Genomic DNA, 57,671 nt, shown 5'->3' on the forward strand with positions numbered 1-57,671 from the left:
AACCAGATTTTTTGGATAGGCAATTTCATAACTCACCTTGTATTCACTTGGTTTGCCGTTATTTTCCTCTAAGTTCTTTCTCATGATAGTCTTGGACTTATATTCACCTTGCGGAATTGAACGTGAAAAACGCTTCATGATTTTTTCATTGTTTTGAAACTCTGCCTGCAACTTAGGCTCAAGCTGAGCTAAAAACTCGTCATATTTTCCATCACGCAGGTCTTCATAAGCTACTTGCGCAGCCTTTTCCTGCTCAGGGCTTGGATCGGGCATACTGTCCATTGCATTATTACAGCCACTAAGTGCAATAGCTGCGGTCAAAAGCATCAATCTGGTTTTCATTATTTATCTCTCATTTAGCCGATGTGTAAAAAAGGACGCCGAAGCGCCCTTTTTCATCAGTAGCAGAACTTATTCCTCTACTGTATTGTCATCATCTTTTTCAGCTGCTTGTGCATCAGTTACATCATCAGCTGCAGATTCAGTATTTTCAATATCTTCCAATATTTCCAACTCATCTTCAACTGCTTCAATCGCTTCCACACCCACCAGTTTTTCATCTTCAGCCAGACGGATCAGACGAACACCTTGTGCATTACGGCCAGTCTGTGCCACTTCAGAAGCACGGGTACGAACCAGAGTGCCGCCATCAGAAATTAGCATCAGTTCTTTAGATGCGTCAATCGCAACTGCACCGACCAGCTCACCGTTACGTTCTGAGGTCTTAATCGCAATTACGCCCTTACCGCCACGTTTCTTGGTTGGGAAGTCATCTACCGGGGTACGTTTACCATAACCATTTGCAGAAGCACACAGCACTTCACCGGTTTCAGGTACCACCACTAGAGATACGATACGGCTAATGAAGTTAGCTTCAGTTGCATCTTCATCATCAGATTCAATATCTGCATCTTCTGCATCTTCAACCTGAGAAGCACCGATGGTCACGCGCATACCGCGTACACCTTTGGCTGAACGACCCATTGAACGTACGTCAGTCTCTGCGAAACGAATTGCTTTACCTTCGTTCGAGAACAACATGATTTGCTGTTCACCGTCAGTAATCGCAACACCAATTAAGGTGTCATCGCCATTCAGTTCAATCGCACGTAAACCGTTTGAACGAACATTCGAGAATTGTTCCAGTTCTACACGTTTAATCGTACCGTACTCAGTCGCCATAAACACATAGAAGTTCTTACGAACAGCTTCGGCTTGCTGTGCAAAGTCATTGATGATGTCAGCATCAAGATCAGTGGTTGAAAGTGCTAAACCAAGCTCTTTCAATTGAACACGCAGTGCATCAGAAATATCATCTGCACCATCTTCAGATTCAGCAAGAGCAGCTTCTAGTGCCGCAAAGTGACTATTGATCACTTCATTGGTTTGCAGCTGGGCAGCATTGGTCTTCACAAATGCCTTGAAGTCAGCCAGACGTTCTTTGAATTTCTTCGGTGCATCAATCACTGGCAAGATAGCAGTAATGGTTTCGTTGTCATCCAGCGGCAACAAGTTCACCATTGGGCGACCTTTGGCACCACGCGAAGCTTGTGGCACCTCATAAACTTTCAGGCGATAAACCTTACCGACATTGGTGAAGCAAAGTACCGTAGCATGGTTCGATGTTACAACCATGTGCTGGATGTAATCGTCTTCTTTCATGCTGGTTGCAGACTTACCACGACCGCCACGACGTTGCGCAGCATAGTCAGATAATGGTTGAGTTTTCGCATAACCAGTTTTTGAAACCGTAAGAACCATTTGTTCTTCAGGAATCAGGTCTTCACGAGAGAAGTCGATACGAGACTCAACGATATCTGTTTTACGCGCATCGCCATATTGCTGAAGAATTAGCGCTAGCTCTTCTTTAATCACGTTCATCAATAAGTTGAAGTCATTTAAGATGGCTGTGTATTCAGCAATTTGACCTAAGATTTCAGAATATTCAGCTTGAAGTTTATCCTGCTCAAGACCGGTCAAACGGTGTAAACGCAATTCCATAATCGCGTTGACTTGAGTCGGAGATAAACGATACACATCGCCATCAATACCAAATGGACGGTTTGGATCTTCACCTTCAATTTCATCAGGACGTACAGAAACAGCACCCGCTTTTTCGAGCAAGGCTGCTACACCGCCTGCTGCCCACTCGCCTGCCTGTAAACGCTCACGCGCTTCAGCCGGGTTGGCAGAAGTTTTAATGGTTTCGATGATGGCATCAATATTTGCCAGAGCAACGGTTAAACCTTCTAAAATATGACCACGTTCACGTGCTTTGCGCAGTTCGTACATAGTACGACGTGTCACGACTTCTTGACGGTGACGAATAAACGCAGCGATGATGTCTTTCAGATTCATCAATTTCGGCTGGCCATTGTCCAGGCAAACCATGTTAATGCTGAAAGAATTTTCTAACTGTGTATTCTGGAACAGGTTATTGACGATGACTTCAGCATTTTCACCACGCTTCAGGTCAATCGCAATACGCATCCCTTCTTTGTCAGATTCATCACGAAGTTCAGAAATGCCTTCAAGTTTTTTCTCTTTGACCAGCTCGGCGATACGTTCAATCGTTTTCGCTTTGTTGACCTGATAAGGAATTTCTGTGAAGACAATCGTAGTACGGCCAGATTTGGCATCTTCTTCAAAGTGATATTTACCACGAATATGCAAACGGCCTTTACCGGTACGATAGGCATCCACGATACCTGATTTACCGTAAATAATACCGCCCGTTGGGAAATCTGGACCGGAAATGTATTCCATCAAACCTTCGATGCTGATATTTGGATTATCTGCATAAGCCAGACACGCATTCACTACTTCAGTCATGTTGTGTGGCGCCATATTGGTCGCCATACCGACTGCAATACCAGCCGCACCATTCACCAACAGGTTCGGAATACGAGTTGGCATGACTTGCGGAATACGCTCAGAACCGTCGTAGTTATCTTCCCAGTCAACTGTATCTTTTTCCAGATCGGCCAGTAATTCATGGGTTAGCTTACGCATACGAACTTCGGTATAACGCATTGCCGCAGCGCTATCGCCATCGATCGAACCAAAGTTCCCTTGACCATCAACCAGTTGGTAGCGCAGACTAAAGTCCTGAGCCATACGGACAATGGTTTCATAAACAGCAAAATCACCATGTGGATGATATTTACCGATGACATCACCTACAACACGGGCAGACTTTTTGTAAGCTTTGTTGTAGTCATTGCCCAATTCGTGCATTGCGAAAAGCACACGACGATGAACAGGTTTTAGACCATCTCGTACATCCGGCAAGGCACGTGAAACAATCACGCTCATTGCATAGTCTAAATACGAGTGCTTGAGTTCATCCTCAATGGCAATCGGTCTAATTTCCGATACGCTCATGCATACTCCTTATTCTACAAGCCAGATTTGGCTTGCATTTATATGTCGTAAATCCAGCTATAAATTGGCTCAAAAAAAAGCTGAACCAATATTAAAATTTAGTCGTACAGTATAGCATAATCTAGGCTAAATTTACCTGTTTCAGCCCCAACTATCCACAGGATTTTTAGTAGAAATTTTAATCACTTCACAATATTTTGATATTAAAAAACCTCTGCTTGCAGAGGTTCATTTTTTTCTTCAAAAAAGCAAGTCACTTAAATATGAAGTTTAGAATCTATATCGGACAAATCATCTTCAGCTATGACCTGACTAGTTGATTTTGTCACAGCACAATCTTGCTTCATTAATGGATAAGCGACCAGGAATAAGCCGATAATAAGCGGAAATTCGTATAGTTCTTCCATCAAATCTTTATAGATAAAATCTGTAAAAATAAAATGAATAAAAAACCGATTATGTTCAATGCCATCAGACATCAGCAAGCCAATGAAAGCTAATATGAGTGCCCAAATTGGAAGTGATACATGCTTAAACTTATAAGCAATTTCTTGACGCAAAGGTGCTAAAAACAGCATAAACACCACGGGTGCAATCACAAGAACCGAAATACCACGGAAATAGATTTTTGGCACTTCCGGGAAATAGTCACGTCCCCAACTGGTACTTCTACCAAACAGCATAATCCACCATGCAACTGACCAGAGCCAAAATTGTTTTTGACCTTTACTTAATTCAAATGGACGGATATAGAAAAAACTAAATACGGCAAAACTAAACAACATTAATGCTTGAATTGACTCAACTGCTGTAACCGTCATACCTCCTAACAAAGGAAGGTGCAAACTCGGGAGAAAAGGGAAAATCAAACAGCAGATCATCATTACCAAAATACTGACTGGTAACTGAAAATCAAATTTCACGGATACTCCGCCAAATGGCAAGCTTAATAAAAGTTTAATATTAACACAAAATATACAATAACCAAAATTTCGAGTCAGAAATGGACGACTTGTTAGTTAGATTAATTATTTAGATTAAAAAAAAAGAAAAACGCTCCTAAAGGAGCGTTTTTTTGAAACTGATTCAGAAATTAGATTTTAGAAACCAATTCAGGAATTACAGTGTTCAGGTCACCTACTAACCAGTAGTCTGCTACTGCATTAATTGGAGCTTCTTCATCTTTGTTGATCGCAACGATCACTTTAGATTCTTTCATACCTGCCAAGTGCTGGATCGCACCAGAGATACCTACAGCGATGTACAGGTCAGGTGCAACGATCTTACCAGTTTGACCAACCTGCATATCGTTAGGAACGAAACCAGCATCAACTGCAGCACGTGAAGCACCTTGAGCAGCGCCAAGTTTGTCAGCTAGTGGATCAAGGATTTTGTGGTAGTTCTCACCAGAACCTACACCACGACCACCAGAAACGACGATACGAGCAGCTGTCAATTCAGGACGTTCAGATTTAACGATTTCTTCATTAATGAACTTAGAAATACCAGCATCACCAGTAGAAGCAGCAGCTTCAACCGCAGCAGAACCACCTTCAGCAGCAACCGCATCAAATGCAGTACCACGAACAGTTGCAACGATTACTGATTCAGAAGACTCAACAGTTGCAATCGCGTTACCTGCATAGATCGGACGCTTGAATGTATTTGCAGAATCAACAGCGATGATGTCTGTGATCATGCTGACATCAAGAAGTGCAGCAGCGCGTGGCAGAATGTTTTTGCCAGTTGTAGTAGAAGCAGCAAGAATATGGCTATAGCCTTTACCTAATTCTGCAACCAGTTTTGCTACGTTTTCAGCCAGTTGGTTTGCATAAGCAGCGTCGTCAGCAAGTAAAACTTTGCTTACACCCGCAACTTTAGCTGCCTGATCAGCAACTGCTTGAGCGCCAGAACCAGCAACCAATACAGTGATATCACCACCGATTTTTTGCGCCGCAGCAACAACGTTTAAAGTAGCAGCGTTAAGTGCTTTGTTGTCGTGCTCAGCGATTACTAAAATACTCATGATTTTTATCCTTCTGTATTAGATCACTTTCGCTTCGTTTTTCAATTTTTCTACAAGTTCGTCTACAGACTTCACTTGTACGCCAGCTTTACGCTCTGCAGGAGATTCAACTTTTACTGTTTTCAGTTTGGTTGTAGTAGTTACACCGAAATCTGCAGGTAACTTGGTATCAAGCGGTTTTTTACGCGCTTTCATGATGTTTGGAAGAGCTGCATAACGTGGCTCATTCAAACGCAAGTCAGTAGTTACGATCGCTGGAAGTGATAATTCAACAGTTTGTAGACCACCGTCGATTTCACGAGTCACTTGTACTTTGTCGCCTTCAACTTTAACTTCTGAAGCGAATGTACCTTGACCTGCACCTAGAAGTGCACCAAGCATCTGACCAACCTGGTTAGAGTCGTCATCAATTGCTTGTTTACCAAGAAGGATCAATTGTGGTTGTTCAGCTTCAACAACGCCTTTTAGAATTTTAGCAACTTCTAGCGCTCCTAGTTGGCTGTCATCAGCTTCAACCAGAATACCGCGGTCAGCACCAAGCGCCATTGCAGAACGGATTTGTTCTTGAGCTTCTTTAGGACCAATAGAAACAACAACGATTTCTGAAACAGTTCCTTTTTCTTTTAAACGAACCGCTTCTTCCACCGCGATTTCACAGAATGGGTTAATTGACATTTTAACGTTTGTTAAGTCAACACCACTGTTGTCCGGCTTAACGCGAACCTTAACGTTGGCATCAACCACACGTTTTACAGCAACAAGAGCCTTCATGTAATCCTCGGCTGTTTTAGCAAATGTAAATGTTGAGAAAAGTTATAATAACTCTTCACTTAAATTTTTTTAGGTGCCCTATCTTGCAATGTGCACGGCATTTCGGTCAAGTCACAATTCAGCAAAGAGCTGTAAAAATGCGTAATTTTCCTTGAACGATGCGTTCACAATTAATCCGTATCGATTTATTACAATGAATTTTATCAATATTTAATAAAATTTAACCTTTGATTTTTATTATGTTTTTATTTGATGAAACACATCAGAACTTTTGATTTTTGCTTATTAAATGCACAAATCCGTCCTAAGATTTGTGGAAAATGACTTATATTTAAAAATGACCGCTTTGGTCAGTTTGGACATAAAGCGAAATTAATCAGGATTTATTCTACATATCTGCTCAATTTACTCCGCTTTATTTTGTTAGGTAGGTCTAAAAATCGGGTTGTCATCAATCTATAAATATAAAAAAAGCATACTGGGAGCAGTATGCTTTTTTAAAATACGCAATTGCTTAATTAATAATTAACCAGCTTGCAGCAAGGGCAAGTAAACCGCCTGAGGTGCCATCAACCCATTTCTGTTTACGCTCATCAATTTGTGTATTGCGGGTAATTCTGCTGAACAGAATGCTGAGAGCACAATAAACAATGAAAATCATACCGATAAAAATAAAAGAGAGAATTAAGCCTTGGCTTACAGTATTTCCGCTTTTATCGATAAACTGCGGCAAGATCGCAAAATAGATCAGCATGCCTTTAGGATTGAGTAAGGCCGTAAAGAAGCCTTTTTTCACTGGATTAGCACTGGTCTTTTTCTCAATTTTCATTGAATTTTTGCTAAATACTGATTTCAACAGGCTACAAGCCAGATAGAGCAAATAAGCAATACCCAACCAGCGAATCGCCTCAAACAATACCGGAAAAGACACGATAATGGCTGCGATTCCTATTGCTACCAAAATGGAATGTACCAGATAACCTGAACAGATCCCGATGGTTGCCATCATGCCTGCTTTTGCATCTTTACCCATCACTTGAGACAGGATAAACAGCATATCTGGTCCAGGTGTAAAAATCAGGGGAAGCACGGTTAGTGCAAAAAGTGCAAATACAGACATTTCCTTTTCCTTTAAATCTTCGGAAAGTGGAATTAGTATCTGCGAATTTTTACAAAATAGGCTTTCAATTTATTTTATAATAAGTACTATTTTTCGAATTATATTCTAATTTATGAAAATATCTTCCAAGTCTGTGCGAGTAAAACTTGATCGAATTGATAAAAATATCATTCATCACTTGCAAGCCAATGGTCGTATTCAGAATAACGATCTGGCACGTGAAATTGGACTATCCCCTTCTTCCTGCCTGCGTCGGGTAAAGTTGCTTGAAGATGCGGGCGTGATCCAGAATTACACGACCATTGTTGATTCACAGAAAATTGGTTTTCAGTTGATCCTATTTTCGCGGATCTGGCTGGTCGGTCAGGATGCAGAAACCATTGATACTTTTATCGAGGCGATGAAAGAACTGCCTCAAGTGATGGAGTGCTATATCATTCTGGGTGAATGTGATGCGATGTTAAAAGTTGTGGTGCCTGATCTGGAAAGTTACCGTAAATTCCAGTCCACACATTTGACCAAGAAAAATGGTATTACCAGTGTCAAAACAGATTTACCCAGCCAGATTATTAAACAAAGTTTTCAGTTACCGCTGGATGATTTATAAAATATTTTAGCAATAAAAAAGGATGACCTTAGTCATCCTTCATGTTCATTAAACTTGTAAAAAGTCACGATGTACATGACTCAATTCAATCAATTCATAAGACTTCAGATCGAAAATATTCCAAATTTCGAGCGCGTCTTCTTTCAGGTCAACAGCTTTACTGGCTCGCTGCGTGGTCTGCCATTGCAGATCAGAAATCCATAGATAATACTGGTCTATCTTAGGATTATAAGCCTGCATTTTCCCTTCTGCATTAATCCCTTGCACGATTGCCCCTTCAGGGAGAACGGCTTCAATAGTGGGCAAGCTAATCTCAACAAAATGTTTGATCTGGCGTAAACCATAACCCGCGAACATGTCTTTTTGAGCTGGGCTTAACTGCGCATACTTTTGTTGTATATCCGGGATAATTGCTGTGTCCATAAAAATTCCAGTATCGAGATCGCTGATTTTCTTTTAAAAATTGATTACTATTTATACTTATATCCGAAAACAGCCATTTGAAAAATAAGACAATAGTGAAATATCTTTCCAACAGTATGTTCAGGTCATATTTTGAGCATGATACATGAAAGTTTTATGCCATGAATCCTAATCATACGACAAGCGGAAGAAAACTTTATATTTTTCCTATTCTTTATGCTGTGCCCGCGGATGCGCCTGATCATAAATCTGCGCAAGTCGATCAAAATCAATATGAGTATAAATTTGTGTAGTACTCAAATTGCTATGCCCCAACATTTCCTGAACGGCACGAAGATCACCGCTATTCGACAGCATATGACTGGCAAAACAATGCCGCAATAAATGCGGATGCAGGTCAACATTAACCCCTGCACGCTGCGCCTGAAACTTGACCCGGTTTTCAATTTGCCGTGCACCGAGCGGATTGCCTTTTTGGGTGATAAATACATTCGCGTCAGGTACAAAATCACCATTCCAGAGCGGATAAATTTTTAGCCATTCCATCAGACTATCTTTGGCTTTTGAACCAAAAGGCACCACCCGGGTTTTATTGCCTTTACCGGTAATACGGAGGAGCTGACGATTAAAATCAACATCCTTGATTCTTAAGCTCTGAATTTCTGCCAAACGTAAACCACTGGAATAGAGTAATTCCAGAATCGCCTTGTCTCTCAACCACATTTGCTGCTGCGCTTCGGTTTCTGGAGCCGGCTGGTCCAGAATCTGGTTCACAGTTTCAATATCCACCATACCCGGCAAAGAACGTGATTGACGTTTCAACTGAAAATCATCAGCCGGATTAAATGCCAGATACTGCGCCTGCTCTGCCCATTTCATGAACTGGCGAATCGAAGAAAGCATCCGCTGCAAGCTACTCGAACTTAATCCGTACTGCTCGACTTTTTCAGCCAGAAATTGGCGTAAATCCGTGGCTTCCACATCATTGAGTGCAAGTTGTTGTACTGCGCAGAATTCCAGAAAATCAGCCACATCACGTTCATAGGCCTGTAAGGTATGTTTAGACTGGTTCTGGATCTCACGTTCTTTGAGCCAGATTTCGAGCAAGTCTTTTGCAGAAAGGTTTATTACTTGCTCCATTCAATTGACTCCAGCCAGGCTTCAATCAGTTCTGCGGTCTGTACTGGATGAGTCGCCGCAAAGAAATGATCCCCACCTTGAATTATATGCAAATTTGCATGTTTAAAATTTTGCTTTAAGCATTTCCCCACCTGAACGGTGCTTAAAGCGTCTTGGTCACCCCAGATCAATAGAACAGGAATCTCAAGACTGCTTAACTGTTTCAGGCTAAATTCAGTTTGATCTTGTAAAAACCAATCAGGGACAGCCTTAAACTGCTCGCGATAATCTATCCGCCAGTCAGCACAACTGAACTGTGATAGATCCACACCACCAGAAGTTGCCAATAAAACCAGTCCTTTGACTTTCTCTGGATGTTCGAGGGCAAGCCCAACTGCAAGAACTCCCCCCATGGACTGGGCAACCAGAATCGAATCATCCTCAATCTGCTCTGTGATGAGTTCCTGCAGATCATGAAGATTTTGAATAGTTGAATTTGGTTCTACCCCATCGAAGCCCGGATATGTCAATATTTTTGTAGATTGATCTGTTTTTAAATGAGCCAACAACGGCTGCCAAAAGCCTTGGCTGCCTGATGCACCCGGTAAAAACACAAGCTGATTCATAGAGCTGTTGTGATATCAATTAAATATGGAATTCATCCTATCATAAAAAAAGCACCGTACTATGTGCGGTGCTTTTTAGAGAAATAAATGTGGGATTAACCCTGGAAGTAGCGCAAGTCCAGTCGACCTTCATAAACATTGGCAGTTGGACCTGTCATCCAGACTACATCACCTTCTTTCCATTCAATCTGCAATTTACCACCCGCAAGTTCAATTTCGACCTTGCTAGATAACAAACCACGGCGCATACCAGACACTGCTGCAGCACAGGCACCTGTACCACAAGCCAGTGTTTCGCCTACACCACGCTCATAAACACGTAAACGGGCATGCTTTTCATCAATGATCTGCATAAATCCAGCATTAACGCGTGCAGGGAAACGCACATGAGATTCCACCTGTGGACCAATTTTAGCCACATCAGCAGTCAACACATCCGGAACAATCGTCACTGCATGTGGATTACCCATATTCACCACATCAATCGTCAGTTTCTCACCACCCGCCAGATCGATGTCATACAGATTTTCCGGTTCTTCAGCCACGAATGGAATTTCCTGAGGTAGGAATTTTGGATAACCCATATTCACTCGTACCCAGCCATTGGCACCAAGTTCAGGTTCCACGATTCCAGCTTTGGTCTGTACCTTGATTTTGGTTTTAGTCGTTAATTGACGTTCATGCACGAAACGGGCAAAACAGCGCACACCATTACCGCACTGCTCAACTTCAGAACCATCCGCATTAAAAATACGGTATTTAAAATCTGCACTTGGAATATCAGGCGGTTCAACAATCAAGAGCTGGTCAAAACCCACACCAAAGTTACGATTTGCCAAGCGCTGAATAGTGAGAGTATCCAGATAAGCACGCTGGCTAATCAGGTCTACCACCATAAAATCATTGCCCAGGCCATGCATCTTGGTAAATTCAAGCAACATTATTCAGTCTCCTTAAGGCAATAAACGCTCACGTTCCCAAAGTGATTCAACCGTTTCACGCTCACGAATCAGATGCGCCTGATCACCATCCACCATCACTTCAGCAGCACGGCCACGACTGTTATAGTTTGAACTCATTACGAAACCATATGCACCAGCCCCAAGAACTGCTAGTACATCATTTTCTTTAATGGCAAGCTCGCGTTCTTTGCCCAGGAAATCGCCTGTTTCACAGATCGCGCCCACCACATCCCATTCTTTTGTTTCCACATCTGTACGCGGTGTCACAGACTGAATATCCATCCATGCTTCATATAAAGCTGGACGAATCAGGTCATTCATCGCGGCATCAATGATGGCAAAGTTACGGTGATTGGTTGGTTTCAGCAGATCCACTTTGGTCAGTAAAACACCTGCATTGGCAGAGATACTACGACCCGGCTCCATATAAACTTTCAGGCCCAGTTTTTCTAAAGCCGGACGCATGGCATTGGCATATTCTTCAACCGATGGCGGTGTTTCATCTTTATATGTCACACCCAGACCACCACCGATATCGATGTGTTTCAAGTTGATGCCCATGTCTTTTAGCTTGTCGATCATGACAATGACACGATCCAGCGCATCAACAAAAGGCTGAGTTTCAGTCAACTGCGAACCGATATGACAGTCAATCCCGACCACTTCAAGATTTGGCAATGATGCTGCATAAGCATAGGTATCAAATACGCTATCTGATGGAATACCAAATTTGTTTTCTTTTAAACCAGTGGAAATATATGGATGGGTTTTCGCATCAACATCCGGATTCACACGTAGAGAAATCGGCGCTTTAACCTTAAGTTCAGCCGCTACTTTCTGAATACGATCCAGCTCGGCATAAGATTCCACATTAAAGCAGGCAATGCCGACTTCCAGTGCTTTCTTGATATCTGCTTCAGATTTACCCAGGCCTGAGAATACGATTTTTGAAGGCTCACCACCGGCTTTCAAGACACGAGCCAGTTCACCACCAGTCACGATATCGAAACCAGCACCCTGCTTGGCCAATACATTCAATACCGCAAGATTAGAGTTTGACTTTACCGCAAAACAGATTTGATGATCGATAAAGCTAAAAGCACGGTCCATATCCAGATAATGCTTTTCAAAAGTTGCTTTTGAATAAACATAAAGTGGTGTGCCAAATTGCTCTGCGAGCTGTTGCAGTGAACATTGCTCAGCATGCAATACCCCATTAATGCGGGTGAAACTCATGAATGTATCCTTTCTCTGAAAGTCTTAAGGAGATGGTGTTGAATCGGATTCAGCGGGCGCTTCAAATTGCTGCTTGACCGGCGCATCCTGTTGTTCATCTGATACTTGCGGTGCAGATTCAGTATTTTTATAGAGTAAATACTTGGCACGTTTATCGTAGTTTGGATCATTTGGAAGATGTAAAGCTCCCGACTGACCACAACCGACCAAGGCAAAACCGACTGTAATTAAACTGATGTAGCAAATGACCTGACGCATCTGACCACCTATATGAGTATTTTCGATGAAGTATAACGCGATCATCCGTATGACCAAAGCGCTAAACGCTAGAGAGTATATTCAGACATAAAAAAACGCCAGCAGATCGCTGACGTTTTTATTGATATGGATTATTTATGTTTCTGTTTATATAAGCCTAAATATCCAATAATCAGCAAAATGAACCACACCGGGCTGACCATCAAGGCACGACGGGTATCATCTTCCAGCGACAACACACCAATCATGCCGACAAAGAAAATAATCACGATCCAGCAAGTCACCAATCCACCAGGCAGCTTGAATATGGATTTAGCATGCAATTCCGGACGGGTACGGTAATAGATCATGTAGCTCCAGATAATGATCAGCCATACACAGATAAACAGAATAGTCGACAAAGTTGTTGCCAAAGTAAATGCTTCAACCGTATTCGGCACGAAGTACTGTAATGCTGCACCGAGCAATAAACAGATCGCAGAGAAATACAAAGCATTCGCTGGAACGGCGCGCGAATTCAAACGACCAAAGGCTTTCGGTGCCTGTTCTTCACGAGATAAACCGAACAACATACGGCTGGTTGAGAACACTCCACTATTCATCGATGACATTACTGATGACAGCACTACCAGGTTCATGATGATTGCAGCCGCCGCAATACCTGCCTGACTGAACAGATTCACAAACGGAGAAACATTTGGATTGATCTGATCCCATGGTGTTACTGACATCACAATGATCAGAGCCAGCACATAGAAAATAATAATACGGATCGGAATCGAGTTCACCGCTTTCGGCAAGTTACGCTCTGGATCTTTGGTTTCAGCAGCCGTAGTACCAACCAGCTCTACACCTACAAAGGCGAAAATCGCAATCTGGAAACCAGCCAGGAAACCCATAGTTCCTGTCGGGAATAAACCGCCATGATCCCAGATATGGGCAAATGAAGCGACCGTACCTGCATCATTAGTAAAGCCAGTAAAGATCATCCACAGACCCACACCAATCAAAACAATAATGGCGATAATCTTGATCAAAGCAAACCAGAATTCCATTTCACCAAACAGTTTCACGGTTGCCAGGTTCAAGCCCATAATGAAGACAATAGAGGCAATACTGATCAGCACGCCTTCGCCCGGAGTAAATGGCAGGCCGTTATTAAAGAATTGCAGGTAATAGATAATGGCTGACAGATCCGCGATACCAATCGTGATCCAGCATAACCAGTAGGTCCAGCCGACAAAATAACCTGCCCATGGCCCGATCAGATCGGTGGCAAAATCGATGAAAGATTTATATTGCAGATTGGATAACAGTAACTCACCCAATGCGCGCATGACCAGAAACACCATAAAACCGATGATCATATAAATCACCAGAATGGATGGTCCTGCCAGGCTAATGGTTTTACCTGAACCCATAAACAGGCCGGTGCCAATCGCACCCCCAATGGCAATTAACTGCAGGTGCCGGTTGGATAAACTACGCTGTAGCTCACCATCTTCCGATGATGAGTGACTATATTTTTCTGACATTATTTCATTTCAACTTTGAGTTTTAATCGCGACAAATTAACGTAAAAAACATGGAATACAAAAAGAAAATTCGCATCATTTGTATTTTCCAACTAATCTTGCAAGTTAATTTATTTTTCTTATATCAATATTCATTTATCTTTAGTCTTAGTTTTAAGGCGCAATGAATACAGGATTTTTCTTGTCAAAGCGCTGAAACTATGTAAAAAATAGAATACAAATCCGCCAATATTTGCGTTTAGGATGAGCGCGCATGGCATAGCAATTGCTTTTCAATCAACATCTCAAATAAAGCTGACACGGATAAATAAGAAGAAATTTATGCAAAATTTACAAAGCATCATGGAAACCGTCAGTGGCTGGGTCTGGGGCCCATATATGCTGGTCCTCATTGTCGGTACCGGTATATTCCTGACCTTCCGCCTGCTGTTCTGGCAGTTCCGCATGTTGCCACTGGCCTTTAAACAGGTTTTTGGCAAACACCCTTCGCATGAAGGCGATATTTCCCAGTTTGGCTCACTGATGACCGCACTGTCAGCTACCATCGGTACCGGTAATATTGCCGGTGTGGCAACTGCCTGTGTACTGGGTGGTCCTGGGGCCGTATTCTGGATGTGGATGACTGCCCTGTTCGGAATGGCAACCAAATATGGCGAAGGTGTACTGGCCGTCAAATACCGGGTTAAAAATGAACGCGGTGAAATGTCTGGCGGTCCAATGTATTACATTGAGCGTGGCCTGAAATGGAAATGGCTGGCGCTGATCTTTGCGTTCTTTGGTGCTGTCGCATCTTTCGGAATTGGTAGTTCAGTTCAGTCCAACACTGTTGCACTTGCAGTAGAAAATGGTTTCGGTCTGGAAACCTGGGTTACAGGTATCGTGATCACTGCGTTTTCTGCACTGGTAATTCTAGGCGGGATTAAGTGGATTTCTAGAGCTGCTTCCTTCATCGTTCCAATTATGGCGATTGGTTATGTGGCGGGCGGTCTGATCATTATTTTCACCCATCTCGATTTAGTGGGCCCTGCACTGAAAATGATTTTCACCTATGCCTTTACTGGTGAAGCTGCCGTAGGTGGTGCGATTGGTGCGGCGATTCGTTATGGTGTCGCGCGTGGTGTCTTCTCGAATGAAGCTGGTATGGGTTCGGCACCGATTGCCGCTGCTGCTGCAAAAACCGATCATCCTGCCCGTCAAGGTCTGGTTTCCATGACCGGAACTTTTATTGACACGATTATTGTCTGTTCGATTACCGGTATTGTCCTGGTAATGGGCTTCATCATGGCCGGCAGTGATTTTGGTGGACAAACCGGTGCTGTTCTGACCGTTTCTACATTTAACAAACTGCTGCCAGGTGTTGGTGGCTGGATTGTGACCTTCGGCATTATCTTCTTCGCCTATTCCACCATTTTAGGCTGGAGCTACTACGGCGAAAAATGTGCCACCTATCTGCTCGGTGAGAAATTTGTATTCCCTTATCGCATCATCTATATCCTGTCAGTATTTATTGGCTGTGTAGCGACACTAGATCTGGTCTGGCTGTTTGCAGATACCTTCAACGGTTTGATGGCGATTCCAAACTTGATCGGCCTGTTACTACTGTCTGGAGTGATCGTGAAAGAATCCAAAGATTTTATTGCTCGCCGTAAATCAGGTGAATTGTATTAATAAAATTTAAAACCCTTAATAAAAAAGCCACTTTCTTAGTGGCTTTTTTATTATTTAAGTTTGCTAAAAATATCAGTTCACACGGCCAGAAAATTCATCGTCATCATCATGGGCTTGATTTAGATTTAAGAATTCTTCACGATCGGCTTCAATTTCCAGCGCAGTTTCTAGAGATAATACAAAGAACAGCACTCCCGGAATCTTCATTTCCCCTTCGGCATCTTCAAGATGTTCACTAACCATTTGGTAAATTGGATGGGCTTCATCAAATGGTACATCGATATAAAGATCACCTGAATAACTTTCAATTACGCCAGGCTGTTCTATGCCCATACAGGGTGCAAAATTAATTTGGCGTTGCTCTAGCCATTCCATCAGGTTCTGACGTAAATGATAGGACTCAGCATCTGCATTTTCATGTTCGTAATTTTCAAAATGTACAAATAATACATCACGGTCTTTTTCACGTGCGATCGCATCGATATGTTTTAAAAGTTGTGGCATGTCAGGTTTCCTGTACCCGTGATGAATTTTCTCATTATAGAAGGTATTTTACTTTCATGTAGAAAGGTGCATCCATAAGCGTCATATGTTGACGTAAATCACTGACTTTTTCAGCGAAAGGTCTTGGTTTTCAGTCTCATTCACCGCTATGCTGTAGCCCCCCCATTCCCAATATTTATTTTCGGAAATTATGGCTAAAGCAAAAAGTGTGTATCGTTGTGAACAATGTGGAGTTGACCATCCCAAATGGGCGGGTCAGTGTTCTGAATGTGGGGAATGGAACAGTCTGGTAGAAGTCAGTATTGCGCCTGCAACGACACATCGTGCTCAGCCAAAAATTGGGGGCTATGCCGGTCAGGCAGCAGCGATTACCACCTTAAACAAAGTCTCCGTTTCACATGAAACCCGTCTGCAAACCGGGATTGGCGAATTTGACCGAGTCTTAGGCGGTGGTCTGGTCACAGGTTCCGTGGTGCTAATTGGTGGTGACCCGGGGATTGGTAAGTCAACTATCCTATTGCAAACCGCAACCCATATGGCAGCAGGCAATAGCTCTGCCCTGTATGTGACAGGTGAAGAATCTTTATCTCAGGTGGCATTACGCGCCCAGCGTCTGGATTTACCAACCGACCAGTTAAAAGTCATGGCAGAAACCTGTGTGGAACGCATTTGCGAGGTGCTTGCACAGGAACGTCCTGCTGTTGCGATTCTGGACTCGATTCAGACTTTATATACCGAAACCTTGCAGTCTGCGCCAGGTGGAGTCTCACAGATCCGTGAGTCTGCCGCCCTATTGACCCGTTTTGCCAAAAATAGCGGCACTGCCCTGTTTATTGTCGGTCATGTGACCAAAGAAGGTGCCTTAGCAGGTCCGCGTGTACTGGAACATATGGTGGACTGTGTGCTGTATTTTGAAGGCCAGTCGGATTCTCGTTACCGTATGATCCGCGCAGTCAAAAACCGTTTTGGTGCAGTCAATGAGCTCGGTGTATTTGGCATGACCGATAAAGGTCTGCGTGAAGTTGCCAATCCATCTGCCATTTTCCTCAGTCGTTATGATGAAGCGATTCCAGGTTCCATCGTCATGATCAGCCGTGAAGGGACTCGCCCACTTTTGGTTGAAGTTCAGGCTTTGGTCGATGATGCCCATGGCCAGCCACGCCGTGTAGCCTTGGGGTTAGAGCAGAATCGTCTGAATATGCTGCTCGCCGTGATGCATCGTCATGGTGGTGTTCAAACATCTGGTCAGGATGTCTATGTCAATATCGTCGGTGGTTTAAAGATTACTGAAACCGGTTCTGACTTGGCTGTACTTTTAGCCTGTGCATCCAGTATCCGGACTAAAGCCTTGCCTCAGCAACTCGCTGTTTTTGGTGAAGTTGGTCTTTCTGGCGAAATTCGTCCGGTGCCGAATGGTCAGGAGCGTCTGAAGGAAGCCGTTAAACACGGTTTTAAATATATTATTTTGCCGCGTGCCAATGCACCGCAAAAACCGATTCCCGGCGTGCAGGTCATTGCTGTAGCCCGATTGCATGAGGCTCTGAGTGAAGCAATGAGCCTAAGTGATGAACTCAGCTAGTTTTAATCGATAAATCTTGCGAAAAGCCTAAAAAAATACACATTTTTGATTGAAATCCCCTATAAAGCCTATATAAATAGAGTATTCAAATAAGTTTTTTTCACATAGGAAAATTGAATGGAAGTTCGACAGCGTGGTTTGATTGCAGGTCTTTTAACAGCAGCATTACTGGTTGCTCCTTTAACTGCTGAAGCAAAACGTGCCGGTGGCGGTAAAAGCCATGGTATGCAACGTTCTGCTGCGCCTACTCAATCTTATCAACAACCTCGTCAAGCTGCGCCAGCACAACAGGCTCCAGCCGCTGGTGCTGCAACTCAGCAAAGATCTGGCCCAGGTGTAGGTAGTATGGTTGCTGCCGGTGTAGCAGGTGCTGCCGTGGGTGCGGTTGCTGCCAATGCGCTGGCTGATGACAAAGAAGTACAAGCGGCTTCTGAAGCTCAAGCAGCTCAACAGCAACAAGAGGAAAAAGGTGGTATTCCTGGCTGGATCTGGATCTTGCTTGCTGCCGCTGTTGCCTTCTTCATTTTCCGTAAGATGGGCGCAAAAAAAAAAGTAGCTTCTAATCCATACGCTCCAAATAGTGGTGCTGGTCATTCAGCACCATTTGGTCAGACACCTCCTCGCGGTGGTGACAATACCAATATTTTTGGTCAGAACGTGGGTGGTAGCACGCCAAGCACAAATGCTCCGTTTGGTTCAGCTCCGGTAAATAATGCGCCATTTGGTGCAGCCTATACCAATAGCGGCAACCAGCTTCCAGATGGTACAGAACCTGCGACTTTCTTACGTGTTGCACGTCAGCGCTTCAACCACATTCAGTCAATGAATACGGCGAGCAACATTTCAGAAATTAAACGTTACCTGACCCCTGATCTTTACCAGTCGATGTATAACGATATTATGGCAAATCAGGATCAGGACGTAGCTGAGTTCTCTAACCTGAATGCAATGGTTGTGGATTCATCGAATGAGAATGGTCAATACGTAGTAAGCGTACGCTTCACTGGTACTGTAAGTGAAGACTTGAATAGCCAACCTCAACCGTTTGCTGAAATCTGGCACTTTGTCAAACCTGCCGGTTCTCAACAAGATTGGGTGGTTGCAGGAATCCAGCAAGACTAAATTCTTATCTCATTAATCGTATATCAACAGCGGCTTTCGGGCCGCTGTTTTGCTTTCTGAATCATTGAAAAATATTTAAATTTATTCTTGTTCTCTTTCTATTCGTTTTATTGTTATTCCTCTAAACAAATAGCTTAGTTTGCGTGTTTTAAGCTCTATCAGTCGACTTTTATACAAAAGCCAGTTTTCGGATTGGCTTTTTTATTTTGAACCTTTTAATCTAGATACAAAGATATTTGAGATACTGACATGACTGAGCGTGTTTCTCCCCCTGCCACGCTGGCAAACCGCGCACTGGCAGGCAATGCCGAAGCCCAATTTGAGCTTGCCGAACTCTATATGCAAAGCGAGCATGACGAAGACATCATGCTGGCTGAAGAATGGGCATTGAAAGCAGCCAATGGCGGCTGGGTTGAAGCCATGTACTGGCTCGGTGAGGGTTATACGGTTTATGCCAAAGAAATCGCTGAGGAAGACCCTGAAGATTCTAAAGCTCACTTTGAGTTAGCCTATTACTGGTTGAGTAAAGCCAATTTCGAAAAACACCCTGCGGCAACTTTAGAGCTAGCTGGCTTTTACCGACGTGGTGATGTGGTCGAAAAAGATGTCGAAAAATCCATTGCTCTTGTAAAGCAAGCAGCTGAATGGGGCGAAGTTCAAGCCATGCGTGATCTTGCCTTTATTTATGCCAATGGTCTTGGTGTGGTCGCTGATGACCTACAGGCAGATTACTGGACTAAGAAAGCAGATGAAATTGAGCAGGACATAGAATAAATAAAAAGCCCGTCAGATGATGTAATGCCAGTCAGTTAAGCAAATTTTAGTAAAATGTAGTAAAAATGAGTGTATGTAAATACGCTCATTTTTTTATGTCTTTATCTGAACATTTAGAATCCACTCTTGAACATTCTCTCCCATCACTCAACCATTTTTGTGAACTTATTGATTTAAATTGGATTGAAACAAGCCTGCATCAAACAGGTAAGGCATCAATCAGAAGGAGAAAATTACCTGCTGAGCATGTGGTTTGGCTTGTTATTGGGCTTGCCTTGTTTCGAAATCAACCCATCAGCTATGTTGTAGAGCAATTAAACCTCGTGTTTGGTACAACAGAATATTGTGTTCCTAGTGCAGCAGTCCAAGCACGACAACGTTTAGGACAAGAGCCTTTAAGTACCTTATTCTCTCTGCTCAGCCAAGCATGGTTTGATGAAACACAGCAACAATATTCAAACTTTCAAGGACTTAGCATATGTGCTGTTGATGGGGTGGTTTGGTCTATGCCGCTGACCGAAGAGAACTTTAATCATTTTGGCTCATCTAAAGGTAAAACTGCTGTAGCACCTTACCCACAAGTGAGAGCCACGTGCCTAGTCAATACCAATACCCATGAAATCATAGATGCCCAAATAGGCAGTATGGATCAGGGTGAACTCACATTAGCAAATCAATTATCTCCTCCAGCACAAAGTATTACATTATTTGATCGAGCTTATTTCTCTGCTGATTTTCTAATAGGGTGGCAAACACGTGCAGAATCAAGTCATTGGCTGATGCGAGCAAAAGATAATTTACGTTATGAAATTATTAAACGGAATTCCCCACATGATTTTCATATCAGGATGCCAATATCACCTAGAGCCAAGAAGCTTAACCCAACGTTAGGGGATTATTGGGAGGCACGTTTGATTGAAGTTGAGCAGGCAGGAAAAATCAGACGTTACATTACTTCATTATTAGATTCAAAGACATACCCACTTATAGCCTTGGCAAAGTTATATGCTCAGCGTTGGGAAATTGAAATGTGTTACCGAGAAATTAAAAGCAATTTGCAGAAAGGTAAGCTCTTAAGAAGCAAGCAACCAGACTTAATTTATCAAGAATTATGGGGTGTCTTGATTGCCTATAATGTTCTGAGACGACAAATGAAACATATGGCTCAACGAGCTAAAGTAAGTCCTTTGAGAATCAGTTTTCATATTGCATCTATTGCCCTTCTTAATTTACTCAGATTCGACTCTTTGGCTTCTGCAGGTAATCTCCCCAAACATCTGGAAAGTTTAATGGAGAAATCTAATCGGTATGTTATACCTGAGAGAAGAGTGAGGAGTTATCCAAGGGTTGTAAAAGGAAAACCTCAAAAATACCCAAGAAAAAGCCAGTCAATCTCTTAACTGACTGGCATTACGTCAGATGATGGGCTTTTTTACGAGAATAAAACTTTATTTCAGTTTTCAAATATCAGGATATTTTTCAAAATTTTCTTATTAGTCAGATATTAAACAATTTCGGATTGGAACCAAATTAATTTCCAAGTACAATACCCCGCTAGTCGAGGGATGCTGCGACGTTTTACAGGTACGAAATGTAAAAGCGCCAGGCTCGACGATCGGTCCAACTTTTTCTAGACGGACCAACAACGGCATCCGCGAACTGAATGATCAATTATTGTTTTTTATAAGGAGATCGTGATGAACGCGGTTAATGCTTCATTTACAGATTATAAAGTTGCCGATATTTCTCTAGCTGACTACGGCCGTAAAGAAATCAAACTTGCAGAAGCTGAAATGCCAGCCCTCATGGGTCTGCGTAAGCGCTACTCAGCTGCCAAACCGCTTGCTGGTGCCAAAATCCTTGGCTGTATCCACATGACTATTCAAACTGCAGTTTTAATTGAAACTCTGGTTGAATTAGGCGCTGAAGTTCGCTGGACTTCTTGTAACATCTTCTCTACTCAAGACCACGCTGCTGCTGCAATCGCTGCTCGTGGTATTCCTGTATTTGCTTGGAAAGGCGAAACAGAAGAAGAATACATGTGGTGTCTTGAACAACAGATCAATGTGAACGGCAAACCTTGGGATGCCAACATGATTCTGGATGATGGCGGTGACTTAACTGCTGTTGTTCACGAAAAATATCCTGAACTGATTGCAAAAATCCACGGGATTACTGAAGAAACAACTACAGGTGTAGCGCGTCTTCTGGAAATGTGGAAAGATGGCTCTCTGAAAGTTCCAGCGATTAACGTCAACGATTCAGTAACCAAGTCTAAAAACGACAACAAATACGGTTGCCGTCACTCTCTAAATGATGCGATCAAACGTGCAACTGACATGCTGCTTTCTGGCCGTCGTGCGTTAGTGATCGGCTATGGTGACGTAGGTAAAGGTTCTGCTCAGTCTCTTCGTCAAGAAGGCATGATCGTACGTGTATCTGAAATCGATCCAATCTGTGCGATGCAAGCATGCATGGACGGTTATGAAGTGGTTTCTCCATACAAAAACGGCGTTCAAACTGGCAAAAAAGAAGATGTGAACGTTGATCTTCTTCAAAATACCGACCTGATCGTGACTACCACTGGTAACTACCACGTATGTGACGCTGCAATGCTTGATACATTAAAAGCAGGTGCTGTGGTATGTAACATCGGTCACTTCGACACTGAAATCGATACCAACTACCTACGTAGTTATAAATGGGTTGAAGTGAAACCTCAAGTACACCAAGTATATCGTTCAGAAAATGAAAATGATTACCTGATCCTGCTTTCTGAAGGTCGTCTGGTAAACCTGGGTAATGCAACTGGTCACCCATCACGTGTGATGGACGGTTCATTCGCGAACCAAGTATTGGGTCAAATGCACCTGTTCGCTGAGAAATTTGCGGATCTTCCTGAAGATCAAAAACAAGCAGCGATTCGTGTAGAACTGCTTCCTAAGAAATTAGACGAAGAAGTTGCTGCTGCAATGGTTGCCGGTTTCGGTGGTGTTCTGACTCAATTGACTCCAGAACAGGCAGATTACCTAGGTGTACCTGTTGAAGGTCCATTCAAGTCTGATGCTTATAAATACTAATTTTTGATTTCCACCTCACCCCGGCCCTCTCCTATAAGGAGAGGGAGATTTCCATTGTGAAAATTGTTATAGGGTAAGTCTTTAAAGACTTTAACTATCACAATGGTAGTCCCTTCTCCCTTTGGGAGAGGTCAGGGAGAGGGTGATAAGTAAAAAGTATTTATAAAAAGGATTTGAACATGTCTAAACAGATTCCAATTTCTTTTGAGTTTTTCCCGACCAAAACCGATGCGGGTGCGGAAAAGCTCAAAACCGTACATCAAGAACTACAACTGCTGAACCCAGAATTCTTTTCTGTGACGTATGGCGCGGGTGGTTCAACACGCGAACGTACTTTATCTACGATCAATGACTTTAATGGTAAAGGTACACCCGTTGCCCCTCACCTGTCTTGTATCGGTGATGACAAGGCACGTATCGCTGAACTGCTTGATTTGTATAAGGCACAAGGAATTAACCGTATTGTCGCGCTGCGTGGTGACTTGCCATCTGGTCAGGTGGGCCTGGGTGAACTGCCATATGCACAGGATCTGGTTCGCTTTATCCGTGAACATTCAGGTGACCACTTCCATATTGAAGTTGCCGCTTATCCTGAAATGCATCCACAAGCAGACAGCTTTGATAAAGACATTCAGCACTTTGTGGATAAAGTAAATGCTGGTGCCAATGCGGCATTGACCCAGTTCTTCTTTAACCCGGATGCATACTTCTACTTTGTAGACCGTATCCAGAAAGCAGGCATTGATATTCCAGTAGCGCCAGGCATCATGCCGATTACCAATGCCAGCAACCTGATTCGCTTCGCAGATGGTACAGGCGCAGAAATTCCACGCTGGATTCGCAAGCAACTGGCAACTTATGGGGATGACACTGCAAGCATTAAAGCCTTTGGTCATGAAGTCGTCGTAAAATTCTGCGAACGCCTGATTGCTGGCGGTGCACCGAGCCTGCATTTCTACACCATGAATACCACTGATCCAACCCGTCAACTTGTTAAAGACCTCGGTCTTGCATAAGTAAAATACCTGATTTGAGAGTAAAACTTTAATGCCACGTTTTTTTATTGAAGCTGATTTAGCAGTAGATACCACTGTAGAACTGACTGAAACAGTGTTTCATCATTGGGTTAAAGTTTTACGTGCTCAAGTCGGCGAAAAAGCCACCCTGTTTAATGGACAAGGTGGTGAATATGAAGTTGAACTGGTTGAAGTTTCCAAAAAGTCGGCTGCTGTACAGGTCAATAGTTACAACCCTACGGATCGCACACCCAAATTTAAAGCCTTGCTTGGCCAGGTCATGAGTAAAGGTGACCGCATGGATTATGCGATCCAGAAAGCGGTCGAACTGGGTGTATCTGAAATTCAACTTCTAACCTCTGAACGCTGTGAGATGCGCCTGAAATACGACCGCGACCAGAAAAAACTGGATCATTGGCAAGGTGTGGCGATTGCCGCTTGCGAACAGTGTGGAATGAATATTGTTCCTAAAATTTTAGCGCCAATGTCACTTGAAAAATGGCTGGAAACCGATCTTCCTCATACCAAACTGGTGCTAGCGCCAAACAAAGAAGAAATTGATGTTCTGGCGAATGCCACGCTGGATATTGCCTTGCTGATTGGCCCTGAAGGTGGCTTGAGTGAAGCTGAAATCCTAGCGGCGAATACGCAAGGCTTTGTCAATTGGTGTATTGGTGAACGTGTCCTGCGTACCGAAACTGCTCCTGTCGTTGCTCTCTCAATTTTGAATTACACTATTTAAGCGGTCAAAATTGTAAAATTTAGTTATTAATTTTATTGATTTTTATTTATAAGCACTCTACTCTTGAGTCAATAATAATGAAACACATATTGATTGATTTAAGAATCATTCAGGCTTGAATAAAAATTAAAATCTAGGATAAAAACCGTTCAGGACGAATACAAGGCACTTAATTATATGATTGATAATCAAGAGGCTTATATCAAAGAGCACTTGCATCGTGCTCAGATTGCGAACACGCTTCGACATAGCCGATATTTTCTGTTAAGTATCATGATTATTTGCCTCTATATTTTCTGTGTTTATCACATTCAATATAGCTTATCGAATAGTTACTTTAATCTCTGGTTTATCCTGACTGAAATTACCGTCAGCATGTGCTGGCTCATCAATACCCTGTATTTTAAGCCTGAACAATATCAACTAAAAAATGCGCATTACTGGTTACAAATTCAGAGCCTTGCGGTAGGTTGCTGTATCGCTTCCGGTATTTCCCTGATTTATTATTACTTGCCGCAGGCCAATACCAATTTTGATGAAATAGAAGCACTGACTCTATCAGCCTTGCTGTTAATCGTGACCCAAGCTTTCGGTCTGACTTATTTAACCCAGAAGCTCAGTTATTTTTCACTGGTATTTTTGCCTTCATTGGTACCCTTTTTACTCTTTCAATTTTTTCATATCTCAGGTGCCAATCCAGTCTTTGGTCTAGCCTTAAATTTTGCAGTCATTGTGATCCTGCTCTGTGCCAATAGTACCTATCGTATTCATACCCGTACTTCCCGCCTTTATGCAGAAAATGAATTGCTGGTGAATAATGCCGAACAACAGGTCGCCTGGACGGATGAACTGTGCAAACAGCTACAAACGGAAGTCAATAAATCAAAAGATATCGAACTGGAGCTACAACTCAGCAATCAACTACTAGAGCAGAAAGTTCGTGAACGTACTTATGATATTGAACAGATTAATATTGATCTGAAAAACCAGCAGCAAAACCTTGAACTGACTCATGAAATCGCCGGTATCCGTCCATGGGACTGGAATATCAAAGACCGCAGTATTTTGCTGACCAATCATAAAGATGAGAAGGTACAACGGAAATCCAGTGAGCATCATTTGCAGTTACAACATATGATTCATCCCGATGATCTGGCTGCATTCAAAAGCAATATGAAACAGCATCTGCGTGGGAAAACTGAGCGCTATGAAGTAACTTACCGGATTCAGCAAGCGCCGGGAGTCTGGAGCTGGGTACATGATGTAGGCCGGGTGATCAGTCGCGATCCCGAAACTCACCGTCCTTTACGCATGGTTGGAATTTTACGAGATATTCAACAGGAACGTAGTTCTCAAGAACGCTTGAAACTGGCAGCAAGTGTAATTGAGCAGGCGGCTGAAGGAATCTTCATTTTAAATGATGAATTACGTTATATCGAAGTGAATCCTTATTTCGAGAATTTGTCCGGTTTTGAACGTAATGACATCTTGGGTAAATATCTATTTGATATTACTGCGAGTCATAAGTCACAGCAGCGCAGCATTCATTCCAATATCATCAAACAAGTTGTGAAAATCGGTTCTTTTGATGGCGAACTGAGTGAGAAATTCCTGTCTGGCAAAGAGATGCCACTCTGGTTACATATCAATGCAATTACCGATGATGAAGGCCGTATCACTCACTATATCGGCATTGTCTCTGATCTGACTGAACGTAAATTACAGGAACAGCGCCTGTCTTATCTGGAAAATTACGACACACTGACTGATTTACCGAACCGTTTTTACTATAACTACCAGCTGCATCAATATCTGATGACGCAAAAAGATTCCATCAAGAAAATGGCGGTGATCCGACTCAATATCGACCGTTTCCGTCCATTGAATGAATACCTGTCTAATAATGGTGGTGATGAGCTGTTGCGTCAGGTGGCACAGCGCTTACGTCTGACTAATGCTGAAGCCCTGTTTGTGGCCCATCTAAATGGTGACGATTTTGCGATTCTGTATGAAATCTCGCATATTCGCCCGTCTGTACAGGAACACTGTCAACGAATTGCTGAAGCCTTCCAGGCTCCTTTCCATATTTTTGGACAAGATTATGTGATTACCCTATCGATGGGCGTGGCCTTCTATCCGGATCATGGTCGTCAGCTAGATTATTTGAATAACTGTGCTGAACAGGCGCTGAGTGAAGCCAAAAATCTCGGCGGGAATACTATCCATTTTTACTCCAATGAAAATACAGCTTTGCTAGAGCAAGGAATTTTCATTGAACGCGATCTGCGTAAAGCCATCCAAAATGGCGAACTCGTAGTTTATTATCAACCGAAAATTAATTTCAATGACCAGCATATTTATGGCTTTGAAGCTTTAGTGCGCTGGAAACATCCAGAAAAAGGCATCATCCCACCTAGCTTGTTTATTCCTTTAGCCGAACAGACCAGCCTGATTTCCGAGATCGGCCGTTTGGTGATTCAGCAAACTGCCAAACAGATTCGTGAATGGAATGATCTTGGCTTTCATAATATCTGTGTCTCTGTGAATATCGTGGCACAGCAACTGCGTCGTGGTCAGTTACTCGATGATCTGGATCAGGCCATTAGCGAAAACCAGATTTCTGGCACCAGTCTGGAATTGGAAATTACTGAATCTTCACTGATTGAAAACTCTGAATCTGTCAAAAATCTGCTGAACCAGATCAAGCAGCGCCAGATTAATATCTCGCTGGATGACTTCGGAACCGGTTATTCTTCTTTGTCCTATCTTGCCGATTTTCCTATTGACATTCTCAAAATTGACCGCAGTTTTGTCTCTAAAATTGGCGAACATAAACAGGAAGCGATTGTCAGCGCCATGGTTGCGATGGGTAAAGCCATGGGCATGACTGTCGTCGCTGAAGGTATTGAAACTGAAGAACAGCTGCAATATCTACGTGATTTAGATTGTGATATTGCCCAAGGCTACTTCTTCTCCAAGCCATTGCCTGAACTGGAAGCAACTGCGTATTTAGAACAGAATCGCGTCGCTGAAACTTATATATATCAAGTCTAAGTCTATATCTACCTCGAATAATATTGTCGCAAAAATGGTCGACTTTGACTGGGCTAAGTGCTTAACAAATGTTATATTCAGAGCCATAAATGCAATTTTTTACCCGCTTTCTGGGTAATCTTTACAACGATAGAGATACAGATGGACGAACAATCTTTAAAGCAGCAGGCTCTTTACTATCACGAATTCCCTACTCCAGGAAAAATCAGCGTTACACCAAGCAAACAATTGGTCAACCAACGTGACTTAGCCCTTGCTTACTCGCCTGGCGTTGCCGCACCATGTCTTGAGATTGAACGTGATCCTTCAACAGCTGCACTTTATACCGCACGCGGTAACCTGGTTGCAGTGGTCAGTAACGGTACAGCAGTTCTTGGTTTGGGTAATATTGGCCCACTGGCGTCTAAACCAGTCATGGAAGGTAAAGGCGTACTGTTCAAAAAATTTGCGGGTGTTGATGTATTCGATATCGAAATTGCTGAAAATGATCCAGACAAGATTGTTGATATTGTCGCTTCTCTAGAACCCACTTTTGGCGGGATCAACCTGGAAGACATCAAGGCTCCAGAATGTTTCTACATTGAACAGAAACTTCGTGAACGCATGAAAATTCCTGTGTTCCACGATGACCAACATGGTACTTCAATCATTGTAGGTTCTGCTCTTCTTAATGCTTTGCAATTAAACGGCAAAAAAATTGATGAAATCAAGATCATTGCTTCAGGTGCCGGCGCTGCTGCCCTGTCTTGCTTGAACTTGCTTTGTGCCCTTGGCGCGAAAAAAGAAAATATCATCGTTGCTGACTCACGTGGTTTATTGACAACTAAACGTGAAGGTCTGGACGAATCTAAAAAAGCATATGTACAAGACATTGATGCCTCTCAGATCGGTGACGTGATTGCAGGTGCAGATATGTTCCTGGGTCTTTCTGCAGCCGGTATTCTCACCAAAGAAATGGTGAAACTGATGGCCAGAGATCCAATTATCTTTGCCTTGGCGAACCCAGATCCAGAAATTCTACCTGAACATGCACACGAAGTTCGTGATGACGTCATCATGGCGACTGGCCGTTCTGACTATCCGAACCAGGTAAACAATGCACTGTGCTTCCCTTATATCTTCCGTGGTGCATTAGACGTTGGTGCCACCACCATTAATGAAGAAATGAAAATTGCCTGCGTACATGCAATTGCACGCATGGCACATGTAGAAGCAGATGCTGCATCTTATGGTGAAAAATCAGCTTCTTTCGGCCGTGATTACCTGATTCCTGGTCCACTGGATCAACGCCTGATTCTGGAAATTGCGCCTGCAGTTGCTCAAGCTGCAATGGATTCTGGCGTGGCAACTCGTCCAATTCAGGATTTCTCGGCATATCGTCAACGTCTGTCTGAGTTTGTTTACAACTCAGCCTTCATGATGAAACCAATCTTTGCACAAGCTAAAACAGATCCTAAACGTATCGCTTATGCAGAAGGTGAAGACCTGCGTGTACTTCGTGCTGCACAAATTGCAGTGGATGAAGGCTTGGCAAAACCGATTCTGGTAGGTCGTCCAGCAGTCATCGAAGCCAATATCAAGAAATTGGGCTTACGTCTTGAAGATGGTGTCAACATCACCATCGTGGATCAGGAAAAGAACCCAGATTACGAAAAATTTGCAGACGACTATTACAACCTGATGCAACGCAAAGGTGTAACGCCTGAATATGCACACCGTGAAGCGCGTCGCCGTTCTACCCTGATCGCTGCGATGCTGGTTCGTCATGGCATGGCGGACGGTATGTTATGTGGTACTTACTCAAGCTATGACATCCATCTGGACTTTGTCAGCAATGTCATCGGCAAACAGGATGGCCATAATACCTTCTTCACCTTAAACGCATTAATGCTTGAAGAGCGCAACCTGTTTATCGCGGATACCTACATCAACCGTAATCCAACGGCTGAACAGCTTGCTGAGATGACGATTCTGGCTGCTGAAGAAGTACGTCGTTTCGGTATTACTCCACGTGTTGCCCTACTTTCTCACTCTAGCTTCGGTTCAGACCAGCACGATGCCAGCGCACAAAAAATGCGCCGTGTATATGAAATCCTTTCTGAAACTGCACCTGAGCTTGAAGTTGAAGGTGAAATGCATGGTGATGCAGCACTGGACGAAAATATCCGTCAGTTTGCATTCCCGAACTCTCGTTTCAAAGGTTCTGCAAACTTGCTGATCATGCCAAATCTGGATGCAGCCAATATTTCGTTTAACCTGTTAAAAGCAACTTCAGGTAATAACGTGACCATTGGTCCTATCCTGCTTGGTGCTGCGAAACCTGTTCATATCCTGACACCAACTGCAACGACTCGTCGCGTAGTGAATATGACAGCGTTAACTGTTGCTGAAATTCAGGAAGCAGAAAAAAACGCGCTTTAAGGAATGTACGCATCAGCGTAACTTCTTGACTTGAGAAAACCTCTATTCTGTAGCATGATGCTTGTAAGAATAGAGGTTTTTTCATGCAAGTTTATTTAGTAGGCGGTGCAGTTCGGGATCATTTACTTGGACACCCCTATCACGAAAAAGATTATGTGGTTGTCGGCGCGACGCCGGAACAATTGCTTGCTAAAGGTTTTCAACCTGTTGGCAAGGACTTCCCTGTTTTTCTTCATCCTGAAACCAAAGACGAATATGCTCTGGCACGTACCGAACGCAAGTCTGGCTATGGTTATCATGGTTTCGAATTTTATACCGATATCAATGTCACCTTGGAAGAGGATCTGATCCGCCGTGACCTGACCATCAACGCCATGGCCATGGATGATTCAGGTAAGATTTATGATCCTTATGGCGGTCAAAAAGATCTGGCTGATCGTGTACTGCGTCATGTATCAGAAGCTTTTGTCGAAGATCCTTTACGTGTTTTAAGGATTGCCCGCTTTGCTGCGCGTTATCAACATCAGGGTTTTAGCATTGCAGAAGAAACATTGGTGCTGATGAAGCAGCTGGCGGAATCGGGCGAGCTTAATGCATTGACACCTGAGCGGGTCTGGAAAGAAACCACACGCGCACTGATGGAACAAGATGCAGATGTGTATTTTGAAGTATTACGTAGTTGTGGTGCTTTAAAAGTGCTGTTCCCGGAACTGGATGCCTTATATGGCATTCCGCAACGTCCTGAATATCATCCGGAAATTGACTGTGGTATTCATACCATGATGTCTTTACAGCAAGCCTGCCGCCAAAATTATACTCTGGATGTTCGTTTTGCAGTTCTGGTTCATGATCTGGGTAAGGCATTAACCCCTGTTGAAGAATTGCCACGCCATATCATGCATGAAGAACGTGGGATCAAACCGGTAAATGAGCTGTGTGAACGTTTAAGAGTTCCGACTCATACCAAACAGCTGGCATTGGCAGTTTGTAAAGAACACTTAAAATGTCACCAGGCTTTTAACTTAAAACCTGGCACTTTATGGCGTTTATTACAGCGTCTGGATGTATTGCGTCGTCCTGAACGTGTTGAAGCGTTTGTACAGGCCTGTGAATGTGACTCTCGCGGTCGCTTGGGTCTGGAAAATCGTGCTTATCCTCAGGCTCAATATGTGCTGGATGCCATGCAGGTTGTACGTAGCATCAAAGCACAAGATTTACCACCGGAAATTCAAGGTCCGGATATTGGTGAAATGCTGATTGAACGACGGATTGCGGCTTTAGCAGAACTGAAAGAACAGCATAGTGCCATACTTTAAACATCAGGCTCCTTCAAGGGGCCTTTTTATTTAATATCTGAAATCTCATTCATCTCGATTTTCTATATAGATAGCAATAATTCTTTGAAGCTACTGTGCACTTGCAACACTTAAGCAAAGTAAATATTGATTATGATTGATATTATTTTTAGCTAAGAATATGTCTAATGACTTATCTCATCCGTCAACTGGATCTTGAAAAAGACCTGTATGACGTTCATCAACTCACGATTCAGCTTGGCTATCCCTCTACGCTGAAAAATATCAAACAGCGTTGGGAACGGATTCATCAAGACAGTCATTATCAGACACTAGTTATAGAACAGGATTCACATGTAATCGGCTATGCCGGTTTTATTCAGGAATACACCAGGGAATTTGACGGTGGATACTTAAGGATTCAGGCTTTTGTAATTGATCAGGCCCATCGTGGAAAAGGTATTGGCAAGCAACTGATGGCTGTTATTGAACAGATTGCAAAAGAGCAAGGCTTCAAGATGATTCAGCTCAACAGCGGAAATCGCGAAGAAAACCACCCTGCGCATACCTTTTATCAAGGACTGGGATTTGACAGTTACAGTATTGGATTTCGTAAGCATCTGGAATGATCAGCCAGTCATAACCAGCTGATCAATCGTGAATTTAATTTATGAAATTTCAGCCGGGAAAGTAATCACTTTTTCCAATTTCATCTGATTGGTTGCAATCATCAGCAAGCGATCAAGACCTAGGGCAATACCTGAACATTCCGGCATTTGTGGCAATGCCGCCAGCAAATACTCATCAATCGGCATGACATGCAAGCCAAGCACTGCCCGTTCTGCATTATCTGCTTCAAAGCGGGAACGCAAAACTTCAGCATCAATCAGCTCATCATAAGCATTGGCCAGTTCCAGCCCTTCGATATACAACTCGAAACGGGCCGCAACCAGTTCCCTATCTTCATCGATTCTGGTTTTAGCCAATGATGCCAGTTCCGGTGGAAAATCTGTCAGAAATACAGCCGTATCGAAACCCAGGCTTGGCTCGACCATATGCGAGAATAAAAGGTCGATATACCCTAAACGGTCATCCCCCAAGTCCAGATTGAGACCTACCCTGCGACAGCAATCTTTGAGTTGCTGCAAAGTGGCCTGTAAAGGATTGAGATCCAGGCGATCCATAAAGGCATGTTTATAGCTGAGCACAGTGGGGCGGATTTCTCCAAAACGTGCCTTAAGTGTCACATTTAACAGATCTGTCACTTCAAACATCAGATCTTTCAGACTAAAGCCCGGACGATACCATTCCAGCATGCTGAATTCACTATTGTGCTTGCGGCCGTGTTCATCATCGCGAAACACTTTACAGATCTGGTAAATTGGCCCACTACCACTGGCCAATAAACGTTTCATGGCAAATTCAGGTGACGTTTGTAGATAATGTGTGCTGAGCTTACCCATGACATGACGCTGAGCTTGGATTGAAGCCAGATGCACATCGGTCACGCCAGCCTGAGATAAAATCGGGGTTTCCACTTCCAGCACTTCACGTTCAGCAAAAAACTGACGGAGCTGAGCATACATGTTGGCACGCGCTTTAATGGCTTTTAAGTCGCAGGTCGGTTGATAAGATACAATCTGACTCATGCCTTTGGCCCTCCATGAGCGGCCCATTCACGGCGTAAAGGATAAGTCTTGCGTAAATGATCAAATGCTTTCTGATCGACTTTGCCATCTTTTAAACAGGCACGCAGATTGGTATCATCACGGGCAATATCATAGATCTGGGTTAAATGCTGTTGTAGCGCCAGTTTTAAATCCTGGTTCTGGAAAAACTGTACACAGACAGGCAACTGGCTTTCAAACTGCTTATTAATCTCAAAGCCTAAAGTCTGGCAAAATGCCTCGTAAATCATTTGAGTACCGCGTGCCTTACCTTCCAGACTATAACCTGCAATATGCGGCGTCACCAAAGTAATCAGATTCAGCAGCTGTTCAGAAATTTCCGGTTCATGCTCAAAGACATCCAGTACCACCTGACGTTGAGTTGCCTGAATATCAGCAATTAATGCCGCTTCTTCAACAACTGACCCACGCGCTGAATTAATTAAAATGACTTCCGGCTTCATTTGTCCAAGAGCATTAGCATTAATCAAATGATAAGTCGGATGCTGACCCGTTTTGGTTAAAGGCACATGAATGGAAATGGCATCTGCAGTTTTTAGCAGTTCTTCAAATTCAACCTGATGAACCTGATCGCGCTGTACAAAGGGATCATAGGCAATCACATTCCAGCCTAGCAATTTGGCCATTGTTGCTAAACGCGAACCGACATTTCCTAGACCGACAATACCCAAGGTGAAATCTTTATTTGCATTGATCAATTGGGGTTGTAAATATAATAGAGCCGTAATCACATATTCAGCTACCGCCTGCGCATTACAACCGGGTGCATTGCTCCAGCGGATGTTCTGTTGTTCTAGTGCAGCAATGTCCAGATGATCTGTACCAATGGTGGCACTGCCGACGAATTTAATCTGACTGTCCTGTACGAGTGCTGCATTGACTTTGGTCACGGAACGGACCAATAAAGCCTCGGCATCTTTTACATCGTTCTCAGTGAGAGTTCTTCCTGCACAATGCTGAATATCGCCAAATTCTGCAAAGAAATAATCGGTAAATGCCAGATTTTCATCTGCGACAATTTTCATAATCTGTTCCAACGCCTGAATCTGTCTATCATACCGCGTCAACCGGGATGTGACTATTTTCACTCAAGCTTTAGATGAATTCTTATAAACATAGAGATATAAAAAATGCCGAAGTCAAACATCACTTCGGCAAAGGAGTGTAATTGGAGTAAGAAAATGACGCAGGGTTAGGCGATTGAAAGCCATACCCTGCACGAAAAAGTTTCCTTTTTTAATTGGAGAATGCAGCAATACCTGTTTGCGCACGACCTAGAATCAAGGCGTGTACATCATGTGTACCTTCATAAGTGTTGACCACTTCCAGATTCACCAGATGACGAGCTACACCAAATTCATCAGAGATCCCGTTACCACCCATCATGTCACGCGCTAAACGGGCAATGTCTAAAGCTTTACCACAGTTATTACGCTTGATCAGTGAAGTGCCTTCTACTGAAGCAATGCCTTCGTCTTTCATACGGCCAAAACGTAATGCTACTTGCAGACCCAACGCAATTTCAGTTTGCATGTCTGCCAGTTTTTTCTGGATCAGCTGATTCGCAGCCAATGGACGACCGAACTGTTTACGGTCCATGGTGTATTGATGCGCTGTATGCCAGCAGAATTCAGCTGCACCCATCGCACCCCAGGCAATGCCATAACGCGCACTGTTCAGACAGGTAAATGGACCTTTTAGACCACGAATTTCCGGGAACGCATTTTCTTCTGGTACAAATACATTATCCATCACGATTTCGCCGGTGATCGAAGCACGTAGGCCAACCTTACCGTGAATCGCTGGTGCAGAAAGCCCTTCCCAGCCTTTTTCTAGAATAAAGCCACGAATATCACCGACATTGCCTTCAGGAGACACTTCTTTCGCCCAAACCACAAAGACATCCGCAATCGGGCTGTTGGTAATCCACATTTTCGCGCCCGTCAGACGGTAACCACCATCGACTTTTTTGGCACGAGTAATCATGCTGCCCGGATCTGAACCATGATCTGGTTCAGTCAGACCGAAACAACCGATATATTCACCGGTCGCCAGTTTTGGCAAATATTTCTGTTTCTGTTCTTCAGAACCAAATTCATTGATGGGCACCATCACCAGAGAACTTTGCACGCTGGCCATAGAACGGTAACCCGAATCTACACGTTCTACTTCACGAGCAATCAGACCATAGCTGACATAGTTTAAACCTGCACCGCCGTATTGTTCTGGAATGGTTGGACCCAACAGACCGAGTTCACCCATTTCACGGAAAATGGTTGGATCAGTTTTTTCATGACGGAACTGCTCTAATACACGCGGCTGTAACTGTCCCTGACAATATGCACGCGCAGATTCCATGATCATGCGTTCTTCTTCAGTCAGCTGCCGCTCCAGTAAGAACGGATCCTGCCAGTTAAAATAGACTTTGCTGGTTTTTTTCGTATCGACCATTTGATTCATAGTATTCCCTTCCAATCCTTCATCTATCTATTAGATGATGTTGTTTTATCCTTCAGATTGACTCTAGGCATGAATCATGACTTGTTCAAACAATAAATTTGCATGCAGCTATGCACTTTATGCATACCTTATATAAGTTGCTATTTCTAGAAATTATTTTCTTAGCTTATTTGCCTGTTTTTTATACCAAAGTCGTATAGTAGTATAAGATTGATATACCATTTATTGATATCTGACCATTTTAAGTTCAAGGATGAACAGGTGCGTAGAAAAATACCTTCCCTGCAAGCGCTGATCTGTTTCGAATCTGCTGCACGTCATGCCAGTTATACTTATGCAGCGCAGGAACTGTTTTTAACCCAAAGTGCAATTTCACGCCAGATCCAGCAACTGGAGGAGTATTTAGGCACAGCTTTATTTACCCGTACGCGGCATGGTGTAGAACTCAATCATGCTGGACAGCAATATTTAAAAAGTATCACTCCGCATCTCAAAGGACTGGAACAGTCAACACTGGATGTCATTACGCATCAAGGGCGCGGCGGTACTTTAAAACTGGGCGTAGTGCCTACGTTTGCGACTCGCTGGCTATTACCTAAACTCCAGAGCTTTAATCGGCTGTATCCTGAAATTACGATACATCTGGAAACCAGCACCCGCCCTTTTCTGTTTCAGGAACAGATTTTCGATGCTGCTATTTATGCAGGAACACCTCAACAGGTCGAACAATGGCCTGGTACGCATAGCCATTTTCTAATGCATGAAGATGTAGTTGCTGTCTGTGCACCTGACCTGATTCAACAGTATTTTCCCGATGCACAGAAGATTAATGACTACAGCTATGACTTAAGTGCTGAACAACTGGTTCAACTCCCTTTATTACAGCAAACCACCCGGCCGAATATCTGGGAAGACTGGTTCAAGCTACATCAGATCCAACATCCAAATCCTTTGCAGGGGCAACGACATGAACTGTTTTCTATGCTCGCTGTAGTGGCTAGCCATGGCATGGGAATGGCCTTGATCCCGCAAATGCTGATTGAAAAAGAATTAAAGCGGCAGGAATTGGTGCTGGTATCCAGCAAGACTTTAGAAAGGAAACGAGGCTATTATCTGGTCCACTCCAGTCAGGAAAGCTCACCGCTGATTGAAAAATTTGTTGCATGGATACAACAGGAAATTCAGGGCAGCCTTCCATCTGAGTCTGACCTATAAACCCCAATGATCAGACAATAAAAAACCCCAATCAATGATCGGGGTTTTTCGTATCTGGCGGAAGCGGTGAGATTCGAACTCACGGAGGGGTATAAGCCCTCGTCGGTTTTCAAGACCGGTGCATTAAACCGCTCTGCCACGCTTCCATGGCCGCCATCATATAAATATTTCTGTTTCTTGGCAATAAATTTTCGCAAAACTTCTGTAAAAATCAGTTCATTCAGTTAAAAATCAGACGAAAATTTTAGAGTAGATAAAATTTTATACATAAGATTTAGGGGCTGATATTTTTATTTTCAGAATGAATTTAGCCTTAATGTTCACATCATTTTGAACAATGAAAATTTAAAATCATTTTAATGAGTTAAAAATAAAAAACCCGATCAATGATCGGGGTTTTCGTATCTGGCGGAAGCGGTGAGATTCGAACTCACGGAGGGGTATAAGCCCTCGTCGGTTTTCAAGACCGGTGCATTAAACCGCTCTGCCACGCTTCCATGGCCGCCATCATATAAATAAAAATTGCGCTTGGCAAATATTTTTCCAATTTCTCTGCATCAACTGCACAAAATAAAATCAATTTCATTAATCTTCTGAATTTTCTGGCTTTTCATAGCGAATTGAATTGATAAACCAGAGTTTCTTGCCGGATGGTGTCATCACCTCAGCTTCATCATCCACTGACTTGCCTAACAGGGCACGTGCCATGGGTGAATCAATCGAAATATGCTGCGGATGATGATCATAAATTTCATCGACGCCCACAATCCGAAGGCTCTTTTGCTCACCCTGTTCATTTTCAATTTCGACCCAGGCACCAAAATAAACTTTGCCTTCCTGTTCAGGAGAAAAATCAACAATTCGCAGCTCTTCCAGACGCTTGCCCAGATAACGAACCCGACGATCAATTTTACGTAAAAGCTGTTTGTTATACTGGTAATCTGCGTTTTCCGAACGGTCGCCGAGACTGGCTGCCCAGTTCACTTTTTTGGTAATTTCAGGACGTTCTTCATGCCAGAGATTTTTAAGTTCTGCCACCAATTTATCATGTCCACCACGGGTAATCAGGTTAGATTTCATGTATTTTAATTGCCAATTTTGAACCAGTTTTTAGACATTAAGAGCTTATTTTATTTGGAGTTTTAGGACAAGCCAGAATATGCAATTTTTTTCTTCAATAAATTTAATAACTTAAATTACATTTAAAAAATAAATTATGTACAAAATTTGACAATTCATTTTTTGATCTTTAATATGCACCCTACTTTTGGAATCGCTTATTTTTTAATCTATGTAGTTTTTCTACATATTTCCCGATCAATTTAGTCATTTTGAATGACGTCATGACTGCCCAACCCTTATTGAATTTATCAAACTTTTAAAAGTTTCTGGCTAGTATTGGCTGTGATTTTTAGGGCATAAATTACTTGTAGCGGAGACAACATGCACAGTAGTTCAACCACTGGGTCGAGGCTTTGCCTTAGCTCTTTTATCTCTTCTCTCCCTGTAAAAGCACTGGTACTGAGTACGGCACTTATCCCCTTTCATAGTATCAATGCCACTAAAACCACATTTCAATATGATCATGTGGTCAATAGCAACAAACTCACCGTCGTCACAGTTCAAAGTCCAACGACTGTGTTTCAGGATGGACAACATCAGCATGGCTTTGGTTATGACCTGGTTCGTAACTATGCCAACAGCCTGAATGTTAAGCTGGATTTTAAAACTGTTCCGGATAATGCCACGGCCCTGAAATGGGTAGCCCAAGGCAAAGCCAATCTGGCCATGACCACCACTGATCTGGGTACGATTGAACAACAGCGTTTAACAGCTTTTTCTGCCACTTGTGGTGATGAGTCTGCACTGGCCAGTAATGGACTGAATTCCAATCTGAATCTGGTATTTAAATCAGCCAGTGATCCCTTGAGTCAAACCGCCAGTGCTTTTGTCTGTCAAGGCAAACAAAGCGGTGCGATCAAGCAGCTTGCATCCTTCTACAATCAGAATGTGGTAGAAGAACATTCTTGGGATGAAATTCAACAGGACCTGAACCAGCGACTCCCCACATACAAGGCGAGCTTCCAGAAATCTGCTCAGCAGTACGATCTGGACTGGCACCTGCTCGCCGCGATCGGTTACCAGGAATCCTATCTAAAGCCAAACTCCGTATCTCCCACCGGTGTCCGCGGTCTGATGATGCTCACAAGCTCTACCGCAAAAGCGATGGGGGTTAGTAACCGGACAGACCCAGGCGAAAGTATTGATGGGGGTGCCAAATACTATGACCAGATGCTGAGCCGTTATGAACATATCCCTTATCCGGATCGTAACTGGTTTGCTTTAGTTGCCTATAACATGGGCCCAGGTGCTGTGAATCAGCTGCAAAAACGTATTCAGGCCCAAGGCAAGAATCCGAATAACTGGGTAAACCTGTATGCTTATCTGGAACAGAATAAAGCCAGTAATGGTCGTTACCGTCAGGCCCTGCAATACGTGACCCGTATCCGTGCCTATCTGGAACACATCAAGACTACTCCACAGCTGGTGAATATTTAAGCCTGATCAATTTAAATCTAGTTATTCAGCCATAAAAAAAGCTTACCTCAGGGTAAGCTTTTTTTGTTACTACAGCTTTTTAGATCAAGACTATTAAGCTGTGGTATTTTCAAGTACTTTCTTGAACAGGTCTTTTTGTGCTTGGCTTGGCTTCGCTGTTTGCAATGCCATCAATTGAGACATATCGCCTTGCACCTTGATTTTACCTGTCATGAAGGCTTGCATTGCAGCCGCCATATCAAACTCAAGGAAAACTTTACGTAAGGTTTCACCATCCATGTTCAATGTTGTTTTCGCATTTGGAGATAAACCTTTTTTAATCGCGCCACCTTCCAAAGATAATTCTGTATTACCTGTAGTGTCTGCAACGACCAAATTAATTGCCAGATTCGCCAAAGCAGGTGGCAAATCCAAATCACCAGCTTGTGCAGTGAGCGTGTCTACAGTCGAAAACCAATCATCAGTTAAAAAAGCAGGCATGATCTTTCCTCAATTTATTTATTCATTTGTGTCGACTATCCAGACGACATCAGGTTGAAGCTATTATGCTTGTGACTTGTTATAACATGATCATTATGGCAAAGGCTAACGAATTTTGTACGCACCGTTCAATTTTTATAGTTCTTATCTTGTGTTATTTTTGATTCAGGCATCGGCCGTAGCCCATACCTGTATCGGCTTAACTTTATATAGGTCGATTAGTCTGCTGCAAAGCCCAGATTGACCATATTGATGCGGCGGTTCTCACTTTCTACCGCCTCTTCAGTTGAACAGCTGCTGCCTTTGAAATCGAATTCGCGCTGGCTATCCAGAATTTCAAAGTCGAATAATTCACGGTCAACTAACTGAGATGGTGAAACATTTTGCAAGGCACCAAAGATGCTGTGCAGACGTTTTGGATGCGCATTGTCCCATTCACGTAACATGTCATTGATAATGGCACGTTGAAGATTTTCCTGAGAGCCACATAAATTACATGGAATAATTGGAAATTGACGCATCTGTGCATATTTGATGATGTCTTTTTCTTCCACATAGGCCAATGGACGAATCAGAATGTTCTTTTTGTCAGAAGACAGCAATTTTGGTGGCATGGCTTTCAGGCTGCCACCATGGAACAGGTTCAGGAAGAATGTTGCCAGAATATCATCACGGTGATGCCCCAGCGCCACTTTAGTCGCCCCAATTTCCTGAGCAAAACCGTACAAAGAACCACGGCGCAGACGTGAACATACTGCACAGTAAGTCTTACCTTCCGGTGTCAGTTTTTTGGTAATGCTGTAGGTATCTTTTTCCAAGATGTAATACGGAATGTTATTTTCTTCTAAATAACGCGGTAATACATCTTCCGGGAAACCGGGCTGTTTCTGGTCCAGGTTAACCGCCACCACATCAAAGTTGATCGGTGCAATGCGTTTAAACTGAAGCAGGATATCAAGCAAGGTATAACTGTCTTTACCACCAGAAATACACACCATGACCTTGTCGCCGTCTTCAATCATCTTGAAGTCGCGAATGGCATGTCCGACCTGGCGGCGAAGCTTCTTCAACAAACGGTAGTAGGCAGAGCTTGTTGGCAGTTCAGGTTTGAAATTAAATCCTTGCTCGGATTCAACTGGCGAGTACATAGACGAGAATAACCCATAAATAAAAATACCGCGCAATTTTAGCTGATTCGGTTCCGTATCGCATCAAAAGAATTTATTTTCATACAAATGCCATATTAGTTTCATTTTCATGTTTTATTTAGATTGATATATTGAACGATTTAGTTCAATTTTTAAACGAGATGCTTATCTTTTGGACTTTTCCACAGTTGTCCACAAAAGCTGTGGATAACTTTGTGGATTGAAATGGACTTGACAACTTGTTCACCTCAAAATTTAAGGCTTTTCTTTAAATTGATCATTTTTTGATCAATTTATTTTATTATTAAAATCAACAAGTTAAACCTGTCAACCCTAAGGTTTTAAATTAAATAAAAAAAATATTTTAGTGTTCAAAATATTGACAGCCTTTCCCATTTACATACTCGTTTATAAATGCAGCGTATAAGGCTGTGCATTACGTAATTTTTTGTTAAACTCATTCATGAATTTTTCTAGCTTATTATTTATCAAATATAAACAATGAAAATAAAGACGTATTTCTTGGGGTGTCAACTGATCGGTAGCTTGGTCATGCTGAGCTGCAGTCATTTGGTGTATGCCGGTGAAACCATCTATCAGTTGCGTGATAAAAACGGCAGTACCTTATTGACCAATAAGAAGAGCCGTTATAATCATCTTCAGGTCGAAAAGAAGACTTATTATCCGGATAGCAATATTCATAGCTATAGTAACTGGGGCAGCAGCGAGTCGTCGGTTTTGCCTAGCTATAGCAAGAATAAGAATGCTTTTGATTCGATCATTCGTCAGGCCGCACAGACTTATGGTGTGTCTGAAGGTTTAATTAAAGCAGTCATGCATACTGAATCCGGCTTTAATACCCATGCCCGCTCCCCTGTGGGTGCACAAGGTTTGATGCAGCTGATGCCAGCCACTGCACGTCGCTTTAATGTCAGTAATGCTTATGATCCTCATCAGAATATTATGGCGGGTGCTAAATATCTGGCCTGGTTATTAAAGCGTTTTAATGGCAATACCAGCCTGGCACTGGCGGGCTACAATGCCGGTGAAGGCAATGTCAGCAAATATGGGGGAATCCCGCCTTTCCGGGAGACTCAGGATTATGTACGCCGTGTGACCAGCCGTTATCAAAATCTGTATACTCATGGCCTGAGTGCAAGCACAACCCCGTCTAGCATTTCACCCAGTGAAGGCCGCATCATTGCCAGTTCAGCAAATTACTCCAATGATAGCAGCAGCACTTCGCATATCCAGGCAGCCAAGTATCAGCGTCAGATTATTATGAATGCTGATGGCAGTTATACCGATGCACCGATGGGTTCTTATGCAACGGCAAATGCAACAGCAGCAGCTAAAATTTATTTAAGTGAATAAACAAATCAAAATTATTTGATTCTGAATGGCCTTAGCGAAAATGCAGCAAAAAATAAAGCTGTGTTTTGTGATCTAGGGCCATTTTTTTTCTTGAATTTTTAGTCATTTCACCCCATATTGATTTCAATGATTTTCATTTGCTAATCAGATTATTTTTTTATAATAAGAGGATTTCTCAATGATGCGGATTGGTTTGTTCTTGCTAACCAACCTCGCGGTACTGGTTGTAGCTGGCATTATCCTGTCACTCTTCGGTGTCGGTAGTTACCATGGCGCGGGTGGCTTGAATCTAGGCAACCTGTTGGTGATCTGTTTTGTGTTCGGTATGGTGGGATCACTGATTTCCCTGTTCATGTCTAAATGGATGGCGAAAAAAACAACCGGTACTGAACTGATTGACCCAAATGCCCCTCGTAACCAGGCAGAAGCATGGTTATTACAAGAAGTTGCGCAACTTTCTCAGCGCGCTGGCATTAAAATGCCGGAAGTGGGTATTTTCCCATCTTATCAGTCAAATGCCTTTGCAACAGGCTGGAACAAGAACGATGCGCTCGTGTCTGTGTCCACGGGTCTGCTTGAACGCATGAATAAAGACGAACTTCGTGCAGTACTGGCACACGAGATTGGTCACGTTGCCAATGGCGATATGGTGACACTGGCCTTGATCCAAGGTGTAGTCAACGCATTTGTCATGTTCTTTGCCCGTGTAGTTGGCGACTTTGTAGACCGTACGATCTTCGGTCGTGAAGAAGGTGAGGCACCGGGTATTGGCTATTTTGTGATTACCATTGTGCTGGATATCGTATTTGGTATTATGGCTTCAGCGATCGTGCTGTGGTTCTCACGCTACCGTGAGTATCGTGCTGATGAAGCAGGTGCACGTTTGGCAGGCAAACAGGCGATGATTTCAGCGTTATTACGTTTACAGGCGGAATCAGAAATGCCGGATACTATGCCGAAAGAAATGAAAGCCTTTGCAATTTCTGCTGGTCAGGAACAAGGTTTTAGTCTGGCGGCACTGTTCCAGACTCACCCAACGATTGAACAACGTGTTGCTGCTTTGCAACAACTCGATTGCCCTTAAGCAACGCATTGATTGCTTGATAGAAAAAAGCCTGCATTTGCAGGCTTTTTTATTAAGTTTAGGTTTATAAACCTTCAGGCTTTAAACCATTGAAAGAGCTGCATTGTGCCCCAGCCAATGGCCATAATTAACAGAATCAAAAAGAAAGTTCCTAAGATATCTGGTAGATGAATCCAGATCCAGGCCACCACAGGATTACGCCAGAAAGCAGATTGCTGTTGTCTGCGTTCCAAACTTTCATGCAGAAATGGATGTACCACATGATGATCGGTACGGATCTGGTATTCGTCCCGGATATGCTGATGCACAATATCCAGTGCCTTACGGCTAGGACGAATAAAAATATCAAATATTGTTCCTGCTACAGGAATAAAGCCGACCACAGCATCCATGACGGCCATTTTCAGGACTGGCTTTAATTTTTCACTTGGCACCCCGATCTGACGGGCTTTATAAATCGCATAACTGGTCAATACAAAACCTGCGATATCTCCAGCTACCGGAATGGTACTCAAAGCAGCATCTGCCCCGACGCCCTGCTTGGTAAATGGAATCCGTACCACCGAATCCATCATATTGGCAAACTTGGCCAGATCCCGCTCCAGACGAATGACATCCTGTTGGCTCAATTTATTTTTTTGTCCGGGATCAGGCATAGGTTCTTCCAGAAATGAAGCTGATGTAATTGAGCATAAAGTATTTTTTCTATTTAAGCTGTAATTGCTAGGTATTTAAAACAATAATTGAGAGGCAATAAACAAGTAAATAATCACCCCAGTGGCATCACAAATCGACGTTACCAGCGGTGCTGATGCACTGGCTGGGTCCATTTTCAGCTTGTTGAGAATAAAGGGTAAACTCATGCCAATCAGACAGCCCATCAGCACAATACCTAACATACTTAAAGCAAGTACGATGGCGACCATCCAGTCACCTCGAATATAACCCAAGATTGATACAGCAATGGCCATCGTTCCACCCAGACATAACGCAACCAGGGATTCACGACCCAGCAGGCTAAACCAGTCCTTAAACTGCACATTGCCTGTTGCCAAGGCACGCACCATCAAGGTGGCAGATTGCGAACCAGCATTCCCGCCGCTTCCCACCAACAATGGCAAGAAAAATACCAGCACAATATGGGTGGAAATAATATCTTCAAAATGGGCAATTCCGATTCCGGAGAGCAGACTGCCAAACACCAGAATGACCAGCCAGAATACCCGTTTTTGATACAATCTGAGAATCGGTGCGGTTTTCAGACTCAGTTCATTCAAAGGCGTCACTGCACCGGATTTTAAAATATCTTCAGTACTTTCTGCCTCTGCAATATCCATGGCATCATCATAGGTAATAATCCCGACCAGCTTCTGGGTCGCGTCGACCACTGGCAAGGCAATAAAATCATAATAGGCCAAGGTACGGGCGACCTGCTCCTGATCCTCATCCACTGTGGCATAGACCACATCTGTGGTCATGACCTCATTAATGGTGGCATCCGGCCGTGCTTGAATAATTTGTCGCAAGGAAATCACACCGAGCAGATGCTGTTTCTCATCCACGATATAGATCAGATATAAAGTGTCATGATTCCCCGCAATATCACGTAGCGTTTCAATCGCCTCCGTCATGCTCAGTTCGGGAGCAAGCGTGACGAAGTCTGAACTCATTAATGCACCGGCTGTTTCTTCCGGATAAGCATGCAGCTCTCGCAGGGTTTGTAGCGACTGGGTAGATAATTTGCCAAGTAACTGCTGCTGTACTTCACAGGGCATCTGCTTGTATAAATCAATGAAGTCATCGGAATGCATGGCATCCATCAGACTGGCCAGTTGCTCCAGAGGAAATTGATAGGCCAGCTGGATTTGCATGGCCAGTGGTAAGTACTCCAGTACTTCTGCCTGACGTTCCAGCTGCTTGAAATGGTGACAGCGTTCTGCTGGTCCAAGCTCAGACAAAATTCTGGCCTGATCGGCAATATTTAGCTTTTGTAGAAGCTGATGAATATTATTTTCCCCTGTCAGCAGAGTCTCATGAAGTTGCTGTATTTTTTCTTGGTACTGCATTTCCCTACCATCATTCCATGCAGGTATGAAACATACCCGCCCTAGAGTGAGTATTCCTCATTTTCCTGATTGATTTGTATAACTTTATTTGTTGCTTTGACACGAAACAGGTTTCGGATTAACACATACATAAACGGGATAAAGAATAATACCAAAATAGTTGCAAAAATGACCCCGCCCAAAACGCTGGCACCAATTTCCTGACGGCTGATCGCACTGACCCCAGAAGCAAAAATCAAAGGAATCACTCCCGCAGCAAAAGCAATAGAAGTCATGAGAATAGGCCGTAAGCGCAAACTTGCTCCTTCTAAGGCTGCAGCTATAGCTGTTTTTCCTGCTTTCTCTGCCTGTGCAGCAAACTCCACAATCAGAATGGCATTTTTACAGGACAGACCAATTGTCGTCAGCAAGGCAATATGAAAAAAGATGTCATTGGCGAAACCAAAGATCCAGCAAAATAAGATACTGCCACCTACGCCCAATGGAATGGCACTGATCACGGCCACAGGAATGGTCCAACTTTCATATAAAGCGGTTAAACACAGGAAAATAAAGGCAATCGAAATCACATACAGGAAAATCGCCTGACCGCTGCTGCGCTTTTCTTCCAATGCGGCTCCGCTCCAAGCCAGATTCACACCTTCCTGGGCATCTACCAATGTTTCAACATCCTGCATGGTCTGACTGGAAAACTTGTCCTTTGGAATCCCGGCATAGACTGGAACAGCGTTATAGCCCATATAGCGGTTAATACTGTTCGGCCCGCCCTGCCAATTCAGACTACTGAACTGGTTAAATGACAGCATTTCACCTTTTTGATTGCGTACATGCCAGAAGGCCAGATTCTCAGGTTTGGACCGGTATTCTGCTTCACCCTGCATAATCACACGCTTAATCTGCCCGCGATCAATAAAGTCATTGATGTAAGTTCCACCCCACGCTGCGGCCAAAGTACTGTTTACATTTTGCTGAAGAATGGAATGCTTTAACACACGCTCTGCATCAAGTTTAATATTCAGCTCAGCACTTTCTTTGGGTTGGTCCAGCTGTAAAAATTCAATCGATGATTTGCCTTGGGCACGCGCTTCAATCTGGCCAAATGCCTCCTGTAAAAATTCAGCTCCTTTATAATCCAGGTCTTGCAACCAGAAATCGACTACACGACCATTACTCGACATGGAAGGCGCCATAAAGAAAATTTGGGCATTGGCATGATTGGCAAAGTGTTTCTGTGCTCGATCGACAATGGCAAAGACCGAATCTTCAGGATTTTTACGTTCAGCCCAGTCTTTTAATACCACAAAGAGCTGCCCACGATACGGGCCTACACCAACGTTGTTGCCGCTATACCAGACGCCTACACTCTGAATGCGTTCTGATTCATGTTTCATCAAATAATCTTGTACTTCACGCCCGACTTTTTCGACTTCTGTACGCGGTGCATTGCCCGGCATGACGATCTGCCCCATGACAAAGCCCATGTCTTCCGTGGGCATCAAGCCTTCCGGCAAATGCTTATATACCCAGCCGAAGCTCATTATGCACACACCAAACAGTGCCAACATCGTGAATTTAAATCGCATGCTTCCTGCATACACTTTCTGGTAGCCTGCATTGAGCCGATCCATACCACGATTAAAACTTCGCGCCCAGCGTGCTTGATGAGTTTTGCGTTTAAGCAGTTGTGCTGCAAATGTTGGGGTAATGACCAAGGCCACGAATAAAGACAGCAACATCGCCACTACCAAAGTGATGGAAAATTGACGATAAATCACCCCAGTAATACTGCCAAAGAAAGCCATCGGGATAAATACTGCGGTAAGTACCAATGTAATACCGACCAGTGCCCCACTCATTTCCTGCATGGACTTTAAGGCAGCCGCCTTGGCATCCAGATATTCGTCCTGCATCAGGCGTTCAATATTTTCTACCACTACAATGGCATCATCGACTAGCAGACCGATGGCTAAAATCAGGGCAAATAAGGTAAAGCTATTCAGAGTCATACCCAAGACATACAGCACTGCAAAGGTCGCCAAAACTACAATCGGAATCGTAACGGCCGGAATAATCGTGGCACGCCAGTTTTGCAGGAAGATAAACATCACCACAATGACCAGAATAATGGCTTCAACCAGAGTTTTAGCTACCTGTTCAATTGAGCTGGTAATAAATGGAGTTTTGTCCATGGTCATTTGCAACTGGTAGTGCGGTGGCAAATTGGCCTGAGCGTTTTTTAATACGTCTTGAATCTGTTTGGACACGGCAATAGCATTACTCCGCGGCGCCAAAGTAATCGATAAAGCTGAAGAGAGCTGTCCGTTGGTATAGTTAATGTGGTTATAACTTTCTGCACCTAGTTCTACCCGTGCCACATCTTTTAAATACAGCAATGAACCGGAATCTGTGGTTTTAACGATGATATTTTCAAATTCTTTCACACTGCTTAAATGTGAACCGGCACTGACCTTGGCATTGAGATATTGATCCTGCATCGTCGGCAAACCACCAATTGCGCCTGAAGCCAGTGGCGCGTTTTGAGTTTCAATGGCATTACGGATATCGCTTGGCATCAGGTTAAACTGGTGCAACTTATGCGGATTTAGCCAAATCCGCATGGCATAACCTGCACCGTACAGGTCAATTTCCCCTACACCTTCAATACGTGACAAACGCGGTTCGACGTGGACCATCAAATAATCTGAAAGTTCGGTGACGCTACTCTGCCCACTCTCATCATATAAACTTAATAGTGCAAACTGGTCATACCCTGATTTATAAACATTGACTCCGCCCTGCTGCGTCTCTTCAGGTAAGCGGCTCAATACACCATTCACGGCGTTTTGAACCTGTAACTGGGCTTGATCAAGATCGACTCCTGGCTCAAATTGCAGCGTAAGTTGGGCCCGTCCCACCGAACTGCTGGAGTGAAAAGTTTCCAGACCTTCAATGCCTTTTACCGCCTGTTCCAGAATCTGGGTCACCGATTGCTCAACTGTTTCAGCCGATGCACCACGATAACCTGCGGAAACGCCTAAAGCTGGCGTATCCATATTTGGCATATGTTCAATGGGAATTTTTTGAAGTGCAAATACCCCAAGCGCCATCATTAAAATTGCAATGACCGCTGCAAACTTGGGACGATAAATAAAAAAGCGCGACAACATAAATTAGAAATCCCCATCAAATGCATCTTTAGAATGCACACGCCATGAATAGATGATTTCTATAGCAATTTTCACACCATGCTTAAATTTAAGCCAATCTTTACCTTTTTATTTCCGATAAAAAAATCCCCGTTATAACGGGGATTTTTGAGCTCAATATTTTTGCATTGATATTAGGTACGTGATTTCTTCATCGTCATTTGGCGAATTAAAACGTACATAAATGGAATAAAAATTAGTACCAGTACCGTTCCGAAGATCACTCCACCAAAAACACTGATTCCAATCTCTCGACGACTGGCTGCACCAGCACCAAAAGCAAAGACCAGTGGCAGAATGCCAGCACCAAAGGCCAGAGATGTCATCAGGATCGGACGCAAGCGTAGCGAAGCACCTTCAAGTGCAGCTTCAACTACCGATTTACCTTTTTCCTGAGCCAATGCCGCAAACTCTACGATTAAAATTGCATTCTTACAGGACAGACCAATCGTGGTCAGCAAAGCAATCTGGAAGTAAATATCATTCGGAAAATCTGCCAGAAAACTGAAAATAATATTCCCACCAATCCCTAGAGGAATTGCGGACATCACCGCAGTCGGAATCGTCCAGCTTTCATATAAAGCGGCCAGACACAGGAAAATAAATCCGATCGACACCAGATAAAGCCAGATTGCCTGATTACTGGATTGTTTTTCCTCAAAGGATAAACCGCTCCAGACCACATCAATGCCATCCTGCTCTGCCACCAGATTTTCGACATCCTTCATCGCTTCACCAGAACTGGAACCTTTGACCATATCTGCTTGCATTTGCAGCGAGGTATAGCCCATAAAACGGTTGACCACCTCAGGACCACCACTCCAGTCCACCTGAGCGAAATTACTGAAAGGCACCATCTCGTTCAGGTCATTACGTACATGCCATTGCGCCAGATCTTCAGGTTTGGAACGGAATTCTGCATCGCCCTGCATAATCACCCGTTTAATCCGGCCACGATCAATAAAGTCATTAATATAATTACCCCCCCAGGCCGCTGAAAGCGTACTGTTGATTGCGGATTGACTCAGACCATTGGCCATAGCCTGTTTCTGGTCAATATTGACTTTCAGTTCGGCTTTTTCCGGATTGGAACGCTTATCCAGATTTTCAAAGCTACTATATTGAGCTGCTCCAGCCTGCATATTCTGGAACTGCTCTTCCAGATACTGACGGCCATTACCGTTAATATCACGAATCCAGAAATCCAGGCCGTCGGTTTGCCCTAAACCATTCACTGAAGCCGGCATGCTGATATTGACTTGAGCATCGCGGTTACTGCGAAAATGCTTCATAGCACGTTCACGAATCGCCTGCGCGGTATTTTCTTCTCCAGCACGGTCATCCCAATGCTTCAAGGCAACAAAACCGGTCGCCAGGTTCTGACCGGTACCTGAGAAGTTACGGCCATAACGTAGCATGACCAAGTCGATATTGTCCTTTTCTTCTTCCAGAAAATACTGACGAATCTGCTCACCGACCTGAATGGTGTTTTTCATTGGCGCGCCTTCCTGCAGCCGGATTTGCAGATTCAGAATACCCTGGTCTTCACTCGGCAAAAAGCTGGTGGGTAAGGCGCGATAAAATAAAGCAAATACGCAGAGCAATCCGGCAAACAGCACCAGACTAATGGCCTTATGTTGTAGAGTGACATTAGAAACTTTCAGATAACGATGCTTCAAACCATCCAGTTTCTGGTTAAACCAACTCGCCCACTTGGCAGGTTTTGGATTTGGTTTTAGAATCAGCGCACAAAGTGCAGGTGTCAGAATCAGTGCGACCATCAGCGACAGAGACATCGCTGCCACGAGCGTAATCGAGAACTGACGATAGATCACCCCGGTTGAGCCACCAAAAAATGCCATGGGAATAAAGACCGCGGTTAAAACCAGGGTAATCCCGATCAGTGCGCCGCTGATTTCCTGCATGGATTCCAGCGCTGCTTCTTTGGCTGTAAGCTGCTGCTCATGCATCAGACGTTCAACGTTCTCTACCACCACAATGGCATCATCGACCAGCAAGCCAATGGCCAGTACTAAGGCAAACAAAGTCAGCGTATTAATACTCAGTCCCAAAACATAAAGTACTGCCATGGTTCCGAGTAAAACTACAGGCACAGTTACAGTCGGAATTAAGGTGGCACGCCAGTTTTGCAGGAAGATAAACATCACGATGACGACCAGAATGACCGCCTCGAATAAAGTTTTAACGACTTCTTTAATCGATTCTTTAACAAACGGTGTATTGTCACGCGGATAGGCAATTTTATAGCCTTCCGGCAACTGCTGGGAGAGTCGCTCGATTTCAGCCTTGATCAGACTCGACGTCGCAATTGCATTGGCACCGGAGGCCAGTGAAATGCCCAGACCGGCAGAAGGATAGCCGTTGGTGGTGCTATATGACTGATAATTTTCCGCACCCAATTCAACCCGTGCAACATCTTTTAAGTAGATAAAGCTACCATCCCGGGCAGACTTCACAATAATATTTTCAAATTCTTCGACTGTTTTTAAACGGCTGCCTGATGTGACTTTGGCATTCAGATACTGATCATCGACTGTTGGCAAGTCACCAATTGCGCCGGCTGCCACTTGAGTATTTTGTGATTCAATCGCTGCCCGCACATCACTTGGCATCAGGTTATATTGTTTCAATTTTGCTGGATTCAGCCAGATGCGCATCGCGAACTGTGAACCAAAAACATCCACTTCCCCAATGCCATCAATTCGGGAAATATCCTGTTCCAGATGCGTGGTCAAATAATCAGACAGTTCAATATTGCTGCTACGCCGTGACTCATCATACAAACCGATGACCATATGGGTATCGCCAAGAGATTTGAAGACATTCACGCCCTGTCGCTGGACATCATCTGGCAAACGATTGAGAACCCCGTTAATCGCATTTTGAACCTGTACTTGTGCTGTATCTGGATCGGTACCATTTTCAAAACTGATGCTGATCCGGCTTCGACCTGAGGAATCACTGCTTGAGCTGAAATACAGCAAGCGGTCGATACCTTTAATTTGCTGTTCCAGCACCTGGGTCACGCTTTCTTCTACTGTTTCTGCAGATGCACCGGTATAGGTTGTTGCCACAGTAATACGAGGCGGTGCAATATCCGGATAACGTTCAACAGGTAAATTCATCACCGCAAAAAGTCCAATGGCCATGACTACAATGGCCAGCACACCTGCAAAAATAGGACGATGAATGAAAAACTTAGACAGCATAAGTCTGAATCACTTTGAATTTAATGAATTATGGAAAGCGTTGCATTATTGAGTCAGCTTAAGGATATTCAGGCAGTGGCCTAGAGAATGCAAGGCTTGATCACAGAAAAATATGTATAAAATTGAATCATGAAGAAAATATGAAGATTTTGCCTTTCATCTAGCTATTTCAACAATTTATAAGGTTATTATTTTTATTTTAGGCATAAAAAAACCCTGCTTGCGCAGGGTTTTTTTAGAATCGATTCAGAGCTGATTAAGCAGAGAATTGGTTCATTGTGTTTTTCGCATCGTCACCCGCTTTAAGCGCGTTGTCACCAGCGAAGATTTCTTTGTGGTCATCACCGATGTCAGAACCAGCCATTGCTTGGTGTTTCACACAAGCGATACCGCCACGGATTTCTTTACGTTGTACGCCAGCAACATACGCCAACATACCTTCAGAACCGAAGTAACCTTGAGCAAGCTCGTGAGTAGAAAGAGCAGCTGTGTGGTAAGTAGGCAGAGTGATCAAGTGGTGGAACACGCCTGCTTCACGAGAAGCATCTGCTTGGAATGTACGTACTTTTTCGTCAGCTTCAGCAGCCAATTCAGAATCGTCGTACTCAGCGCTCATCAGTTTAGCACGGTCGTATGCAGATACGTCTTTACCTTCAGCAACCCAACGGTCATACGCTTGTTGACGGAAGTTCAGTGTCCAGTTGAATGATGGAGAGTTGTTGTAAACAAGTTTCGCATTTGGCACAACTTCACGTACACGGTTAACCATGTGAGCGATTTCAGCTACGTTTGGAGTCGCAGTTTCGATCCAAAGAAGGTCAGCACCGTTTTGTAAGCTAGTGATACAGTCAAGTACAACGCGGTCGATCTGAGTGCCTTCACGGAACTGGTACAAGCCAGAAGCAAGACGTTTAGGACGGTGAAGTTTACCATCACGTTTGATCAGGATTTCGTCTTCTTGCGCTTCAGAGATGTCAATTTCTTGAGTGTCTAAGTAGCTGATGTATTGAGAAGCGATGTCGCCTGGCTCTTTAACCACTGGGATTTTTTGAGTCAAGTCAGCGCCTTCAGAGTCAGTACGTGCAACGATGATACCGTCGTCAAGACCCATTTCAAGGAATGCATAGCGAAGAGCGTGGATTTTCGCGATGAAGTCTTCGTGTGGAACTGTTACTTTACCAGCTTGGTGACCACATTGTTTCGCGTCAGAAACCTGGTTTTCGATTTGAAGTGCACAAGCACCCGCTTCGATCATTTTCTTAGCTAGTAAGTAAGTCGCTTCTTCGTTACCGAAACCAGCGTCGATGTCCGCAATGATTGGCACAACGTGAGTTTGGAAGTTGTCGATTTGTGAAGTGATTTCAGCAGCTTTAGCTGTATCACCAGCGTCTTGAGCTTTTTTAAGTGCGCGGAACAGGTCGTTCAGTTCTTTCGCATCAGCTTGACGTAAGAATGTGTAGATTTCTTCGATCAATGCAGGAACAGAAGTTTTTTCGTGCATAGATTGGTCAGGAAGAGGACCGAATTCTGAACGAAGTGCAGCAACCATCCAGCCAGAAAGGTAGATATAGCGACGTTCAGTTGTACCGAAGTATTTTTTGTTCGCAATCATTTTTTGCTGAGCGATGAAACCGTGCCAGCAGCCTAGTGATTGAGTGTATTTGCTAGAGTCGGCATCATAAGCAGCCATATCACGACGCATAATCGCCGCTGTATATTTAGCAATGTCTAAACCAGTTTTGAAACGGTTTTGAAGTTGCATACGCGCAGCATCTTCAGGACTGATGTCTGCCCAAGTGTTACCGAATTTCGCTTTTAATTCGCGGATTGCATCAATCGCTGTTTGGTATGTAGTCATGATATATTCCTGTATTAATATTAGGATTTTTCTGCAACGAACCGCTCAAATCACACCCTCAATGACTTGTTCAGATTTTCGACGATCCGTTGGGATAGCTAAAGATTAGTGGGCTTCGAAAAATTAATCCAATATTCTGCAAGAATTATCATTATTTATTTAAAAAATATGTAGATGAAAGTCTAATTATATATTGATCAATTTTTTATAAGTTATTGTATTTTATATTTTATTTTTGAATTTTTAAATTTGTATTTTGCCTAAAACATCAGCAACATGAGTAAAAAATATTCATTAGACTTAAGTCTTGCAAGACTTTAGCAGCGCTTAATTTCAGCAAATTTTGTCTATTTTCTAAGCCTTAAAACCTAGAATACTTATTTCAAAAGAATTATTTTTCATTTATTTGTTGAAATATTTTTTATCAAACCTGGCACATTATTTGCTAATTCCCTCTGTTTTTCAGAAATACCTTTCTTTCGTTTTAGAGGCAGCCAGATTTCCTTTCTGCTCTTAAAAATAGAGAAGGATTCAGACTGGCAAAATCTGCGGTGAAAGAGACTCTAAAAAGGTATTTCAGTACAATCAGCTGGGCTTTTTTTCATCAGTTGCGTACACAAGCTATAGTAGTTATGGCATAATCCATATAATTTCATAATTTTATTTTCGGTATTTTTTTTATGAATCTGGAGCGGGTCGATCTTAATCTCCTCATTTATCTTGACGTACTTCTACGTGAAAAAAATGTCACGCGTGCTGCAGAACAACTTGGGGTAACCCAGCCTGCGATGAGTAACATTTTACGTCGCTTACGAAATTTATTTAATGATCCCCTCCTGATTCGCTCTTCTGAAGGTATGACCCCAACAGAACGCGCACTAGAACTTCAACCTCGTATCCGCGATGCTTTAGCAGATCTTTCCATGATTCTAGAACCGCGTACCGAGTTCCGCCCTTATACTTCAAACCGTGTTTTCCGCATCATGACTTCAGATTATGCTGAAGCTACACTGGTACCACGCCTGGTGAAAGCATTACGTTCAGAAGCACCGAATGTGGTTCTCGACTTCTTAACGCCAAGTGATGTGTCCTATCGTGACATGGAACAAGGTAAAGTTGATCTGGCGATTAACCGTTTTAATGAAATTCCGCAAAGTTTCCATCAGGTACTGGTTTGGCGTGACAGCTTTTCTTGCCTGTTAAATAACAAGCATCCGGCTGCGGGCAACCTAAACCTGAAAAGCTATCTCGATGCACAGCATATCTGGGTATCAAAAACTGGTATGGGCGTTGGCTTTGGGGTAAACCCTGAGAAACAGGCGGGTCTCGGCTGGATTGATCAGGCGCTTGAGCGTATTGGCCAAAAACGTAAGATTTCGGTATTTACCCGTCATTATCAGATGCCTGGTCTTCTGGCTGCCAATGTCGATCTTGTAGCAACATTACCGACCCGTATTGCACGTCTGCAAGCCAAAAACCAGAACTTACTCATTAAAGATCCACCATTCTATATTCCTGAGTTTGAATTGAAGATGGCGTGGTGTCCTTTATTGCATCATCATCCCGCCCATCGCTGGTTACGTCAGCTGATTCTATATGTAGCCCGTCAGATGATCGAAGAAGAAAATCGTGAATTTTTAATGAATAATTCGCAATTTTCGCATTATTGAATTGAATATTAGCTAAATTGCTCATTTTTAAGCTTATACTCTAGAGACTTGAGTTGCTTTATTTGTACCTCAAGTCTTTTTTTGTGTTAAAAATATTTTTAGCTAGATCATATTAATCCACAGGTGGATTCGTGAGCCTCTTTCAAAACATCGTGATTATCTTATTACTCATCGCGGGGGCCGGTTTTTTATCATTAACAGAAATCGCGCTTGCAGGTGCTCGTAAGGTCAAATTAAAAATTTTGGCTGAATCGGGAGATATTCGCGCTCAAAAAGTTTTAGATTTACAAGAAAACTCTGCTGACTTTTTTGCAGCGTCCCAAATCGGCTTAAACGCCGTTGCCATTTTAGGCGGTATTTTAGGTGAAGGCGCCTTCCGCCCTTATATCATCAATTTACTTTCCAGATTTTATCAAGGTCCCTGGACTGAAACGATTGCATTCAGCCTGTCCTTCACCGCAGTTACTTCATTATTTATTCTGTTTGCGGACTTGATGCCGAAACGTCTGGCCATGATCGCTCCAGAAAAAATTTCTGTCTCGGTGATTAATCCAATTCAGGTATTTATCAAAATCTGTAAACCACTGGCCTGGTTCATCAATGCCATTGCGAACCTGTTGTTCCGCTTATTTAAAGTGAATACCATCCGAGATGATAATATTACCTTTGCGGATATTTCTGCGGTAATGGATGCGGGTGCTCAGGCAGGTGTGTTGCAGAAACAGGAACATCACTTTATTGAGAACGTGTTTGAGCTTGAAGAACGTAATGTTCCTTCTAGTATGACCACACGTGAAAATGTGGTGTTCTTTACCTTGAAAGAATCGGAAGCCAGTATTCGCCAGAAACTGGCTGAATTCCCTTATTCCAAGTTCCTGGTCTGTAATGAAAATATCGACGATGTGATTGGATATGTCGACTCCAAAGATATTCTGGTTCGTATTCTGAATAATCAGTCTTTACTTCAGTTAAATGAAAATACCATCCGTACGGTTCTAACCATTCCAGATACACTGACTCTATCTGAATTACTGGATCGCTTCCGTTCAACCAAGGAAAAGTTCGCCGTCGTTATTAATGAATATGCCTTGGTCGTAGGTGTGATTACCCTCTCCGACATTATGATTACCGTGATGGGCGACTGGGTTACTCCCTTGGAAGAAGACCAGCAGATCATTAAGCGTGACAGCAATTCATGGCTGATTGATGGCAGTACGCCTATTGAAGACATCAAACATGCGCTGGAAATTGATGAAATGCCAGATGAAGAGAATTATGAAACTCTGGCTGGTTTTATGATGTTCAAGCTGCGCAAGATTCCACGTCCTGCAGATATTGTGCTACATGCGGGTTATAAGTTTGAAGTTGTCGATGTTGATCATTTCAAGATTGACCAGTTACTGGTTACACGTATGCTGGAAGTAAAAAAGCCACCGACAGAAGAATCAGAATAATCTGGTTCTTCTTCAATTGTTTTAAAATTCCAAAAACAATAATAATGAGATTTTTATGAATATTGCTGCGTTACTCGCCTGTCTGAGTTTTTATTCGGCCTTATATTTATTCTATTTCTTCTTTATGCAAGATCAACAGCCTGTATTTCTGATTATAGCAATTGTGCTCATTTTACTTTCAATCTGGCTGACTCCCTATCCTTATGAGCGGCGCCGGCAAGGATTTGATTCGACTTTAAGAATAGGCGAATATTTTTATTATCCGCTCATTACCTGGTGGCGGCTGTTTATACTTCCTGTGCGCTGGCTGCTTTCCCTATTTTATTCTCATTAAAAAAAGCACCCGAAGGTGCTTCTTTACATTCAATTCAATTTAGATTTTTGATAAAAGCGCTTCAAGGACTGCCTGATAATGGATCTGGATATCTTCCTGCAAAATTTTGTAGGCATTATCAAATTGCACCATTGGCCAGCCTTCTTTCCAGAATGGGAAAATATTATGTAAGTCATGAGTCACAACAGCATCTTCACGTAGAATCGCCTGTGCAATCTGTGCCAGTACAAAGGCAGTTTCCGCACCATCAATTGCCAGGTAATCAACACCACGCGCCTTTAAAATACGGATACGGTCTTTCTTATAGCGGATTTTTTTGATTTGGGCTTCATTCAGATTCAGGGCCAGAGAAACTGCTTCAACAAATTTTTCTTCAAATGACTGATTCAATACAACCAGCGCCTGCTTATGCGCTTCCTGACGACCCGCTTTACCACCTTGACGAATGACTTCTTTTGCTTCCGTATCTAGCTCATCATTCTTCATGGTTTGAAGGATGTCTAAAATTTCGATGTCGCTTAGC

Annotated in this window: 46 protein-coding genes and 2 tRNA genes (2 of these 48 cut by a window edge); 20 read left to right on the forward strand and 28 right to left on the reverse strand. The window is 43.2% G+C overall.

The genetic code is table 11. The features are described 5' to 3' along the window. The 6 genes from O4M77_RS10015 to O4M77_RS10040 all read right to left on the reverse strand — a co-directional run. On the reverse strand, positions 1-342 hold the 5' portion of the coding sequence (locus O4M77_RS10015) for a DUF3887 domain-containing protein (protein ID WP_323713429.1). Its footprint begins 78 nt before the window's first position; 342 of the gene's 420 nt are visible here — the first part of the coding sequence; its start codon is at positions 340-342; its stop codon lies beyond the left edge, outside the window. A gap of 69 nt (positions 343-411) precedes the next feature. Beyond that, positions 412-3,384 (reverse strand): DNA gyrase subunit A, encoded by a 2,973-nt coding sequence (gyrA, locus tag O4M77_RS10020; RefSeq protein WP_323713430.1) that lies wholly within the window; start codon positions 3,382-3,384, stop codon positions 412-414. A gap of 257 nt (positions 3,385-3,641) precedes the next feature. Next, complete coding sequence (locus O4M77_RS10025) at positions 3,642-4,307, reverse strand: hypothetical protein (RefSeq protein WP_323713431.1); 666 nt, start codon at positions 4,305-4,307, stop codon at positions 3,642-3,644. Between the two features lie 170 nt (positions 4,308-4,477). Beyond that, positions 4,478-5,410 (reverse strand): electron transfer flavoprotein subunit alpha/FixB family protein, encoded by a 933-nt coding sequence (locus O4M77_RS10030; RefSeq protein WP_125278450.1) that lies wholly within the window; start codon positions 5,408-5,410, stop codon positions 4,478-4,480. An 18-nt stretch (positions 5,411-5,428) separates the two neighbouring features. After that, on the reverse strand, positions 5,429-6,181 hold the full coding sequence (locus O4M77_RS10035) for an electron transfer flavoprotein subunit beta/FixA family protein (protein WP_323713432.1): 753 nt from the start codon (positions 6,179-6,181) through the stop codon (positions 5,429-5,431). Positions 6,182-6,695: 514 nt separating this feature from the next. Next, positions 6,696-7,301, reverse strand: coding sequence for a LysE family translocator (locus tag O4M77_RS10040; RefSeq protein ID WP_180069118.1), 606 nt, complete (start codon positions 7,299-7,301; stop codon positions 6,696-6,698). 112 nt (positions 7,302-7,413) lie between these two features. Here O4M77_RS10040 and O4M77_RS10045 point away from each other — a divergent pair, with 112 nt between their 5' ends. Next, a complete protein-coding gene (locus O4M77_RS10045; RefSeq protein WP_005236726.1) occupies positions 7,414-7,908 on the forward strand; it encodes an Lrp/AsnC family transcriptional regulator in 495 nt (164 codons plus the stop codon). A gap of 48 nt (positions 7,909-7,956) precedes the next feature. On the opposite strand, the gene O4M77_RS10050 is transcribed toward O4M77_RS10045, so the two are convergent. The 7 genes from O4M77_RS10050 to O4M77_RS10080 form a co-directional block, all read right to left on the reverse strand. Continuing rightward, positions 7,957-8,331 (reverse strand): hypothetical protein, encoded by a 375-nt coding sequence (locus tag O4M77_RS10050; RefSeq protein ID WP_323713433.1) that lies wholly within the window; start codon positions 8,329-8,331, stop codon positions 7,957-7,959. 207 nt (positions 8,332-8,538) lie between these two features. Further along, positions 8,539-9,429 (reverse strand): site-specific tyrosine recombinase/integron integrase, encoded by an 891-nt coding sequence (xerA, locus tag O4M77_RS10055; RefSeq protein ID WP_416359254.1) that lies wholly within the window; start codon positions 9,427-9,429, stop codon positions 8,539-8,541. A gap of 29 nt (positions 9,430-9,458) precedes the next feature. Then, the gene (locus O4M77_RS10060; protein ID WP_323713435.1) at positions 9,459-10,076 is read right to left on the reverse strand and encodes an alpha/beta hydrolase; all 618 of its coding nucleotides are present in this window, start codon (positions 10,074-10,076) and stop codon (positions 9,459-9,461) included. Positions 10,077-10,171: 95 nt separating this feature from the next. Then, positions 10,172-11,017: a diaminopimelate epimerase gene (dapF, locus tag O4M77_RS10065; RefSeq protein WP_004784684.1), complete on the reverse strand. Its 846-nt coding sequence runs from the start codon at positions 11,015-11,017 to the stop codon at positions 10,172-10,174. Between the two features lie 12 nt (positions 11,018-11,029). Then, positions 11,030-12,274 (reverse strand): diaminopimelate decarboxylase, encoded by a 1,245-nt coding sequence (gene lysA, locus O4M77_RS10070; RefSeq protein ID WP_159124420.1) that lies wholly within the window; start codon positions 12,272-12,274, stop codon positions 11,030-11,032. A 24-nt stretch (positions 12,275-12,298) separates the two neighbouring features. Beyond that, complete coding sequence (gene lptM / locus O4M77_RS10075) at positions 12,299-12,532, reverse strand: LPS translocon maturation chaperone LptM (RefSeq protein WP_005236736.1); 234 nt, start codon at positions 12,530-12,532, stop codon at positions 12,299-12,301. A gap of 131 nt (positions 12,533-12,663) precedes the next feature. Beyond that, positions 12,664-14,067, reverse strand: a complete 1,404-nt coding sequence (locus O4M77_RS10080; protein ID WP_159124419.1) for an amino acid permease — start codon at positions 14,065-14,067, stop codon at positions 12,664-12,666. Positions 14,068-14,388: 321 nt separating this feature from the next. Here O4M77_RS10080 and O4M77_RS10085 point away from each other — a divergent pair, with 321 nt between their 5' ends. Continuing rightward, a complete protein-coding gene (locus O4M77_RS10085; RefSeq protein ID WP_034701324.1) occupies positions 14,389-15,735 on the forward strand; it encodes an alanine/glycine:cation symporter family protein in 1,347 nt (448 codons plus the stop codon). A gap of 72 nt (positions 15,736-15,807) precedes the next feature. Here O4M77_RS10085 and O4M77_RS10090 read toward each other — a convergent pair whose 3' ends face one another. Beyond that, the gene (locus O4M77_RS10090) at positions 15,808-16,239 is read right to left on the reverse strand and encodes a hypothetical protein (protein ID WP_180017000.1); all 432 of its coding nucleotides are present in this window, start codon (positions 16,237-16,239) and stop codon (positions 15,808-15,810) included. A 190-nt stretch (positions 16,240-16,429) separates the two neighbouring features. On the opposite strand from O4M77_RS10090, the gene radA reads away from it, so the two are divergent. From radA to O4M77_RS10145, 11 genes are all read left to right on the forward strand, one after another. Continuing rightward, on the forward strand, positions 16,430-17,818 hold the full coding sequence (gene radA, locus O4M77_RS10095; RefSeq protein WP_323713436.1) for a DNA repair protein RadA: 1,389 nt from the start codon (positions 16,430-16,432) through the stop codon (positions 17,816-17,818). 117 nt (positions 17,819-17,935) lie between these two features. Beyond that, positions 17,936-18,940: a Tim44 domain-containing protein gene (locus O4M77_RS10100; RefSeq protein ID WP_166137751.1), complete on the forward strand. Its 1,005-nt coding sequence runs from the start codon at positions 17,936-17,938 to the stop codon at positions 18,938-18,940. Positions 18,941-19,189: 249 nt separating this feature from the next. Then, complete coding sequence (locus tag O4M77_RS10105) at positions 19,190-19,714, forward strand: tetratricopeptide repeat protein (protein ID WP_180069112.1); 525 nt, start codon at positions 19,190-19,192, stop codon at positions 19,712-19,714. Positions 19,715-19,809: 95 nt separating this feature from the next. After that, positions 19,810-21,114: an IS4 family transposase gene (locus O4M77_RS10110; protein ID WP_159124594.1), complete on the forward strand. Its 1,305-nt coding sequence runs from the start codon at positions 19,810-19,812 to the stop codon at positions 21,112-21,114. Between the two features lie 297 nt (positions 21,115-21,411). Next, the gene (ahcY, locus tag O4M77_RS10115) at positions 21,412-22,794 is read left to right on the forward strand and encodes an adenosylhomocysteinase (protein WP_180002089.1); all 1,383 of its coding nucleotides are present in this window, start codon (positions 21,412-21,414) and stop codon (positions 22,792-22,794) included. Between the two features lie 179 nt (positions 22,795-22,973). Further along, positions 22,974-23,810 (forward strand): methylenetetrahydrofolate reductase [NAD(P)H], encoded by an 837-nt coding sequence (gene metF / locus O4M77_RS10120; RefSeq protein WP_166137759.1) that lies wholly within the window; start codon positions 22,974-22,976, stop codon positions 23,808-23,810. Positions 23,811-23,841: 31 nt separating this feature from the next. Continuing rightward, positions 23,842-24,552, forward strand: a complete 711-nt coding sequence (locus tag O4M77_RS10125) for a 16S rRNA (uracil(1498)-N(3))-methyltransferase (RefSeq protein WP_005236749.1) — start codon at positions 23,842-23,844, stop codon at positions 24,550-24,552. Between the two features lie 177 nt (positions 24,553-24,729). Continuing rightward, positions 24,730-27,606, forward strand: a complete 2,877-nt coding sequence (locus O4M77_RS10130) for a putative bifunctional diguanylate cyclase/phosphodiesterase (RefSeq protein WP_323713437.1) — start codon at positions 24,730-24,732, stop codon at positions 27,604-27,606. A 141-nt stretch (positions 27,607-27,747) separates the two neighbouring features. Continuing rightward, positions 27,748-30,027 carry an NADP-dependent malic enzyme gene (locus tag O4M77_RS10135; protein WP_323713438.1) on the forward strand — a complete coding sequence of 760 codons (2,280 nt, stop codon included), beginning with the start codon at positions 27,748-27,750 and terminating at the stop codon, positions 30,025-30,027. A gap of 83 nt (positions 30,028-30,110) precedes the next feature. Next, positions 30,111-31,343, forward strand: coding sequence for a multifunctional CCA addition/repair protein (locus O4M77_RS10140; RefSeq protein ID WP_180010628.1), 1,233 nt, complete (start codon positions 30,111-30,113; stop codon positions 31,341-31,343). Positions 31,344-31,510: 167 nt separating this feature from the next. Continuing rightward, positions 31,511-31,951: a GNAT family N-acetyltransferase gene (locus O4M77_RS10145; RefSeq protein WP_180129902.1), complete on the forward strand. Its 441-nt coding sequence runs from the start codon at positions 31,511-31,513 to the stop codon at positions 31,949-31,951. A gap of 39 nt (positions 31,952-31,990) precedes the next feature. Here the strand turns inward: O4M77_RS10145 and epmA are convergent, their stop codons facing one another. The 3 genes from epmA to O4M77_RS10160 all read right to left on the reverse strand — a co-directional run bounded on the left by epmA (position 31,991) and on the right by O4M77_RS10160 (position 35,470). Next, positions 31,991-32,971 (reverse strand): EF-P lysine aminoacylase EpmA, encoded by a 981-nt coding sequence (epmA, locus tag O4M77_RS10150; RefSeq protein ID WP_323713439.1) that lies wholly within the window; start codon positions 32,969-32,971, stop codon positions 31,991-31,993. Next, positions 32,968-34,035, reverse strand: a complete 1,068-nt coding sequence (locus tag O4M77_RS10155) for a 4-phosphoerythronate dehydrogenase (RefSeq protein ID WP_323713440.1) — start codon at positions 34,033-34,035, stop codon at positions 32,968-32,970. Before O4M77_RS10155 ends, epmA begins: the two co-directional genes overlap by 4 nt. 211 nt (positions 34,036-34,246) lie before the next feature. After that, the gene (locus tag O4M77_RS10160) at positions 34,247-35,470 is read right to left on the reverse strand and encodes an acyl-CoA dehydrogenase (RefSeq protein ID WP_323713441.1); all 1,224 of its coding nucleotides are present in this window, start codon (positions 35,468-35,470) and stop codon (positions 34,247-34,249) included. A gap of 261 nt (positions 35,471-35,731) precedes the next feature. Here O4M77_RS10160 and O4M77_RS10165 point away from each other — a divergent pair, with 261 nt between their 5' ends. After that, complete coding sequence (locus O4M77_RS10165; protein WP_323713442.1) at positions 35,732-36,685, forward strand: LysR substrate-binding domain-containing protein; 954 nt, start codon at positions 35,732-35,734, stop codon at positions 36,683-36,685. Between the two features lie 55 nt (positions 36,686-36,740). Here the strand turns inward: O4M77_RS10165 and O4M77_RS10170 are convergent. The 3 genes from O4M77_RS10170 to greB all read right to left on the reverse strand — a co-directional run bounded on the left by O4M77_RS10170 (position 36,741) and on the right by greB (position 37,765). Continuing rightward, positions 36,741-36,831: transfer RNA gene (locus O4M77_RS10170), tRNA-Ser, on the reverse strand. Positions 36,832-37,091: 260 nt separating this feature from the next. Further along, positions 37,092-37,182 (reverse strand) — tRNA-Ser (locus O4M77_RS10175). An 88-nt stretch (positions 37,183-37,270) separates the two neighbouring features. Beyond that, positions 37,271-37,765: a transcription elongation factor GreB gene (greB, locus tag O4M77_RS10180; protein ID WP_159123487.1), complete on the reverse strand. Its 495-nt coding sequence runs from the start codon at positions 37,763-37,765 to the stop codon at positions 37,271-37,273. 363 nt (positions 37,766-38,128) lie between these two features. On the opposite strand from greB, the gene O4M77_RS10185 reads away from it, so the two are divergent. Then, positions 38,129-39,244, forward strand: coding sequence for a transglycosylase SLT domain-containing protein (locus tag O4M77_RS10185; protein ID WP_179992802.1), 1,116 nt, complete (start codon positions 38,129-38,131; stop codon positions 39,242-39,244). A 93-nt stretch (positions 39,245-39,337) separates the two neighbouring features. On the opposite strand, the gene O4M77_RS10190 is transcribed toward O4M77_RS10185, so the two are convergent. Both O4M77_RS10190 and ttcA read right to left on the reverse strand, forming a co-directional pair. After that, a complete protein-coding gene (locus O4M77_RS10190; RefSeq protein WP_004784757.1) occupies positions 39,338-39,724 on the reverse strand; it encodes an SCP2 sterol-binding domain-containing protein in 387 nt (128 codons plus the stop codon). Between the two features lie 218 nt (positions 39,725-39,942). Next, positions 39,943-40,872, reverse strand: a complete 930-nt coding sequence (ttcA, locus tag O4M77_RS10195) for a tRNA 2-thiocytidine(32) synthetase TtcA (RefSeq protein ID WP_323713443.1) — start codon at positions 40,870-40,872, stop codon at positions 39,943-39,945. A gap of 501 nt (positions 40,873-41,373) precedes the next feature. On the opposite strand from ttcA, the gene O4M77_RS10200 reads away from it, so the two are divergent. Both O4M77_RS10200 and htpX read left to right on the forward strand, forming a co-directional pair. Continuing rightward, positions 41,374-42,246 carry a lytic transglycosylase domain-containing protein gene (locus tag O4M77_RS10200; protein WP_323713444.1) on the forward strand — a complete coding sequence of 291 codons (873 nt, stop codon included), beginning with the start codon at positions 41,374-41,376 and terminating at the stop codon, positions 42,244-42,246. Between the two features lie 178 nt (positions 42,247-42,424). Continuing rightward, positions 42,425-43,330, forward strand: a complete 906-nt coding sequence (gene htpX, locus O4M77_RS10205) for a protease HtpX (RefSeq protein WP_166137792.1) — start codon at positions 42,425-42,427, stop codon at positions 43,328-43,330. Between the two features lie 74 nt (positions 43,331-43,404). Here the strand turns inward: htpX and O4M77_RS10210 are convergent, their stop codons facing one another. The 5 genes from O4M77_RS10210 to O4M77_RS10230 all read right to left on the reverse strand — a co-directional run bounded on the left by O4M77_RS10210 (position 43,405) and on the right by O4M77_RS10230 (position 53,690). After that, positions 43,405-43,986, reverse strand: coding sequence for a DUF4112 domain-containing protein (locus O4M77_RS10210; RefSeq protein ID WP_005236796.1), 582 nt, complete (start codon positions 43,984-43,986; stop codon positions 43,405-43,407). A 75-nt stretch (positions 43,987-44,061) separates the two neighbouring features. Then, positions 44,062-45,396 carry a magnesium transporter gene (gene mgtE / locus O4M77_RS10215; RefSeq protein ID WP_159123485.1) on the reverse strand — a complete coding sequence of 445 codons (1,335 nt, stop codon included), beginning with the start codon at positions 45,394-45,396 and terminating at the stop codon, positions 44,062-44,064. Positions 45,397-45,437: 41 nt separating this feature from the next. Next, positions 45,438-48,563, reverse strand: coding sequence for an efflux RND transporter permease subunit (locus O4M77_RS10220; RefSeq protein ID WP_323713445.1), 3,126 nt, complete (start codon positions 48,561-48,563; stop codon positions 45,438-45,440). Between the two features lie 173 nt (positions 48,564-48,736). Continuing rightward, on the reverse strand, positions 48,737-51,832 hold the full coding sequence (locus O4M77_RS10225) for a multidrug efflux RND transporter permease subunit (RefSeq protein WP_323713446.1): 3,096 nt from the start codon (positions 51,830-51,832) through the stop codon (positions 48,737-48,739). 256 nt (positions 51,833-52,088) lie between these two features. After that, the gene (locus O4M77_RS10230; protein WP_159123482.1) at positions 52,089-53,690 is read right to left on the reverse strand and encodes an isocitrate lyase; all 1,602 of its coding nucleotides are present in this window, start codon (positions 53,688-53,690) and stop codon (positions 52,089-52,091) included. Positions 53,691-54,370: 680 nt separating this feature from the next. On the opposite strand from O4M77_RS10230, the gene O4M77_RS10235 reads away from it, so the two are divergent. The 3 genes from O4M77_RS10235 to O4M77_RS10245 all read left to right on the forward strand — a co-directional run bounded on the left by O4M77_RS10235 (position 54,371) and on the right by O4M77_RS10245 (position 57,148). Beyond that, the gene (locus tag O4M77_RS10235) at positions 54,371-55,360 is read left to right on the forward strand and encodes a LysR family transcriptional regulator (RefSeq protein WP_004784775.1); all 990 of its coding nucleotides are present in this window, start codon (positions 54,371-54,373) and stop codon (positions 55,358-55,360) included. A 131-nt stretch (positions 55,361-55,491) separates the two neighbouring features. Continuing rightward, positions 55,492-56,814, forward strand: a complete 1,323-nt coding sequence (locus O4M77_RS10240) for a hemolysin family protein (RefSeq protein ID WP_004784777.1) — start codon at positions 55,492-55,494, stop codon at positions 56,812-56,814. 55 nt (positions 56,815-56,869) lie between these two features. Then, positions 56,870-57,148 (forward strand): hypothetical protein, encoded by a 279-nt coding sequence (locus tag O4M77_RS10245; RefSeq protein ID WP_005236806.1) that lies wholly within the window; start codon positions 56,870-56,872, stop codon positions 57,146-57,148. A gap of 39 nt (positions 57,149-57,187) precedes the next feature. Here the strand turns inward: O4M77_RS10245 and O4M77_RS10250 are convergent, their stop codons facing one another. Beyond that, on the reverse strand, positions 57,188-57,671 hold the 3' portion of the coding sequence (locus O4M77_RS10250; RefSeq protein ID WP_180002100.1) for a hypothetical protein. It continues 23 nt past the right edge of the window; 484 of the gene's 507 nt are visible here — the last part of the coding sequence; the start codon falls outside the window, past its right edge — the gene reads right to left on this strand; it ends in the stop codon at positions 57,188-57,190.

The organism is Acinetobacter sp. YWS30-1 (genome assembly GCF_033558715.1).
GTDB lineage: Bacteria > Pseudomonadota > Gammaproteobacteria > Pseudomonadales > Moraxellaceae > Acinetobacter.

Excerpts from the sequence above, each read along its gene's own strand:
- gyrA (WP_323713430.1), bottom strand. The coding sequence starts at position 3,384 with ATGAGCGTATCGGAAATTAGACCGATTGCCATTGAGGATGAACTCAAG.
- O4M77_RS10030 (WP_125278450.1), bottom strand. The coding sequence starts at position 5,410 with ATGAGTATTTTAGTAATCGCTGAGCACGACAACAAAGCACTTAACGCT.
- O4M77_RS10035 (WP_323713432.1), bottom strand. The coding sequence starts at position 6,181 with ATGAAGGCTCTTGTTGCTGTAAAACGTGTGGTTGATGCCAACGTTAAG.
- O4M77_RS10040 (WP_180069118.1), bottom strand. The coding sequence starts at position 7,301 with ATGTCTGTATTTGCACTTTTTGCACTAACCGTGCTTCCCCTGATTTTT.
- O4M77_RS10045 (WP_005236726.1), top strand. The coding sequence starts at position 7,414 with ATGAAAATATCTTCCAAGTCTGTGCGAGTAAAACTTGATCGAATTGAT.
- O4M77_RS10050 (WP_323713433.1), bottom strand. The coding sequence starts at position 8,331 with ATGGACACAGCAATTATCCCGGATATACAACAAAAGTATGCGCAGTTA.
- O4M77_RS10060 (WP_323713435.1), bottom strand. The coding sequence starts at position 10,076 with ATGAATCAGCTTGTGTTTTTACCGGGTGCATCAGGCAGCCAAGGCTTT.
- dapF (WP_004784684.1), bottom strand. The coding sequence starts at position 11,017 with ATGTTGCTTGAATTTACCAAGATGCATGGCCTGGGCAATGATTTTATG.
- lysA (WP_159124420.1), bottom strand. The coding sequence starts at position 12,274 with ATGAGTTTCACCCGCATTAATGGGGTATTGCATGCTGAGCAATGTTCA.
- lptM (WP_005236736.1), bottom strand. The coding sequence starts at position 12,532 with ATGCGTCAGGTCATTTGCTACATCAGTTTAATTACAGTCGGTTTTGCC.
- O4M77_RS10080 (WP_159124419.1), bottom strand. The coding sequence starts at position 14,067 with ATGTCAGAAAAATATAGTCACTCATCATCGGAAGATGGTGAGCTACAG.
- O4M77_RS10085 (WP_034701324.1), top strand. The coding sequence starts at position 14,389 with ATGCAAAATTTACAAAGCATCATGGAAACCGTCAGTGGCTGGGTCTGG.
- O4M77_RS10090 (WP_180017000.1), bottom strand. The coding sequence starts at position 16,239 with ATGCCACAACTTTTAAAACATATCGATGCGATCGCACGTGAAAAAGAC.
- radA (WP_323713436.1), top strand. The coding sequence starts at position 16,430 with ATGGCTAAAGCAAAAAGTGTGTATCGTTGTGAACAATGTGGAGTTGAC.
- O4M77_RS10100 (WP_166137751.1), top strand. The coding sequence starts at position 17,936 with ATGGAAGTTCGACAGCGTGGTTTGATTGCAGGTCTTTTAACAGCAGCA.
- O4M77_RS10105 (WP_180069112.1), top strand. The coding sequence starts at position 19,190 with ATGACTGAGCGTGTTTCTCCCCCTGCCACGCTGGCAAACCGCGCACTG.
- O4M77_RS10110 (WP_159124594.1), top strand. The coding sequence starts at position 19,810 with ATGTCTTTATCTGAACATTTAGAATCCACTCTTGAACATTCTCTCCCA.
- ahcY (WP_180002089.1), top strand. The coding sequence starts at position 21,412 with ATGAACGCGGTTAATGCTTCATTTACAGATTATAAAGTTGCCGATATT.
- metF (WP_166137759.1), top strand. The coding sequence starts at position 22,974 with ATGTCTAAACAGATTCCAATTTCTTTTGAGTTTTTCCCGACCAAAACC.
- O4M77_RS10125 (WP_005236749.1), top strand. The coding sequence starts at position 23,842 with ATGCCACGTTTTTTTATTGAAGCTGATTTAGCAGTAGATACCACTGTA.
- O4M77_RS10130 (WP_323713437.1), top strand. The coding sequence starts at position 24,730 with ATGATTGATAATCAAGAGGCTTATATCAAAGAGCACTTGCATCGTGCT.
- O4M77_RS10135 (WP_323713438.1), top strand. The coding sequence starts at position 27,748 with ATGGACGAACAATCTTTAAAGCAGCAGGCTCTTTACTATCACGAATTC.
- O4M77_RS10140 (WP_180010628.1), top strand. The coding sequence starts at position 30,111 with ATGCAAGTTTATTTAGTAGGCGGTGCAGTTCGGGATCATTTACTTGGA.
- O4M77_RS10145 (WP_180129902.1), top strand. The coding sequence starts at position 31,511 with ATGACTTATCTCATCCGTCAACTGGATCTTGAAAAAGACCTGTATGAC.
- epmA (WP_323713439.1), bottom strand. The coding sequence starts at position 32,971 with ATGAGTCAGATTGTATCTTATCAACCGACCTGCGACTTAAAAGCCATT.
- O4M77_RS10155 (WP_323713440.1), bottom strand. The coding sequence starts at position 34,035 with ATGAAAATTGTCGCAGATGAAAATCTGGCATTTACCGATTATTTCTTT.
- O4M77_RS10160 (WP_323713441.1), bottom strand. The coding sequence starts at position 35,470 with ATGAATCAAATGGTCGATACGAAAAAAACCAGCAAAGTCTATTTTAAC.
- greB (WP_159123487.1), bottom strand. The coding sequence starts at position 37,765 with ATGAAATCTAACCTGATTACCCGTGGTGGACATGATAAATTGGTGGCA.
- O4M77_RS10185 (WP_179992802.1), top strand. The coding sequence starts at position 38,129 with ATGCACAGTAGTTCAACCACTGGGTCGAGGCTTTGCCTTAGCTCTTTT.
- O4M77_RS10190 (WP_004784757.1), bottom strand. The coding sequence starts at position 39,724 with ATGCCTGCTTTTTTAACTGATGATTGGTTTTCGACTGTAGACACGCTC.
- ttcA (WP_323713443.1), bottom strand. The coding sequence starts at position 40,872 with ATGTACTCGCCAGTTGAATCCGAGCAAGGATTTAATTTCAAACCTGAA.
- O4M77_RS10200 (WP_323713444.1), top strand. The coding sequence starts at position 41,374 with ATGAAAATAAAGACGTATTTCTTGGGGTGTCAACTGATCGGTAGCTTG.
- htpX (WP_166137792.1), top strand. The coding sequence starts at position 42,425 with ATGATGCGGATTGGTTTGTTCTTGCTAACCAACCTCGCGGTACTGGTT.
- O4M77_RS10210 (WP_005236796.1), bottom strand. The coding sequence starts at position 43,986 with ATGCCTGATCCCGGACAAAAAAATAAATTGAGCCAACAGGATGTCATT.
- mgtE (WP_159123485.1), bottom strand. The coding sequence starts at position 45,396 with ATGCAGTACCAAGAAAAAATACAGCAACTTCATGAGACTCTGCTGACA.
- O4M77_RS10220 (WP_323713445.1), bottom strand. The coding sequence starts at position 48,563 with ATGTTGTCGCGCTTTTTTATTTATCGTCCCAAGTTTGCAGCGGTCATT.
- O4M77_RS10225 (WP_323713446.1), bottom strand. The coding sequence starts at position 51,832 with ATGCTGTCTAAGTTTTTCATTCATCGTCCTATTTTTGCAGGTGTGCTG.
- O4M77_RS10230 (WP_159123482.1), bottom strand. The coding sequence starts at position 53,690 with ATGACTACATACCAAACAGCGATTGATGCAATCCGCGAATTAAAAGCG.
- O4M77_RS10235 (WP_004784775.1), top strand. The coding sequence starts at position 54,371 with ATGAATCTGGAGCGGGTCGATCTTAATCTCCTCATTTATCTTGACGTA.
- O4M77_RS10245 (WP_005236806.1), top strand. The coding sequence starts at position 56,870 with ATGAATATTGCTGCGTTACTCGCCTGTCTGAGTTTTTATTCGGCCTTA.